Source organism: Streptomyces sp. NPDC059649, assembly GCF_042734445.1.
In the GTDB taxonomy this organism is placed as follows: Bacteria; Actinomycetota; Actinomycetes; order Streptomycetales; family Streptomycetaceae; genus Streptomyces.
Genome location: NZ_JBHWDV010000003.1, coordinates 283,277 through 340,947, shown reverse-complemented (window position 1 = coordinate 340,947; position 57,671 = coordinate 283,277). Strand labels below are relative to the sequence as shown.

Below are 57,671 nucleotides of genomic sequence, written 5' to 3'. Positions count from 1 at the left end.
CGGCGCAGCACCGGTGGCGCGTCCACGAAGCGGCGGCCTCCGTCCGCCGTCTGTTCCGTGGCCTTCGCCGCGAACCGTGCGCTGGTGTTCTTCCGCGCCTTGGCCGACACCCGCTCCAGCGTCCCCAGCAGGTCCCGGGCGTCGGTGTGCGAGACCAACTCCTCGTCGGCGATGGCGTTCCACGCCTCGGTGACCGGCAACTTCGCCAGCAGCCGCATCGTGCGTCGGTACGCGCCTGCCACGTCCTGGGCAGCGTGGCGGCACTCGTCCTCGGCCACACCCGCTTCCCGGCCCGCCAGCACCATCGACGTGGCGAGCCGCTTCACGTCCCACTCCCACGGCCCGTACAGGGTCTCGTCGAAATCGTTGAGGTCGATGACGAGGCCGCCGCGGGCATCGCCGTAGAGGCCGAAGTTGGCGGCGTGCGCATCGCCGCAGATCTGGGCGCCGATACCGGTCACCGGATCGGCCGTCAGGTCGTACGCCATCAGGCCCGCGGAGCCGCGGAGGAAGGCGAACGGGCTCGCGGCCATCCGGCCGACCCGTATGGGCGTCAGGTCGGGAAGCCGTCCGGCATTGGATTCCTCCACCGCCGCTACCGCGTCCGGGCGTTCGGCCACACTCGACAGCGCGGACTGCGCGGAACGGGGCAACCGCTCCCGCAACGCCCGGCCGGCCGCCTTGGGCGACGGGCCCTGTGCATCGACCTTGGCAAACCCCGATACGTACGGCACACGCGTCATGGCGGGCCACCTCCCCCTTCAGGACCTTTACGGCTGCGGCGACTTCGGCTACTTCGGCGACATCCACCAGGGCGGTGAGTGCGGCGAAGTTCTCTGTTACTGGGACTGCTGCTGGGCACGGTTACTGAGCACTACTTACCGGCCGCCGAGTGGGACTGCTCCGAGTGGGGCTGCTCCCGGCCTGCCGACGTGCCATGACGTTACCGACGTTGCGTCATCGCGCGCAGGGCCTGTGGATAACTCTGCGTATGCGCTGGTCGTTGCGGGCCGGGGGGAGAGAGACAGGAGGCCGAGAGAAAGAAGGGGGAGGAGGCGAGTAGGAGGCGGGGAGTAAGTGGGGAGGAAGTGGGGGCAATCAGGCGGCCAGGGCGGCCCGGCGGTCAAACGACCAGGCGCTCAGACGGCCACGCGGCCAGGTGCTCAGAGAGCCAGTTCGACCAGGCGCTCAGGCGCTCAGGCGCTCAGGCGGTCACTATCGCCAGCCGGGTCACCAACCTGCCCGGTCAGCGCGCCTAGACGCCCACGGCCTCCGCCATTTCTTCCTCCGCGGCTTCGTCCGCCGAGCCGGTGCCGGGCGCCGCCGCCCCCACCGCCCGCCGCGGCCTGGGCTCCGGCACCGTCGCCGCCACCGCGGCCGCCGCCACCGCCGCCGCATTGGCCGCCGCCTCCGCCTCCGCGGCCCGCCGGCGCCGCTCGGCCAGCCCCGCCAGACCGACCATCAGCACACCGACGAGCAGCCATCCCACCAGCGTCCAGACGTGCCCGGACAGGCCGTAACCGTCGAAGTAGACGTGGCTGCGGAGGCCCTCGACGAAGCCGGCACCGTTCCAGAAGGAGTGCAGCGCGGCGAAGAAGCCGTTCTGCATCTCGGGCCGGAAAATGCCGCCGGACGAGGTGAAGTTGAGCATCACGAAGAGGGCCATCACGCCGAGCGTCGTCCACCGCTTGAGGAAGGTGTGCAGGCCGGTACCGATCAGCAGAACGCCGGCGGAGTACAGCCATGCCATGCCCCACAGGCCCCACAGCCCGTGGTCGACGAGGTGGAACACCGGGCCGGCGAAGGCTGTGCCGATGAGGCTGACCACAACGGACGTACCGATCGCCAGCGCGGCCCGCAGCCGGAGCGGCAGCACGGCGCCGGCCCCGCCGATCACCGCGACCGAGGCGTACGAGCCGATGCTGATCGCGACCAGCAGGAAGAAGATGCCCTGCCCGGTCGGATCGTCCTCGGCGGGCGGCGCGACGTCCGTGACCTTCAGCGGGGCGCCTTGCCGGGCCGCGAGCGGAGTGAAGATCTTCTGCACGACCGAGGCGCTGGTGTCGGATCCGGCGGTGGCGACGAGCAGTTCGGGAGCCGCCGCCCGCGGCTGGGCCTGCGTCTTCGCCTTCATCACATACGCACCGAAGATGTCCTGGTGCCTCAGCTGCTCGACCGCGGTCGACCGACTGGGGACCGTACGCGCCTCCAGGTCACCGCCCGACTTGTCGTTGATCGACTGGGCAAGCAGCTGTGCACTATGGCTCGATCCGACGACCGCGACCGGGAGGTGGTGGGGCGCGGGATGCGCGAACGCACCCAGGTACGCGAGCCCCATGCCGATGCACATCAGCAGGGGCGTGACCAGATGCGCCAGGACATGACGGAGCCCGGCGGCGTGGGCGGCGGGGCGGCCGGCGGGTGCGGCACGGTGGCCGCCTTGGGGCGCGTTTCCGTGGTGGTCGGGACGTCGGGCCGTACTCATGGGGCGAGCCTTCTCAGCTGAGGGGTTCTGTTGCTGGCTTGAATGCGGGATGGCGGCAATGGTTGGCAAATACAACCCTCACCTACGTTGTACTCTACAACTAGACCTAGGAAAGGCAACCCGTGCCCCACCGCGATGACTCCGTCGAGACCATTCAGCAGGAGATGACCGCTTTCGCCCGGCGGGCCCGCGCGACCGCCGCCCGGATGCATCCCGAGCTGTCGCTGGTCTCCTACACCCTGCTTGCGCACCTCGATGACCAGCGCGGATGCCGCGCCACGGACCTCGCGGCGCACTATTTCCTGGACAAGTCCACGGTCAGCCGGCAGATCGCCGCACTGGAAAAGCTCGGTTTCGTCGAGCGCCGCGTCGACCCGGACGACCACCGCGTCCAGGTACTTCACCCCACCGAGAAGGGCGCCCAGGTACTCGCCAACGTCACCGCCAGCCGCCGCCAGGCCTTCCACGAGCGCCTGGCCGACTGGGACGAGGCCGACCTCGACCGCTTCGCCGCGTACCTACGGCGCTACAACGCAGCCCAGGAACGGTTGGGGTAACCAGCCCTCGACCACACCACACAGAGGGCCCCACCGCCCCCACCGACCACCGGCCCCGGCCCGCTCCCGCCCTACTCCCGACCGGCTCCCGACCCGCCCCTGACCGGCCGCCCCCGACCGCTCCCGACCGCCCCTACGTCCGGAACCGCTTCGGGCATTGCCCGCCGTCCGCCAGATAGGTCTCCGCCCAGCGTCCGAGTTCCTTGAGGGCGGGGTCCATTGCACGGCCGGCCTCCGTGAGCCGGTACGAGACGCGTAGCGGGGGGCCCGCGTCCACTTCGCGGACGACCAGGCCGACCCCCGCGAGCTCCATCAGGCGGTCCGAGAGCATCCGCTCACTGATACCGGGGATCGCCCGCCGCAGGTCGGCGAAGTGCACCGGGCCGGGCATCAGAGTCGCGACGATCAACCCCGTCCAGCGCTTCCCGAACAGCTCGAAGACGCGCGCCATGCCGTCATCGACCCGCTTACACGTCGCCTCGCTGTGGTCCGCCATACACCCAGCGTACCGCCCTCTTCTTGGCTACTGCAGAAAAGTAAGCTCCTGTGCTATTAATAGGGACGTACGGAATTCAACCACCGCTGCCCCGTCCCGGCGCCTGACCGGCCGACACCAGCCGACACCGGCCGACACAGACCAGCACCGGCCGACACAGACCGGCACCAAACGACACAGACCGATACAGACCGAAGGAACGATTCCCATGGCCACGCTTCTGCTCATCGACTCGTCCGTCTCCCCCGAGGGCGTCTCCGCCTCCCGCTCGGTCACCGCGACCTTCCGCAAGGCCTGGGAGGAGCAGCACCCCGAGGGCACCGTCGTCTACCGCGACCTGGCCGCCGACCCGCTGCCGCACCTCGACGGAGTCGCCGCCTCCGCCGCCTTCTCCGACCCGGCCAGCCACACCCCCGAGCAGCAGGCCGCCTTCGCCGTGCGGGTCAAGCTCGCCGAGGAACTGGAGCAGGCCGACGCGGTCGTCATCGCCGCACCGATGTACAACTTCACGATCCCCTCCACGCTCAAGGCGTGGCTCGACCAGGTGATCATCATGGGCCGCACCGCCGGTGAGGAGCCGTCCGCCAAGGGGACGCCCGTCACGGTCGTCGCCAGCCGTGGCGGCTCGTACGCGCCGGGCACGCCCCGTGAGGGCATGGAGTACGTGCAGAACTACCTGGAGGCCGTACTGGGCGGCGGCATGGGGCTGGACGTCGAGTTCATCGTTCCCGAGCTGACCATGGCACCCGTCAACCCGGCGATGGCCGACCTGGTGCCGCTGTACGAGACCTCCCGCGACAAGGCCCACGAGGACGCCGCGGCAAAGGCCAAGGCCCTCGTCGCACGCCTCGCCGCCTGAGAACGAGCCCCGGGCCACGACGCCGGCCCGAGCCCCAGCCCCCGTAGATCGGGACACCCAGCCGCGGGCTCCGAGCACGCCACACAGCCCGGAACCCGCGGCGGGGGCTCGCCAACGCCCCCCACGAACGACACGGGACCCAGCGCCCCCACGAACAACACGGGACCAACGTCCCCACGAACGACAGGGACCAACGAGGCTCCGAACGAGAGGGCTGGGCCTCCCTACACAGAGCCCCTGCCCCCATCCCCACCCGCACCCGCACCCGCACCCGCACCCGCCAGCCCCCTACTCCCCTCACCTATCGCCTGCTCCCCTCGTCTACCGCCTCACCTACTGCCTGCCCTACCGCCCCGGCCCCCTCCCCACCCCCGCCGTCACCAGCGCGCCCGCCGCCAGTGCGCCGCCCAGCCACATCACGCCGGCCGGCCCCCAGCCGTCCGCGGCCCGGCCGCCCAGGAGGGCGCCCAGCGCGATGGCCCCGTTGAAGGCCGCCACGAACAGCGCGGAGGCGGCCTCCCGCGCACCCGGCGCGGCCGCCGTCAACCACGTCTGGGTGCTGACCGAGACGCCCCCGTAGGCCAGTCCCCACACGGCCATCAGCGCCGCCGCTCCGGACACCCCGGTGCCCCGCCCCAGCAGCGGCACCAGCAGCACCGTTCCGGCGAGCACCCCGCAGATCACCAGCAGCGTCGTACGCGGGGACCGTGCCGCCCCGGCGCCCGCCCCGAAGTTCCCGGCCAAACCGGCGAGGCCGAAGGCCAGCAGCAGCGTGCTGATCTGCCCCGGCCGCACCCCGGCCACGTCCTCCAGCACCGGCCGCACATACGTGTACGCCGCGAAATGGCCCGTCACCAGAAGCGCCACCAGCACCAGTCCGGTCCGTACGGGCGCGCCGCGCAGCAGTCCGAGCACCCCGCCGAGCCGGACCGCGGCGGACTCCGGAAGCGGCGGCAGCAGCACGGCCAGCGCGAGCGCCACCACCGCGCACACCGCGGCCATCCCCACGAACGCCACGCGCCAGCCGCCCAGTTCGCCCAGGGACGTACCGGCCGGAACTCCCAGTACGGAGGCCGCCGCGACCCCGCTGAAGACCAGGGACGTGGCCGCCGCGACCCGGTGCGCGGGCACCAGCCGCACCGCGAGCCCCGCCGCGATCGCCCACACCCCGCCCATCCCCAGCCCCACCAGCACCCGGGCCACCAGCAGCACCGCGACGTTCGGGGCGTACGCGGCGAGCAGGTTCGCCCCCGTCAGCGTGGCCATCAGGGCGGCCAGCACCGCCCGCCGGTCCCGCCGCCCCACCAGCAGCGTCAGCACCGGCGCGGCCACCGCCGCCACCAGGCCGGTCACGGTCAGCGTCAGCCCCGCCGTACCGTCCGATACCCGCAGCTCGCGGCTGATCGGGGTCAGCAGTCCGACGGGCAGCATCTCGGACGTGACGACCGTGAACGTCGCCGCCGCCAGCGCCGCCACCGCAGGCCAGCCACCGCCCCGCCGGCCCCGCCCAGCCCCTCCCCCAACACCGTCCAACTGACCACCCTGGTCAGGGAGTTGCCGTACCGCCCCCGGCCCCACCGCCGGCCGCACCACAGGTCCTGCCACCGGCCCCGCCGCCGGTCCGTCCTCACTGTTCGTCATGCCCCCAGCCAACGCCCGCCCCCACCGGGGAACAACGGCCAACTCCTCACCCTTCTATGAGCAGGACTCATCGATCCACCCATCCGTCCGCGTAGCACTGCCCACAAGAGTTGGCACACCCCATGACGACCACCCCATGACAACCACCCCCGACCCGGCCGCCCCCCACACAACCCCCACCACCCCCAGCCTCGAACTCCGCGAGCTGGAGTGCTTCCTCGTGCTGTCCGAGGAGCTGCACTTCGGTCGCACCGGCGAGCGGCTGTACGTCTCGCAGAGCCGCGTCAGCCAGCTGCTGCGTGCCCTGGAGTCGCGGATCGGCGCCCGCCTCGTGGACCGCACCAGCCGCCGGGTCCGGCTGACCCCGCTCGGCGAGGAGTTCCGTACGTCACTGCGCCCCGCGTACGACGCCCTGCGCGCCACCGTGGAGCGTGCCCGCAGTGCCGCCCGGGGCGTGGAAGGGCGGCTGAGGATCGGTTTCCAGGGCACCGCGGACGACCGGATCATGCGGGCCATCGACACCTTCCAGCGCCGTCACCCCGGTTGTGCCACCGAAATCGTCGAGATCCCGCTGTGTGACCCCTTCGGCGCGCTGCGCAGCGGGGCGGTCGACGTCGCCGTGACGCTGCTGCCCATGGCCGAGCCGGACCTCACCCTCGGCCCGGTCTTCGCCGCCCAGCAGCAGACCCTCGCGGTGTCCGTACGGCATCCCCTGGCGTCCCGGACGGCGATCGGCGCCGAGGAGCTCGCCGGCGTTCCGCTGATCTCCCCGGACGGTCCGGCGCCGCCCTACTGGCGCGCGGCGCACGCCCCGGCCACTACTCCCCAGGGCCGCCCCGTACCTGCCGGACCGCGGATCAGCACCCTCCAGGAGGGCCTCACCCTCACCGCGGCCGGACGCGGGGCAATGCTCCTGTGCCGGCCCACCGCGGACTACCACGGCCGGCGCGACCTCGCCTTCGTCCCGGTGACCGGACTGCCCGACTCCGTCCTGGGCCTCGTCCACCACCCCGCCCGCGAGACCGCCCGGATCCGCGCCTTCCGCACGGCCGTGAACGACTCCCTGGCCGACCCCCACCGACCCCTGACCGGCCCCTGACCGACTCCCTGGGGCCCCTGACGGAGGGCGAAGGTGACCGAGGCAACACTGTGAGGAAGGCAACGCGGAACAGGGACAACGAAAGACCCCCGGTCGCCGGATTTCTCCGGAGACCGGGGGTCTCATCTGTGCGCGAGGGGGGAGTTGAACCCCCACGCCCTTTCGGGCACTGGAACCTGAATCCAGCGCGTCTGCCTATTCCGCCACCCGCGCATGGGTGCTGCCGGTTGATTCTCTCACGTGATCCGGGCTGTTCCGTCCGGGTCTTGTGCGAGCGCCTTCCGACATCCAGAACATTAGCACGCTGGCAGGGGTGGGTTCACACGCCTTTCCCCCGGGCCCCTCCCCGGCGGCGTCTCCTGGGACCGGCACCGGGACCGAGGCCCGCCGCGGCGCCGCGCAGTGCCGCGCAAGGGCCATGCAGCACCGTGAGGTGACGCACGGAGTCGTGAGCTGGCGTACGGAGGCATGTGCCGGGCAGGGTGTCCGGGGCCCTGTCCGACTCCGGCACCCGGCCGCCCGTAGTGGTCGGCGGTTGCGGGACACTGTCAGCGGGGCACATCTACGATCGCAGTGCACGAGGAGTGGGCAAGGAGCGGACAGGCACCGGGCAACCCTGTGAGAGGCGACACTCGTCCTCAAGGCGGGAAAGGGGAACCAGCCGATTTCCCAAGGCGTGGATACGATCAGTAAGCAGTATCAGGACCACCCGATCAGGACGACACCGACGAAGACTGAGGAAGGAGGTGCCCCGTGGGAGTACTGAAGCGTTTCGAGCAGCGTCTCGAAGGTCTCGTCAACGGCACCTTCGCCAAGGTGTTCAAGTCCGAGGTGCAGCCCGTTGAGATCGCCGGCGCCCTGCAGCGCGAGTGCGACAACAACGCCACCATCTGGAACCGCGACCGCACGGTCGTCCCCAACGACTTCATCGTCGAACTGAGCGCCCCCGACTACGAGCGGCTGAGCCCGTACAGCGGGCAGCTCGGCGACGAGCTGTCGGGCATGGTCCGCGAATACGCGAAGCAGCAGCGCTACACCTTCATGGGGTCGATCAAGGTCCACCTGGAGAAGGCCGACGATCTCGACACCGGCCTGTACCGCGTGCGCAGCCGCACCCTCGCCTCCAGCACGTCCCAGGACCACCCGGGCCAGGCGGCCGCCCAGCGCGCCTCCGCGGTCCCGCAGGGCCCGCGGCCCGGCGCCGGCCACGTGAGCCCGCCCCCCATGCCTTCGTCCCCGCCCCCCGGCAGCGCACAGCCCGTACCCCGTACGGCACCGCCCGGTGCGGGACCGCAGCCCTATGCGCAGACCCGGCGCTGGATCGAGATCAACGGCACCCGCCACCAGATCTCGCGCCCCACGCTCGTGCTGGGCCGCAGCACCGACGCTGACGTACGGATCGACGACCCGGGTGTCTCCCGGCGTCACTGTGAGATCCGGGTCGGAACGCCCCCCACGATCCAGGATCTGGGCTCCACGAACGGCATCGTGGTAGACGGGCAGCACACCACTCGCGCTAATCTCCGCGACGGCTCGCGGATTGTCGTGGGCAGTACCACCATCGTTTACCGGCAAGCCGAAGGGTGAAGCGGGGAGCATGTCAGAGCTGACCCTCACGGTCATGCGGTTGGGTTTCCTCGCCGTACTGTGGCTGTTCGTCATCGTGGCCGTCCAGGTCATCCGTAGCGATCTGTTCGGGACCCGCGTGACTCAGCGCGGGGCCGCCCGGCGGGGCGGGCAGGAGGCCCGTACCCAGCGCCAGGCCGCGCCCCCGCAGCAACAACAACAACGCCGCCAGGAAGGCGGCCGCGGCGGCAACCGCCAGCGCCGCGGAGCGCCCACGAAGCTCGTGGTCTCCGAGGGATCGCTGACCGGCACCACCGTCGCCCTCCAAGGCCAGACGATCTCCCTGGGCCGTGCGCACGACTCCACGATCGTGCTGGACGACGACTACGCGTCCAGCAGGCATGCCAGGATCTACCCGGACCGTGACGGCCAGTGGATCGTCGAGGACCTCGGTTCCACCAACGGCACGTACCTGGACCGGACCCGACTGACGACCCCGACACCGATTCCGCTGGGAGCCCCGATCCGCATCGGCAAGACCGTCATCGAGCTGCGGAAGTAGTACGACAATGAGCGAGCGGAGCGAGCGAGCCGCGACGGTCCACTCGGCGGACCCGGGCGTGCTCCCGACCGGAGGGTGGGCAGTGTGGCCAGGCGAGACCGGCTGTACCCCGAGCCGACGGGTGAGGTGCGCATGAGTCTGTCACTGCGCTTCGCCGCCGGATCGCACAAGGGCATGATCCGCGAGGGCAACGAGGACTCCGGCTACGCCGGGCCCCGGCTGCTCGCCATCGCGGACGGCATGGGCGGCCAGGCCGCCGGTGAGGTCGCCTCCTCCGAGGTGATCTCCACGCTCGTCCAGCTCGACGACGACGTCCCCGGTTCGGACATCCTGACCTCGCTCGGCAGTGCCGTGCAGCGTGCCAACGAGCAGCTGCGGGTGATGGTCGAGGAGGACGCCCAGCTCGAAGGCATGGGGACGACGCTGACCGCGCTGCTGTGGACGGGCCAGCGGCTCGGCCTGGTGCACGTCGGCGACTCCCGCGCGTACCTGCTGCGGGACGGTGTGCTGACCCAGATCACGCAGGACCACACCTGGGTGCAGCGGCTGGTCGACGAGGGCCGGATCACCGAGGAGGAGGCCACCACCCATCCGCAGCGGTCGCTGCTGATGCGGGCGCTGGGCAGCGGTGATCATGTCGAGCCCGATCTGTCGATCCGCGAGGTGCGGGCCGGCGACCGCTATCTGATCTGCTCGGACGGGCTGTCCGGCGTCGTCAGCCACCAGACGCTGGAAGAGACGCTGGCCGGCTACCACGGGCCGCACGAGACGGTGCAGGAGCTGATCCAGCTCGCGCTGCGCGGCGGCGGCCCGGACAACATCACCTGCATCGTCGCCGACGTCCTGGACGTGGACGGCAACGACTCGATGGCCGCGCAGCTCAACGACACCCCGGTGATCGTCGGTGCCGTCGCGGAGAACCAGAACCAGCTCAACGACCCCAGCACGCTCCAGACACCGGCCGCCCGGGCCGCCGAGCTCGGACGTCCGGGCGGGCAGCCGGCTCCGCCCGGTGGTGCCTTCGGGCCGCCCGGCAGCGGCGACATGGAGGTCGGCGGTCCGCCGCAGGGCTCCTTCGGCGCGTTCATGGACGAGGACTTCGTCAAGCCCAAGCGCGGGCGGTGGCTCAAGCGGTCGCTGTTCGGCGTGCTGGCGCTGGCCGTGGTCGGCGGCGGGCTCTACGCGGGCTACCGCTGGACGCAGACCCAGTACTTCGTCGGCGCCAAGGACGACCACGTCGCGCTGTACCGCGGCATCAGCCAGGACCTCGCCTGGTTCAAGCTGAACGCCGTGGACGAGGACCACCCCGAGATCGAACTCAAGTACCTGCCGCTGTACCAGCGCAACCAGGTCAAGCAGACGATCGCGGTCGACAGCCGCATGCAGGGCGGCGACAAGGTCACCGAGCTGAGCAAGCAGGCCAACGCCTGCCGCAGCAAGGAGCAGCGGGAGGCCGCCGAGCGCGAAGCGGCGCGCAACAAGGGCAAGGGCCAGGCGGGCACGCCGGCCAAGCCCGGCACGAAGCCCGGTACGCCGACCACCAAGCCCGGTACCACGGACAAGTCGGTCACCGGTACGGCAGGGGCGCTGTCCGCGCCCGCCGGCGCGACTCCCACACCCACTCCCAGCCAGGCCCCCTCCGAGGAGCAGCAGAAGCTGGAAAAAAATTGCAGCACCCAGCAGTGAGGGCGTAGGGGGCCGTAGATCTCATGAGCAGTACCACCAACACCACCACCATCGGCACGATCGGAGCCCCGAGCCGCCGCAACACCGAGCTGGCGATGCTCGTCTTCGCCGTGCTCATCCCGGTGTTCGCCTACATCAACGTCGGGCTGGCCAAGGAAGAGGCCGTGCCCACCGGTGTGTTCGGCTACACCCTGGGCCTCGGCCTGCTGGCGGGCGTCGCCCACCTCGTCGTACGCAAGTGGGCGCCGTACGCGGACCCGCTGATGCTGCCGATCGCCACCCTGCTCAACGGTCTGGGCCTGGTGTTCATCTGGCGCCTGGACCAGGAGCCGCAGATCAGCACCCCGCAGCTGGGCGGCGCGATGGCGCCGGGGCAGCTGATGTGGTCGACGCTGGGTGTCGCGCTCTTCCTCGGCGTGCTGATCTTCCTCAAGGACCACCGCGTCCTGCAGCGCTACACCTACATCTCGATGGTGGTCGCGCTGGTGCTGCTGATCTCGCCGATCTTCTTCCCGGCCCGGTTCGGCGCGCGCATCTGGATCACCATCCCCGGTGTCGGTTCGCTGCAGCCGGGCGAGTTCGCCAAGATCATCATCGCGATCTTCTTCGCCGGCTACCTGATGGTGAAGCGGGACGCGCTGGCGCTGGCCAGCCGCCGCTTCATGGGTCTGTACCTCCCGCGCGGCCGTGACCTCGGCCCGATCCTGGTGATCTGGGCGCTCAGCCTGATGATCCTGGTCTTCGAGACCGACCTCGGTACCTCGCTGCTGTTCTTCGGCCTCTTCGTGATCATGCTGTACGTCGCCACCGAGCGGACCAGCTGGATCGTCTTCGGTCTGCTGCTCAGCGCGGGCGGTGCGGTCGCCGTGGCCACGTTCGAGTCCCACGTCCAGGTGCGTGTGCACAACTGGCTGAACCCGCTGGAGCTGCAGAACGGCGGTGTCACCGAGACCGCGCAGGCGATGTACTCCTTCGGCTCCGGCGGCATCCTCGGCTCGGGCCTGGGCCAGGGCTACTCCCGGCTCATCGGCGGTATCGCCCCCAAGAGCGACTACATCCTCTCCACGGTCGGCGAGGAGATCGGCCTGGCCGGTCTGATGGCGATCCTGCTGCTGTACGGCCTGCTGATCGAGCGCGGTATCCGTACGGCGCTGGCCGCCCGTGACCCGTTCGGCAAGCTGCTGTCGATCGGCCTGTCCGGCGCCTTCGCGCTGCAGGTCTTCGTCGTCGCCGGTGGTGTGACCGGTCTCATCCCGCTGACCGGTATGACGATGCCGTTCCTGGCCCAGGGTGGTTCCTCCGTCATCGCCAACTGGGCGCTGGTGGCCGTCCTGCTGCGCATCAGCGACACCGCGCGCCGGCCGGCACCGGCCCCCGCACCGTCCACCGACGCCGAGATGACCCAGGTGGTCCGCCCGTGAACAAGCCCCTGCGTCGGGTCGCGATCTTCTGCGGCCTGCTCGTCCTCGCCCTGCTGGTCCGTGTCAACTGGGTGCAGTTCGTCAAGGGCGACGAACTGAAGAACGACCCCCACAACCGCCGGGTCGCGATCGAGCGCTACAGCACGCCGCGCGGCAACATCATCGTCGACGGCAAGGCCGTCACCGGCTCGACGACCACCGACAGCGGTGACTTCAAGTACAAGCGCACGTACAAGAACGGCAAGATGTGGGCGCCGGTCACCGGCTACGCCTCGCAGGCGTTCGACGCCAACCAGCTGGAGAAGCTCAACGACGGCATCCTCACCGGCACCGACGACCGGCTCTTCTTCAGCCGCACGGTGGACATGTTCACCGGCAGCAAGCAGAAGGGCGGCAACGTGGTCACCACGCTGGACGCCAAGGCCCAGAAGGCCGCCTTCGACGGACTCGGTGACAGCAAGGGCGCGGTCGCCGCGCTCAACCCGGAGACCGGCGCGATCCTGGCGCTGGCCAGCACCCCGTCGTACGACCCGTCCACCTTCGCCGGGATGAGCGACAAGGACGCCGAGGCGTACAGCGCGCTGCAGAAGAAGAACAACCCCGACGAGCCGATGCTCAACCGGGCGCTGCGCCAGACCTACCCGCCGGGCTCCACGTTCAAGGTCGTCACGGCCTCGGCGGCGCTGGAGAACGGTCTCTACAACGACGTCGACGCCAAGACCAACTCGCCGCTGCCCTACACGCTGCCCGACACCCAGGGCATCGAGCTGAAGAACGAGGGCAACATCCCCTGCGAGAACGCATCGCTGCGGGTGGCGCTGCAGTACTCCTGCAACACGGTCTTCGGCAAGATCAGCGCCGATCTCGGCAACAAGAAGATGAAGGCCGAGGCGGAGAAGTTCGGCTTCAACAACGCCAAGATCGACACCCCGGTCCGGGCCGCGGAGAGCATCTTCCCCAAGGACAACCGGCCGCAGAACGCGATGGCGGGCATCGGCCAGGCCTCCAACCGGGCCACCCCTCTGCAGATGGCCATGGTCGCCTCGGCGGTCGCCAACGGCGGCAAGCTGATGAAGCCGTACATGGTCGAGTCGCTGGTCGCGCCGAACCTCAACGTGGTCCAGCAGCACACGCCGCAGGAGATGAGCCGGCCGCTGAGCCCGGAGAACGCGCAGAAGGTCCAGAGCATCATGGAGACCGTGGTCAAGGAGGGCACGGGAACCAACGCACAGATCTCGGGCGTCACCGTCGGCGGTAAGACCGGTACCGCGCAGCACGGCGAGAACAACAAGGACAACCCGTACGCCTGGTTCATCTCCTACGCGAAGACCGACAAGGGCACCCCCGTCGCGGTCGCCGTGGTCATTGAGGGATCCGACACCCTGCGCAGCGACATCGCGGGTGGAAAGCTCGCCGCTCCGATCGCCAAGCGCGTCATGGAGGCGGTACTCGAAGGCGAGAAGTGACCTGGGCCATGCCAATACCGGTCGCATATCAGGTTGCGGCTCCGGCCCGGTCCGGTAGGGCGTGCCGGGTACGGTAGCCCGGACAGCACACCGCCGGACCACACACACGGGTGCGGTCGGGACTGACGGAGAGGGCTGGAGAAGCTTATGGAAGAGCCGCGTCGCCTCGGCGGCCGGTACGAGCTGGGCTCGGTGCTCGGCCGCGGTGGCATGGCCGAGGTGTACCTCGCCCATGACACCCGCCTGGGCCGCACCGTGGCTGTGAAGACGCTGCGGGTGGACCTCGCCCGTGACCCGTCCTTCCAGGCCCGGTTCCGCCGTGAGGCCCAGTCGGCCGCCTCGCTGAACCATCCGTCGATCGTCGCGGTCTACGACACCGGCGAGGACTACGTCGACGGTGTCTCGATCCCGTACATCGTCATGGAGTACGTCGACGGATCGACGCTGCGTGAGCTGCTGCACTCCGGAAGAAAGCTGCTGCCCGAGCGCTCGCTGGAGATGACCATCGGGGTCCTCCAGGCGCTGGAGTACTCCCACCGGGCCGGGATCGTCCACCGCGACATCAAGCCGGCCAACGTCATGCTGACGCGCACCGGCCAGGTCAAGGTCATGGACTTCGGCATCGCCCGCGCGATGGGTGACGCCGGTATGACGATGACGCAGACCGCCGCGGTCATCGGCACCGCGCAGTACCTCTCGCCGGAGCAGGCCAAGGGCGAGCAGGTCGACGCCCGCTCCGACCTGTACTCCACCGGCTGTCTGCTGTACGAGCTGCTGACCGTGCGGCCGCCGTTCGTCGGTGACTCGCCGGTCGCGGTGGCGTACCAGCACGTCCGCGAGGAGCCGCAGAAGCCGAGCAACTTCGACCCCGAGATCACGCAGGAGATGGACGCGATCGTCCTGAAGGCGCTGGTCAAGGACCCGGACTACCGCTACCAGTCGGCGGACGAGATGCGCGCCGACATCGAGGCGGCGCTGGAGGGCCAGCCGGTCGCGGCAACCTCGGCGATGGGCGCGGTCGGCTACGACCAGGACCAGCCCACGACGATGCTGCGGGCGCAGGACCCGGCGGGCCAGACCACGATGCTCCCGCCGATGAACCCGGACGACGGCGGCTACGGCTACGACGAGCGGTCCGACCGGCGCCGCGGTGGCGGCCAGAAGAAGAGCAACGTCTCGACGATCCTGCTGGTCCTCGCGGCGGTGCTGGTCCTGGTCGGGGCGATCTTCATCGGCAAGGCGATGTTCAGCGGCGGCAAGCAGGACGGCAAGTTCGCCGCCCCGAACCTCGTCGGCAGGACGCTGAAGGAAGCCAAGCAGTCCGGGGTGAACAGCTCCTTCAAGGTCGAATCGGCCGGCCGCAAACCCTGCACCAACGTCAAGAAGAACCAGGTCACCTCCCAGCAGCCGGAGGCCGGCGCCCAGATCGCGAAGAACGACACGATCACGGTGACGATCTGCGCCGGCGCGGCCAAGGTGCCGGTCCCCGACGTCAAGAGCCTGTCGTTCGAGGAAGCCGAGAGGGAGCTCAACAACAAGGGCTTCACGAACGTCAAGCGGGTCGACGAGGAGTCCGACCGTTCGCCGGGCACCGTCATCCGCCAGGACCCTGAGGGGCAGAGCAAGGCGACCAAGGACACCGAGATCACCCTCACCGTCGCCAAGGAGGTCCAGAAGACCAGCGTCCCGGACGTCAAGGGCCAGGACGCGGCGGCGGCCGAGAAGCAGCTGACGGACCTGGGCTTCAAGGTCACCAAGACCGAGCAGGAGACCCCCGATCCCAACCAGGTCGGCAAGGTGTTGGACCAGAGCCCGCAGGGCGGTACCCCGGCCAAGAACGGCTCCACGGTCAACCTGACGGTCGGCAAGGCGGCCGCGCAGACGCCGGTGCCGGAGGTGCGGAGCCAGAAGCTGAAGGACGCGAAGAAGGCGCTGGCGCAGGCCGGCTTCACCAACGTCCAGGTCAACGGATCGCAGGACGACAACGCGCTGGTGATCAACCAGGACCCCGCGGGCAACACCCCGTCCGACCCGAAGTCGACCACCGTGACGCTGACCACCGTCGGTGGTGGCGGTGACAACGGCGGTAACAACGGCGGTAACAACGGTGGCGGCGGGATCTTCGGCGGACCGTTCGGCGGCTGACAGTCGGCACAGCCTCATGACGAAGCCCCGGCAGCCCTTGGAGGGCGGCCGGGGCTTCGTCGTTGCCGGGCGGGCGGCACGGGCCCGTGGCGGGCCCGGTGCGGCTAGCGCAGTTCCTTCGGCGGTGTGCGGTCCGCGTCGACCTTTTCCGTGCGCTCCAGCTCGCCCCAGACGATGTAGCGGTAGGTCGAGGTGTAGACGGGGGTGCAGGTCGTGAGGGTGATGTAGCGGCCGGGCTTGCGCTTGCCGGACTCCTTGGGGACCTTGTTGAGGACGTCGACGTTGTACTTCGAGGTCTCGGGCAGGACCGCGAAGACCTTGTAGACGAACCAGGTGTCCTTGGTCTCGAAGACGATCGGGTCGCCGTCCTTGAGCTTGTCGATGTTGTGGAACTTCGCGCCGTGGCCGTCGCGGTGCGCGGCGAGGGTGAAGTTGCCCTTCTTGTCCTGCGGCAGCCCCGACTTGACCGGCTTCGTGTAGTAGCCGGCCACCCCCTCGTTGAGGACCCCGGTGCTGGTGCCCTTCTTGACCAGCACCTCGCCGTTGTCCATCGCCGGGACGTGCAGGAAGCCGATGCCGTCCTTGGTGTCCAGCGCCCCGGGCCCCTTGGGGCCGCTGCTGGCCCAGTGCCGGCGCACCTGGTCGCTCTGCTGGTGCGCCTCGCGGTCGGCGAGGACGTTGGTCCACCACAGCGAGTACGCGACGAACAGGCCCAGGATCAGACCGGCGGTGATCAGCAGTTCACCGATGACGCTGACGACGGATGCGAGGATCCGGCGCACCCGGCGCGGTGGCGAGGGCGGCGGCGCGGACCGGTCGCTCTCTTCGTCGGTTCCGGTTGCAGTCACCGCGTAGCACCCCTCTTGTTTTTTAGCCGCCGAGCGCTTCCGGTTTGCCCTTGCTCCGCGGCCGCTCGTCGACCATCTTGCCCCAGACGATCAACCGAAAGGTACTGGTGAATTCCGGGGTGCAGGTCGTCAGGGTGATGTAGCGGCCGGGCTTGGTGAAGCCCGAGCCGGGCGGGACCGGCCCGATCACGCTGGTGTTGCTGGGCGACGTCTGCGGAAGCACGCTCTCCATCTCGTACGTGTAGTACGCGGCCTTCGTCTCGACGACGATCTTGTCGCCCTTGACGAGCCGGTTGATGTAGCGGAACGGCTCACCATGGGTGTTGCGGTGCGCCGCGACCGCGAAGTTGCCCTTCTTGTCCCAGGGCATCGCGGTCTTGATCCCGCTGCTCTTGTCGTAGTGGCCGATCATGCCGTGGTCCAGCACGGAGTGCTTATCGGTGCCCTCCGCTATCGGCGCCTTCATGTCGAGCTTGGGGATGTACATGATCCCGAAGCGCTCGCCGACGGCGAGGTTCTTCTTCTCGGCGCCGCCCTTGTCCCACTCGTGCTGGAGGTTGGTGGCGGCCCCGCCGGCTTCTTCCTCGGCCATCACGTTCGTCCACCACAGCTGGTAGGTGACGAACAGCAGCATCAGCACGCCGAGGGTGATGAACACCTCGCCCAGCGCACGGCTGGCGATCAGGCTGGGGCTGTCCTTCGCGGCGCGGGCGGCCCGGCGGGCCTCGACGCGGGAGAGGGGGGCCCGGGCCGGTTCGGAGGCCGAGGCAGCACCGGCAGGGGTGGCGGCAGCGCCACTGTGGCGGCCGCGCCGGCCACCTTTCCTGGCGGCCTCCTGAGCGGCCTTACGGCGGGCCGCGCGGCCGCCGGGCGCGGGCGTCTCCGCCGCACGGGAGGCCGAGGCCGTGGTTTCACGTGAAACACCGGCTCCTGTTTCACGTGAAACGGCGTCGGTTTCACGTGAAACGGCGTTCCGGTCGGGCGGCCCGGCCTTTTCCGCCTGGCGCAGTGCCATGGTCTCGTCGTCCCGCCGCGGTGTCGGGGCGGGCACCGGCGCGGCGGGAGTGGCGGGGGCGGCCGGGGCAGGCCCCACCGGGGGCGTCGCTGCGGCGTACGGGCCGGGTATCGGCTCGGGCGCGGCCGGGGCGGGGCCGCCGGAGCGGGTGCGGGGGCCGTACGCCTGGCCGTAGGCGGCGGGGTCCGGGCCGGAGGGCCGCTGTGCCCCGGGATCGGGCCGGGGCGGGGTCGGCGGCTGCGGCTCCTGGTGAGGGCGGAACCAGGGCGAGGACGGCCCCTCGTCGGCCGGTGGGGCCGCGTGGCGCCGCCGGCGGCCGGTGCCGGGCGGCGGCGCGTCCTGGCCCGGCAGGGGGTCGTTCAGCGGGTCGTTGAGCCGACCCACCGCCGCCTCGAACGCATCGGGCTGTCCGAGCGGGTCCGGGGTCCCGTACGGCTCCTGCGGCGCGGACGGCTGTTCCGGCTCGTACGGCTCGTAGGACCTCCCTTCACGCTCGGGGCGTAGGGCGGTCACGCGCCGGCCTTGCCGACCACCGGGGCGAGCCCCGTCGAGCGCTCCACTGCTCCTGCGTCGCCGCATTCGACGAGCCAGTTGGCCAGCATCCGGTGGCCCCACTCCGTCAGCACCGACTCGGGGTGGAACTGCACGCCCTCGACCGGGAGTTGACGGTGCCGCAGGCCCATGATGATGCCGTCATGGGTGCGGGCCGTGACCTCCAGCGCGTCCGGGACGGTGGCGGGTTCGGCGGCCAGCGAGTGGTAGCGGGTCGCGGTGAACGGCGAGGGCAGTCCGGCGAAGACGCCCTTGCCGCCGTGCTCGACGAGCGAGGTCTTGCCGTGCAGCAGCTCGGGCGCCCGGTCCACCACCCCGCCGTAGGCCACCGCCATCGACTGCATGCCCAGGCAGACCCCGAAGACCGGGACGCCGGTGTCCGCGCAGTGCCGGACCATGTCCACGCAGACGCCGGCCTGCTCGGGCGTCCCGGGGCCCGGCGAGAGCAGTACGCCGTCGAAGCCGTCCTGGGCGTGCCGGGGCGCGACCTCGTCGTTGCGCAGCACCTCACACTCGGCACCGAGCTGGTAGAGGTACTGGACGAGGTTGAAGACGAAGCTGTCGTAGTTGTCGACGACGAGAATCCGTGCGGTCATCAGAGGGCAGCCATCCCTTCGTCGACAGTGACGTCATTGAAGGGCAGCAGCGGCTCCGCCCACGGAAAGACGTACTGGAAGAGCACGAAGACGACCGCCAGTACGAGCACCATGGAAATCAGCGCCTTCACCCATGTGTTGCCCGGCAGATGCCGCCAGATCCAGCCGTACATGCTGTCGCTGTCCCCTTGCCGATGCCGATGACGATGTCGATTGCGACACCAGAGTAAGGGGCGAGGGCGGGGGCGGGTGGGTCAGCCGGTCAAAGCCGACGGCCTTCCCTGGGCGACGGGTTGGGTGGAGTCCAGGTGGGCCCAGGCGATCAGCCGGTGGCTGTGACCCCACTCCGGTTCGCAGGTGGTCAGCGTGAGGTAGCGGCCCGGGCCGTTGAAGCCGGACTTCCGCGGCACCGGGTCGATCACGCCGATGTCGCCCGGCAGCGTCGTGTAGGGGCGGTTGTCGATGCGGTAGGTGAACCAGGTCGTACCGTCCGTCAGGACCACGGCGTCCCCGGGCCGCAGCTCGGGGAACTCCTTGAACGGGTCGCCGTACGTGCGGCGGTGGCCGGCCACCGCGAAGTTGCCGAGGTCGCCGAGGCGCGCGGTGCGGGCGTAGTGGCCGAGGCCGCGCTGGAGGGTGCCGGTCGCGGTGCCTTCCAGGACGGGCTTGGCCCAGTCGGCGCCGAAGCGCGGGACGTACATCACGGCGAAGGAGTCGCCCGGCCGGTAGCGGCGGGGGCGTGGGGGCGGGGTGGGGCGCTCGCCGGACGGCGGGGTGGGGCGCTCGCCGGACGGCGGTGTGCCGTCGGGTGCGGCCGCGGCTCCCGCCGACCACTGGTCGTGGAGTTTGCCGATCTCGCCGTCCATGGCGCTGTCGGCCCGGACGCCGGTCCAGAAGAGCAGGTAGACCACGAAGAGGACGATCAGTGCGCCGGCGGTGAGGCAGATCTCGCTGAGCGTCCGTACGATCCATCGCGCCGCCGTCCGGCTCCGCAGCGTCATCCGGCCCGCCCCTCCCGCCGGCCCGCGGCGCGGGTTACGGCTTCCCAGGCTTTGCGTAGTGGAGATCCACTGTGCCGGAGTAGCCGGGCAGAGTCACCGCCTCGCGCTGGTCGACTTTCCAGCCCAGGCCGTAGGCGTTGACGTACTGCAGGTAGTTCTGGATGGCGGGGGAGGCGGTCAGCGCGTTGTTGAGCGCCTCACGGTCGCCGACCGCGGTGATCTTGTACGGCGGGGAGTAGACCCGGCCCTGGAGGATCAGGGTGTTGCCGACGCAGCGGACCGCGCTGGTGGAGATCAGCCGCTGGTCCATGACCTTGATGCCCTTGGCGCCGCCGTGCCACAGGGCGTTGACCACGGCCTGGAGGTCCTGCTGGTGGATGACCAGGTCGTTGGGCTGTGGCTCGGGGACGCCGGGGATCTTGGCGGTGGCGTTCGGCGGGGCGTCCATGAGCGTGACGGTCACGCCCTGGCCGGACACCGGCTTGGTGCCGGCGTTCTTCTCCAGCGCCCGGAGCTTGGCGTCCTCGGCCTTGGAGCTGCCGTTGTCGCGCCGGGCGAGGGCGTCGACCTCCTCGCGCAGCGTGGCATTGCGTTCGTCCTGGACGCCGTTCTTGTGGCTGCGTTCCTGGATGAGGTCGGAGAGCCGCAACATGGAGTCGTCGGAGCGCAGGTTGGTGCCCCGTGCGGTGTCGAAGCTCAGCCAGAACAGCAGCCCGGCGAGGGCGAAGACCACGAGCGTCAGCAGCCGGACGGGCCGCAGACGGGCACGGCGGGGAAGCCCGGAGGGGTCGGCGGGATTGCTCAACGTACCCTTACTCCTTACGACGCCGCGGAAGCACTACGCTAACGGACGCCCGGGAAAGGAATCCGAGTCCCCACCGCGTCCGCGCCCGGCGCACACCGCAGCGCATCGACAGGAGAGTTCCTCGTGCCGAAGTCACGGATCCGCAAGAAGGACGATTTCACGCCGCCGCCGGCGAAGACCACCAACCTGAAGATGAATTCCGGTCGGGGTTGGGTGGCGCCGCTGATGCTGGCGATGTTCCTGATCGGTCTGGTGTGGATTGTGCTGTTCTATGTGTCCGAGGGCGATCTGCCGATCGCGGCCATGGGCAACTGGAACATCGTCTGCGGCTTCGGCTTCATCGCGGTGGGCTTCGGCGTATCCACGCAGTGGAAGTAGCGCAAGCCTTGCCCAAGGCCATCCACACGGTTATCCACAGCCGGGGAAAACTTCAGAAGATCTGTGGATAACCCTCCGGCGGTTGACGCCGGTGTGATCGGCCGGGCCCTGGTGCCCGGCCGCTCGATCCCCGCGCCTTCCTGCGGAAACGCAGGTCAGAGCGGTCCGGAACGAGAGTTCCGCACAGCTCGCACAAGATCGGCCACGCACTGTGGACAACGTGCCGGGACGGCCCCTCAGCCCACCAGCTGGAGGGTCCGTACCCACACCACCGCGGCGATCGCCAGCACCGCCACCGCACACGTCGCCACATGCACCGCGTTCCGGCGGTCACGCGGTGCGTGCACCATCCCGAACGCCACCGCGGCGCCCACGACCAGCCCGCCGACGTGTGCCTGCCAGGCGATGTGCGGCCACAGGAACGTGAAGCCCAGGTTGAGGGCGAGCAGGATCAGTACCGGCTTCATGTCGTAGTTCAGCCGGCGCATCAGCACCGCGGTCGCGCCCAGCAGCCCGAAGATCGCGCCGGACGCACCCAGCGAGGGCTGGTTCTGGGCCGCGAGGAGGTACGACAGCGCGCTGCCGCCCAGGCCGGAGAGCAGGTACAGCGCGGTGAACCGCAGCCGGCCGAGCGCCGCCTCCAGCGGCGGGCCCAGCCACCACAGCGAGAGCATGTTGAACGCGATGTGCGCGACCTGCTGGTGCAGGAACATCGCGGTCAGCAGGCGGTACCACTCGCCCTCGGCGACCCCGACGAGCTGGTAGCGGGCCGGGTCGAAGGCCAGGCCCAGCAGGTCCAGCCGGTCGACCAGCCCGCCGCCGGCCGCCAGCGCGGCCAGGAACACCGCGACGTTCAGACCCAGCAGGATCTTGGTGACCAGCCGCGGGTCGGCCGCGACCGTGCCGCCCGCGATCGTGCGCGGGGCGGTCGCCCGCGGGGAATGGCCGGTGCCGCTGCCGCCGCGTACGCAGTCCGGGCACTGGAAGCCGACCGAGGCGCTGACCATGCACTCGGGGCAGATCGGGCGGTCGCACCGGGTGCAGCGGATGCCGCTGGGACGATCCGGATGGCGGTAGCAGCCGGGCAGGCCGTCGTGGCCCCGCGCGTCCTGCGGCTCCTGCGGGCTGCCTGGCACCTGGTCCATCGTCCCCTCGTCCTCTTCCAACGTCCGCCGGGCGGCAGCGAAACACGGAAATCGAAACACACCGCCCCTCCCGCCCGCCGCCCGACCACCACCCCTGAACGAGCTGCGCGCCCCGCCTTGTCTACGTCCAGGCGGGGCGCAATGGTTCCCGGGCCGCGCCGGGGCGTATCACGGGTCAGCGGGTCTCGATGACCACCGACTCGATCACCACGTCCTTGACCGGACGGTCGGTGCGCGGGTTGGTCTGGGTGGTGGCGATGGCGTCCACGACCTTCTTGCTCGCGTCGTTGCTGACCTCACCGAAGATGGTGTGCTTGCCGGTCAGCCAGGCGGTCGGGGAGACCGTGACGAAGAACTGGGAGCCGTTGGTGCCCGGGCCGGCGTTGGCCATGGCGAGCAGGTACGGCTTGTCGAAGGCCAGGTCGGGGTGGAACTCGTCGGCGAACTCGTAGCCCGGACCGCCGGTCCCGTTGCCCAGCGGGTCCCCGCCCTGGATCATGAAGCCGCTGATCACCCGGTGGAACACGGTGCCGTTGTACAGCGGAGCGGTGGTCTTCTCCCCGGTCTCCGGGTTGGTCCACTCCCGCTCACCCTTGGCGAGCTCGACGAAGTTCTTCACCGTCTTGGGTGCGTGGTTCGGCAGAAGCCGAATCTCGATGTCGCCCTGGTTCGTCTTCAGGGTGGCGTAGAGCTGCTCAGCCACGATCAACCTTCCATGAGTCTTTGCTGACGGGCCCCCGATCCTCGCACGAAGTGCCCCTTCCGGCGTCGGACCACCACCTCTTGCCGGACTTCGCACTGATTTCGGGCGCGGTCGGCGGCAAAGCGTGGCATCGTCGTCCACAGAGCACGGAAGTGTCCGGTATTGACCCGTATGCCTGCTTGCACATGCCGGATGACGCGGCAACGGGCATGATCTTGCAACGGGTGGACAGGCGACATAGCAGACAAGGGGAACCGAACCCCTGAGCCCCCGGACACGCCACCGAGGAGGAGGAACCCGTGACCCGCAAGGACAGCGTGCGCACCGCGACCCATACGGCCAAGGACAGCGTGCGGCACGCCGCGGAGGCGGTGGCTCCGTATGCCGGTACGGCCAAGGACGCCGCCGTGCACTATGCGCACGAGGCCCGTACGCGCATGGCCCCCAAGGTGGCCGAGGCCGCCCATCAGGCCCGTGTGCAGTACGACGCCCATCTGCACCCGCGTATCGAGCACGCCCGCGGCGCCCTGCCGCCGAAGGTGGACGCGGCGGCCAACCGGGCGGCGCGCCGGACCCGCAAGGCGGCCCGCCAGGCTGCCGAGTACACCGCACCCCGGCTGGAGCACGCCGTGAGCAGTGCCCGCGCAGCGGCCGATCCGGTACGCGAGGAAGCCGTGGCCCGCGGTACCGCCGCACTCGCCGCGCTGCGCGGCCAGGTGACCGCCAAGGAGATCGCCAAGCTCCAGAAGAAGCACAGCCGCCGCGCCCGGCGGGGCAAGACCGTCAAGCGCTTCGCCGTGCTGGGCGTCCTGGCCGCCGGTGCGGTCGTCGCCTGGAAGTGGTGGGACAAGCAGGCCAACCCGGACTGGCTGGTCGAGCCGCCGGCCCCCACCGAGGTCGGCGAACGCGGCCGGCTGAGCGCGGTCGACGGCAGCGAGGGTGCCGCGCTCGATCCCGAGGTCCAGGCCAAGCAGGAAGAGGCCGATGAGCGCGGCGGTGGCAGCACGGCCTGACGCCGGACCGCCCGCAGCGCACCGGGCCGCGTCCCCACCCCTTTCGCGGGGCGGCGGGCGCGGCCCGTTCCCTTGCCGGGCCGCGCCGGCCCCGCGCGCGACCGCGGTGATGGCCCGTCAGTCCGCAGGGCTGCAAAAAGCCCTTCTGACCAGCGGTGACGCCGACCGGAAGGGCTTGGGGAGTGGAGCCTAGGGGAGTCGAACCCCTGACATCTGCCATGCAAAGACAGCGCTCTACCAACTGAGCTAAGGCCCCTTCGCGCACCAGGGTACCCGGTGTCCGGGCGCTTTCCCGACCGGGTATCGCCGCACACCGTCGCTCTCCGTAGGATGCTTCGCGAGATTCGCGGCAGCGAAGCGATCGGGGAGACAGGGGAGACGGTATGGACGCAGCACAGCAGGAAGCCAGCGCGCGGGCCCGGGAGCTGCAGCGCAGTTGGTACGGGGAGCCTCTGGGCGCGCTGTTCCGCCGACTCATCGACGACCTCGGTCTCAACCAGGCCCGGCTCGCCGCTGTACTCGGGCTCTCGGCCCCGATGCTCTCCCAGCTGATGAGCGGGCAGCGGGCGAAGATAGGCAACCCGGCCGTCGTGCAGCGGGTCCAGGCGCTGCAGGAGCTGGCGGGCCTGGTGGCGGACGGCAGCGTCAGCGCCGCCGAGGCCACCGACCGCATGGAGGAGATCAAGAAGACGGCCGGCGGCTCGGTGCTCAACAACACCGCGCAGCAGACGTCGTCGACGGGGGCGACCACGGTCCGCCGGGTGGTCCGCGAGATCCAGTCGCTGCTGCGCTCCGTCTCCGACGCCGGGGACATCATCGATGCGGCGAACACCCTCGCCCCCACTCACCCCGAACTGGCAGAGTTCCTCCGGGTCTACGGTGCCGGTCGCACCGCGGACGCGGTCGCCCATTACGAGGCGCACCAGGGTTAGCCACAGGGGACTTCGCGGGTCCAGGAAGCGGACGGGGCGCAATGGGTGAGATCTTCGCCGGCCGGTACGAGCTGATCGACCCGATCGGGCGCGGCGGGGTGGGCGCGGTCTGGCGCGCCTGGGACCACCGGCGGCGGCGCTATGTTGCGGCGAAGGTGCTCCAGCAGAGCGACGCGCACACACTGCTGCGCTTCGTCCGCGAACAGGCCATGCGGATCGACCATCCGCATGTGCTGGCCCCGGCGAGCTGGGCGGCGGACGACGACAAGGTGCTGTTCACCATGGATTTGGTGAGCGGCGGCTCGCTGGCCCATCTGACCGGCGATTACGGTCCCCTGCCGGCACGGTTCGTGTGCACGCTGCTGGACCAGCTGCTGGCCGGGCTGACCGCGGTGCACGCGGAGGGCGTGGTGCACCGCGACATCAAGCCGGCGAACATCCTGCTGGAGGCCACCGGCACCGGCCGCCCGCATCTGCGGCTGTCGGACTTCGGTATAGCGATGCGCAAGGGCGAGCCGCGGCTCACCGAGGCCAACTACGTGGTGGGCACGCCCGGTTACTTCGCACCGGAGCAGCTGCTGGGCGCCGAACCGGACTTCCCCGGCGACCTGTTCGCGGTCGGGCTGGTCGCCCTCACCCTCCTCACCGGCGTCAAACCGGATACCGAGGCGCTGATCGGGCACTTCGTCGACGGCATCCCGGACGCGCCCGAGGGCGTGCCGGAGCCGCTGTGGCAGGTGCTGGCGTCCCTGGTGCACCCGAACCCGGACGCCCGGTTCAAGACGGCCACGGGTGCGCGCAAGGCGATCCTGTCGGTGGTCGAGCTGCTGCCGGAGTCCACGGTCGAGGACGAGATCGTCGAGGTCTTCGACCACATCGGCCCGCTGCCGGCCGGGTTCGGGCCGGACGGACCGCTGCTGACCGCCGGGTCGGAGGAGTCCGCGCCGGCCGACGGACCCCCCACGGCCGGTACCGGGACGACCGGGCACCGCCTGACCGACATCGGGACGTCCGGGCAGGGCCCCTTCACCGACACCGGGACGTCCGGGCGAGCTCCCCTCACCGGCACCGACAGCTTCCCGCTCGCCCCGCCGGAACCGCGCACCCCGCCGGAGCCGACCACCCCGCCGACGCCCGCTCCCCTGCCCCAGCCCCTCCCCGCGCCGCCCCCGCCGCCTCCGGTGCCGGCGTACGAACCGACCGCCGCGGTCCGCCCCGAGGCGGCCGCCACCCGTCCCTACACGGCGGGCCCCCACCTGGTCCCCGGGCAGCAGCCGGCCGGTATGCCGGTCGCCGCGCCGGCCGTGGCGCCGCCCGTCCCGCACCGCGCGCCGGGACCGTCCCCGAAGGTCGCGGTCCCGGTGCTGATCGTGGCGCTGCTGTGCATCGCGGTCGGCGTCTGGGCGCTGCTCTCGGCCTGAGGCCCGCGCCCCGCCCGTCCGGCCGCCGCGGCCTACCAGCCTCCCGGGGGCCTGAACTGCTGGCCCTGCGGCGTCCGTTGGGTGGGCGGACGAGCCGCCGCGGACCGCCGGGCCGCCAGCATCCACGCCCCGAGCCCGGTCAGCAGCACCACGCCCGTGCCGATCCCGGCGTACCCGACCGTCATCAGGGTGCGGTCCGGTGCCGCGTCCTCCTGGGCGTTGCGGCCGTTCCGCGCCGCCTCCCGGTCGTCGGGCGTGACGGAGAAGTCCTGGGCGGGGGAGGCGTATTCGGGGCCGGGCTCGGGCTTCTGGCGGACGTCTACCCGGAGCGTGAGGTCGGCGCCCTTGCGGAAGTACGGTGCGGTGCGGGGGTTCAGGCTCACTGCCAGGTAGTACCAGCCGGCGAAGCGCATCGCGCTGACCGCGTCGGTCGGGTTGAAGCGGTTGCCGTAGTCGACGGGCGCGGTGTACTTCTTCGCGGCGGCCCCGTTGTCGTACGCGACGAAGCTGTCGTTGCCGACCGCGCCGCGGGCCGGGTTGTAGACGCTCAGCCCGAGGGCGTTGGCGAGGAAGCGGGTCTTGCCGGTGGTGGAGTTGGGCAGCTCCGCGCTGAGGTTGAGCCGCTGCCCCCAGTCCACCGGGACGCGGTAGAAGCGGGTCTCGCCCGGCTCGATGTGGTCCTTCCACACACCGCTGGCGAGCGATCCCGCGTCGTTGAAGCCGGTGCCGCCCTTGGCCCGGCGCTTGGTGGCGTCGGTACGCGGGGCGGGCGTGGCGGTGGACCAGGTGCCCGGCACGGGACGGGCGGGGGTGCTGCCCTTCAGCGGGGGCTCCTGCACGTAATCCAGCTCGACCGGCCAGGCGTCGGGCCCGGAGGTCTCGGATCCCTCCCGGGTGAGGACGACGAAGTACGGCCCGGGCTTCTGGCACTGCGTGCGGTCGCTGCCGATGCGGCGGGTGGCGTAGTCGGCGATCGGATAGGCCATTCCGCCGCCGTGGAAGGACGGGGTGGCATCCGTGCCGCAGGGCTGGCCACTGCTGTCCTGGACGCTGATGGTGAACTGGTCCTTGTAGTCCTCGATCTTGGTGCCGGGCCGGGGCGCGGCGACCGCCGAGAAGTAGGCGTTGGTCGTGGCGTCGAGGGTGACCGCGTAGTACTTCTGCTGGCCGCGCCGGATGGTGTCGGTGTGCAGCCCGGGCTTGAGCGCGGGGGCATCCGCCCTGCTGGCGGTGCCGTTGACCGCCGTGGCGTCGTCCGCCATCCGGTAGCCGGGCAGGGTCTCGGCCGAGGCCACGCCCACCGTCCCGGGCAGTGCGGCCACCGCGGCCAGCGCCGCCAGCGCGGCGACCGCCCGTCCGTCATGTTTCACGTGAAACACGGTCCGCCTCGCCGTGCGTCCGGTCACCACGAGCCACCCCTCATCGCTTCCGAATTCCCGCCGTCGGCCGCCGCCTTCCGGCGGGCCCGTACGTAGGCCAGTGCCAGACCGGCCAGCATCAGGACCCCCACCGCACCGACGGCCACGGCCACCACGCGTGCTGTGGACCATCCTCCACCGTCCTGTGACGCACCGTCCGTCCGGGCCCCGGGAGTTCGCCCGGAGACAGCACCGGTGACCGTGGCCGCGCCGGCCTCGGGGCCGGACTTCTCCTTGCCCAGCACACCGACCCGCAGCACCACCCCGATACGCGGATTCTCGGCGATCTCGGCGGCCTTGGCGCCCAGCGTCACGGCGAGGTAGAAGTCGCCCTTCTGGTGCACGGGAATGACGTTGGGGTGGCCCTCGTAGCGGTTGGTCCAGGCGACCGGGACCGTGCCCATCGCGAGCGCGGCCGGCCGCCCGTCGTACGGCACCAAGGGATCGAACTCACCGGTTCCGCTGCCGACCGGGGTGCGGAACGGCGTGTAGACCTGGGTGCCGCCGAAGGACGTGGTGCCGCTGTGCCCCCTGACCGTCGGCTCGTTGGCGAACTCCACGTCGTAACGCAGCTGCTGGCCCCAGCCGACCGGCACCTTGTACCAAAGGGTCTGCGCCGGAAGGATCCTGTCCCGCCAGACGCCCGGGCGCAGGGTGCGCGCGTCGTTGAAGCCGGTGCCGCCGGTGACGTTCCGGGGCGCGGTGGTGGGTAGGGTCGCGTCCTTGCCACCCGCGCCGTACTCGGGCTCCGACTGTGCGGGGGTGACGCCCTTCGTCAGCCGTGGTTCCACGTGAAACGTCAGCTCCATCGGCCAGCGCGCGGCGTCCGAGCCTTCGGCAGCCTTGCGCTCGACGACCAGCCAGTACCGGCCCGCCTTGTCGCAGGTCCCGGTGCCGGTCTGCGAGGGGACCCGGCTGACACCGGACGTCAGCGGTGTGGCGCCCTCCGACTGCCCGAACATCGCGGTGCTGGACTCACAGGCGCTGTCGGTGCCGTACGCGATCCGGGTGCCCAGGGTGTCGAGCAGGCCGACGGTGGCCCCGGACTGCGGCACCACGGTCGCCGAGAAGTCGACCGTCGACGCGGCGTCCAGATCGACCGCGTAGTAGCGCTCCTCGTTGGGCCCGATGGAGTCCAGGTACTGGCCGGGGGCGACGTGCGGGGCACCGCTCTTCGTCGCCGTGCCGCGGACCTGCTTCCCCTTGAACCGGTAGCCCTCCGCGGAGAGTTGACCGGCGCGCTGGAGCTGGCGGGCGAGCGCCCGGGCGTCCGGGGCGTCGTAATAGCGGCCGTTGCCGGCCTTGGCGATGCATTCCAGCTGTGCGCGGGCCTTGCCGGCCACCTGGAAGCCGATGGCGTCGATGTGCAGATCGACGCCGGACGCGGCGAGTTGGGCGGCGACCTTGCACGGCGGCGGTGCCTGGCAGTTGTCCTCGCCGTCGGAGATCAGCAGGATCGTCCGCTTGCCGACCGAGCCGCCGGCCGGCCGGGGAAGGTCATCGGCCGCCTTGCGCAGCGACAGCCCGATGGGGGTGTCGCCCTTCGGCCGGACGCCCGCGACGGCCCGCTTCAGCCCCGCCCGGTCGAGCGCGCCGACCGGCTGGACGAGCCGGGTGTCGTCGCAACCCTTGGCCTTGTCGGCGCCGTAGACCCGCAGACCGGTCGGATAGCCGTCGGGCAGGGCGTCCACGACGGTGCCCACGGCCTTACGGGCGGCGGCGATCCTGGTGCTTCCGGCGCCGTCGCTCCCGCCCATCGAGCCGGAGGAGTCGAGCACCATCACCATGCCGCTGCCCGCGGCGGCCGGCGCCGCCTTCGCTGTCCCCGCCGCGGTGGCCTGAAACGGTGTGGCCACGGCGGCCAGGGCCAGCACCAGGCCGCCGAGCAACGCCACCGCCCCTCTGCGTGGTCGGTGTGCCATGCCTTGATTCCCCCTGAGTCCTGCTGGTCACATCACAGACAGAAACTTTGCTTATGCAAGCTAATGGTGTGCTATAGCAAACTCAAGAGGATCACCGTCACAGTCCCGCAACGACAATCAGCCACACCGGCCCCCTCCCCGGCCCACCACCGCACACCGCCCCGCCCGCCCCCGGACATACGAAACCCCGACTGCCACCGGGCAATCGGGGTTCGTACGAACTTGCTGTACGTAGGTGGGTCTCAGACACCCGAACCTGCGGGCACGGAGTCGGTCGCCTCCGTCCACAGATCCTGCTCGGCGCGATCCGCCTGGATCTGGCGGTACACGAGGAGCCCGCCGATGGCGGCCAGTGCGACCAGGAGAAGCTTCTTCACCGCGCGACCTCGTCTTTCGTTGACGTAGGGGACCTATGTCGGCCGATGATACACACCGGCCGATACCGATCGGTTACCTAGCTCGCAGTCGGCAACACCTCGTTCGTGGGCGCCCGCCGCGAGCCAACTTCCGCACCGGAACAACGAATCGGCCCGGCGGGGAGTTCCCCGGCCGGGCCGATGGTGCAGTGCGGCTACCAGGACTTGAACCTGGGGCCTCTTCCTTATCAGGGAAGCGCTCTAACCGTCTGAGCTATAGCCGCGCGTTCGCTGCACCGAAAGATTAGCGCACTTCAGAGGCGTTCCCAAAATCGGTTCCGGAAGCCTCCCGGACGCCCTCCCGGCCGGCCCTCATTCGTCCTCGGCGAGGGTCAGCTCCACGCCCCCGACGAACCCGGCGGAGAGGTTGTAGATGAAGGCACCGAGGGTGGCCAGCGCGGTCGCCAGCACCACGTCGATCACCGCGATGATCCCGGTGAACAGCAGCACCCGCGGCAGCGACAGGAACGACTGCAGATCGAAGCCGCCGCCGTCACCGGAGCCGGTGGCCTCACTGATCGTCCCGCCGACCGTGGAGAAGACGCCCATCGCGTTCATGACCATCCACAGCACCGAGACGGCCACGACCGTGCAGATGCCCAGCGCGATGGAGAGCAGGAAGCTGACCTTCATCACCGACCAGGGATCGGCGCGCGCGACCCGCAGCCGGGCCTTGCGCGTCCGCGGGGCCGTGGCGGCGCCCGTACGGGGCTTGCGGACCGCCTGGGCGCCACCGCCCGCCCCACCGGCGGTGGCATACGCCTGGGGCGGCTGGTACGGCGCCTGTGGGCCCTCTGCGGCCCGCGCGGCCGGATCCTGCGGCCCGGGCTGCGGTTGTGGCTGTGGCTGGCGGGTGTCGCTCACGGGTCCCCTTTGGTGTGCGCCCTCGTGTCGGGGGCCGTCGGCAGAAACGGCGGAGCCACGGGCGCTGTCCTCCTGCGCGGGTCCCGACGGGGAGTCCTTCCTGACTCCCGGTCCACCCGCCGCAGCGCCCGTGGCTCCACTCATGACCTACTCCTCGTGCTACTCCGCCGCGGGCTCGGTCTCCTCTGCCGCCTCGGTCCCGGGCTCTTCCCCGTCGACCTCTTCGGCTTCCCGGCCGGCCTCGGCGTTCCGTGCGATACCCACGACGGCATCGCGCTTGCCCAGGTTGATCAGTTGGACGCCCATGGTGTCACGGCCGGTCTCCCGGACTTCGTTGACCCGCGTGCGGATCACGCCACCGCTGAGCGTGATGGCCAGGATCTCATCGGTCTCCTCGACGACCAGCGCGCCGACCAGCGAACCCCGGTCCTCGACGATCTTGGCGGCCTTGATGCCCAGACCGCCGCGGCCCTGGACGCGGTACTCGTCGACCGCGGTGCGCTTGGCGTAGCCGCCGTCCGTGGCCGTGAAGACGTAGGTGTTCGCGCGGACCACGTTCATCGAGAGCAGCTCGTCGCCCTCGCGGAAGCTCATGCCCTTCACACCGGAGGTCGCCCGGCCCATCGGCCGCAGCGCGTCGTCGGACGCGGTGAAGCGGATCGACTGGGCCTTCTTGCTGATCAGCAGCAGGTCGTCGGTCTCCGAGACCAGCTCGGCGCCGATCAGCTCGTCGTCCGAGCCGTCCGCCTGCTCGCGCAGGTTGATCGCGATGACACCACCGGACCGCGGCGAGTCGTAGTCCTTGAGCGGCGTCTTCTTCACCAGGCCGGCCTTCGTGGCGAGCACCAGATACGGCGTGGCCTCGTAGTCGCGGATCGCCAGGATCTGCGCGATCTGCTCGTCCGGCTGGAAGGCCAGCAGGTTGGCCACGTGCTGGCCGCGGGCGTCGCGCCCGGCGTCCGGCAGCTCGTAGGCCTTGGCGCGGTAGACCCGGCCCTTGTTGGTGAAGAACAGCAGCCAGTGGTGCGTGGTGGAGACGAAGAAGTGGTCGACGATGTCGTCTTCCTTGAGCTTCGTGCCCCGGACGCCCTTGCCGCCGCGCTTCTGCGAGCGGTAGTCGTCCGTCTTGGTGCGCTTCACATAGCCGCCACGGGTGATCGTGACGACGATGTCCTCCTCGGCGATCAGGTCCTCGATGGACATGTCGCCCTCGAAGGGCACCAGCTTGGAGCGCCGGTCGTCGCCGTACTTCTCGACGATGGCGGCGAGTTCCTCGCTGATGATCTGGCGCTGCCGCTCGGGGGAGGCCAGGATCTGGTTGTACTCGCTGATCTTGCGCTGCAGCTCGTCGTGCTCGGCGGTGATCTTCTGGCGCTCCAGGGCGGCCAGCCGGCGCAGCTGCATCTCCAGGATCGCGTTGGCCTGGATCTCGTCGATCTCCAGCAGGCCCATCAGGCCCTCGCGCGCGACGTCGACCGTGTCACTGCGCCGGATCAGCGCGATGACCTCGTCGATGGCGTCCAGGGCCTTGAGCAGACCGCGCAGGATGTGCGCCCGCTCCTCGGCCTTGCGCAGCCGGAACTTCGTCCGGCGGACGATGACCTCGACCTGGTGCGTGACCCAGTTGCGGATGAACGCGTCCAGGGAGAGCGTGCGCGGCACGCCGTCCACCAGGGCGAGCATGTTCGCACCGAAGTTGGTCTGCAGATCGGTGTGCTTGTAGAGGTTGTTGAGGACGACCTTGGCCACCGCGTCCCGCTTGAGGACGATCACCAGGCGCTGGCCGGTGCGCGAGGAGGTCTCGTCGCGGACGTCCGCGATGCCGCCGATCTTGCCGTCCTTCACCAGGTCGGCGATCTTCTGGGCGAGGTTGTCCGGGTTGACCTGGTAGGGCAGCTCGGTGACCACCAGGCACTGGCGGTTCTGGATCTCCTCGACCTCGACGACCGCGCGCATGGTGATCGAGCCGCGGCCGGTGCGGTAGGCCTCCTCGATGCCCTTGCGGCCCACCACCAGCGCGCCGGTGGGGAAGTCCGGGCCCTTGACCCGCTCGATCAGCGCGTCCAGCAGCTCCTCGTGGGAGGCCTCGGGGTGCTCCAGAGCCCACTGGGCACCGGCGGCGACCTCGCGGAGGTTGTGCGGCGGGATGTTCGTGGCCATACCGACCGCGATACCGGCCGAGCCGTTGATCAGCAGGTTGGGGAAGCGGGACGGCAGGACCGTCGGCTCCTGGTTGCGGCCGTCGTAGTTGTCCTGGAAGTCGACGGTCTCCTCGTCGATGTCCCGGAGCATCTCCATCGACAGCGGCGCCATCTTGCACTCGGTGTACCGCATGGCCGCGGCCGGGTCGTTACCCGGCGAGCCGAAGTTGCCGTTGGAGTCGACCAGCGGCATCCGCATCGACCACGGCTGCGCCAGACGCACCAGCGCGTCGTAGATCGACGTGTCGCCGTGCGGGTGGTACGTACCCATGACGTCGCCGACGACGCGGGCGCACTTGTAGAAGCCCTTCTCGGGGCGGTACCCGCCGTCGTACATCGCGTACAGGACGCGGCGGTGGACGGGCTTGAGGCCGTCCCGGACGTCCGGCAGCGCACGCGAGACGATGACGGACATCGCGTAGTCGAGGTAGGAGCGCTGCATCTCCGTCTCGAGCCCGACGGGCTCGACGCGCATCCCGACGCCTTCGATGGCGGCGGGCGCGCCCTCGGCGGTCACGCCGTCCGGGGTCACAGGGGGATTCTCGTCGGCCATGGTGGTTCAAAGTCCTTTCGAGCTGCGGCTGTTGGAAGGGCCGACAGGGCTCAGATGTCGAGGAAGCGGACGTCCTTGGCGTTGCGCTGGATGAACGAGCGGCGTGCCTCGACGTCCTCGCCCATCAGCACCGAGAACAGGTCGTCGGCGCGGGCCGCGTCGTCCAGCGACACCTGGCCGAGCACACGGTGGTCGATGTCCATGGTCGTCACCCGCAGCTCCTCGGCGTTCATCTCGCCGAGACCCTTGAACCGCTGGATCGAGTCCTCACGGATCCGCTTGCCGTTCTGCTTGCCGAGCTCGACCAGTGCGTCCCGCTCCGAGTCGGAGTAGGCGTACTCGAAGTCGTCCCGGCCCCACTTGATCTTGTACAGCGGCGGGCGGGAGAGGTAGACGTGACCGGCCTCGACCAGCGGGCGCATGAAGCGGAACAGGAAGGTCAGCAGCAGGGTGTTGATGTGCTGGCCGTCGACGTCGGCGTCCGCCATCAAGATGATCTTGTGGTAGCGGAGCTTGCTGATGTCGAAGTCCTCGTGCACGCCCGTGCCGAAGGCCGAGATCAGCGCCTGGACCTCGTTGTTCTGCAGGATCTTGTCGACCCTGGCCTTCTCGACGTTGAGGATCTTGCCGCGGATCGGCAGGATCGCCTGGTACTCCGGGTTCCGGCCGGACTTGGCCGAGCCGCCGGCGGAGTCACCCTCGACGATGAAGATCTCGCACTTGGTCGGGTCGTTGGACTGGCAGTCGCTCAGCTTGCCGGGCAGCGACGCGGTCTCCAACAGGCCCTTGCGGCGGGTCAGATCGCGCGCCTTACGGGCGGCCACGCGGGCGGTCGCCGCCTGGATGCCCTTGCGGACGATGTCCGCGGCCTCGTTGGGGTTGCGGTCCAGCCAGTCGTTGAGGTGCTCGTGGACCACCTTCTGGACGAAGGTCTTGACCTCGGTGTTGCCCAGCTTGGTCTTGGTCTGGCCCTCGAACTGCGGCTCGGAGAGCTTGACCGAGATGATCGCCGTCAGACCCTCGCGGATGTCCTCGCCCGTGAGGTTGTCGTCCTTCTCGCGGAGCAGCTTCTTCTCGCGCGCGTAGCGGTTGATCAGACCCGTCAGCGCGGCGCGGAAGCCCTCCTCGTGGGTACCGCCCTCGTGGGTGTGGATGATGTTCGCGAAGCTGTAAACACCCTCGCTGTACTGGGTGTTCCACTGCATCGCGAGGTCGAGGGAGAGCATCCGCTCCTTGTCCTCGGCCTCCAGCGAGATGACCGTCGGGTGGACCAGCTCGCCCTTGCGGGAGTTGAGGTACTTCACGAAGTCGACGATGCCGCCCTCGTAGTGGTACCGCACCGAGAGCGGCTGGCCGTCCTCGTCCACGTGGTCCGGGCGCTCGTCCTTGAGCGAGATGGTCAGCCCCTTGTTGAGGAACGCCATCTCCTGGAAGCGCCGGGACAGCGTCTCGAAGCTGTAGGTGGTGGTCTCGAAGATCTCGCCGTCGGCCCAGAACGTGACCGAGGTGCCGTGCTTGTCGGTCGCCTCGTGCTGGGCCAGCGGGGCGGTGGGCACGCCCTGCTTGTACTCCTGGGTCCAGCGGTAGCCGTCCGTGTGGATCTCGACCGCGACGCGGGTCGACAGGGCGTTCACCACGGACACACCCACGCCGTGCAGACCACCGGAGACCGCGTAGCCGCCGCCGCCGAACTTCCCGCCGGCGTGCAGCACGGTCAGCACGACCTCGACGGCCGGCTTGTTCTCGGACGGCACGATGCCGACGGGGATACCGCGGCCGTTGTCGACGACGCGGACACCGCCGTCGGCCAGGATCGTCACGTCGATGGTGTCGGCGTAGCCGGCCAGCGCCTCGTCGACGGAGTTGTCGACGACCTCCTGCACGAGGTGGTGCAGACCGCGCTCGCCCGTCGATCCGATGTACATGCCAGGGCGCTTACGGACCGCGTCCAGGCCCTCGAGGACGGTGATCGCGCTGGCGTCGTACGACTTCTCCTCCGAGGAGTCGCCCATGGCGCCGGCCGGAACCCCCTCCTCTTCGGTAGAAGCCGTGTTGTTCTCGTTGAGGTCGCCGGAGTCGGCCACGAAGCGCCCTTTCTGGCACAGCACAAGCCCCTTCCGCGCCTGTGCGGGTCACCCCGGGAAATACAGGCGGGAGCGGCTGCGTCGTTCGACATGTTCCGCGAGTGGGCGGGATTGCTACCAGTGTACCGGTGGCGCTGACACTCATGGGGGTTTGCAGGTACCTGAGTCGTCATGTGCCGCCCTGAACCGCCGTCCGCCGACTCCCCATATCCGAGACGGGGCCCCAGGACGCTCAAACGGGCACTCAGCGCTTCCGGCTGTCAACCGGCGGCTACCGTGAGCGGAGTCTCATCCACCCCAGTGGTTCACCGGTGTCCTGCGGCCTATCCGTAGGTGTCGCCGGGGCCCTTGCTGCCGGGCGCGCGCAGCGCTCCGTACCGGCGGGCGGGGCCGCCCGGACCCAGCACCTTGATCATCTTGACCGTGCCGTGGCCCAGGTCCTCATTGAGCCGGGCCACCAGCTGCGGGGCCAGCAACCGCAGCTGGGTCGCCCACGCCGTGGAGTCGCACTGCACGGTCAGCACCCGGGCGTCCTCGTCGTAGCGCTGCGGCTCGCAGTGCTGTGCCACCTCGGGGCCGACCAGCTGCGGCCAGCGGCCCATCACCCCGCCGACCGCGGCCGGGGTCTCCCAGCCGCGCTCCGTGATCAGCCGGTTGATCGCCGCACCGAGCGGCAGCGGATCGCGGCCGTCCGCCCGCGCGCCGGAGCGCAGGCCGCCGCGCCGGGCCTGCTTCTTCTGCTGCGCGGCCGCGCCCCGCGCACGCGCCGCCTCCTTGGCGGCCACCAGCGCCTGCCGGGCCAGGTCCACCCCGGACAGCTCCGGGGGCTTGGGCCGGTCGGACTGCTGCTCGCTCACGGGGTCACCTTCTCGACGGTGCCCTCGGCGACCGCGTAGCGCGCCCCGGTCAGCACGCCGGGCACGTCGTCGTCGACCGCCGCCGTCACCAGCACCTGCTCGCCCGGGGCCACCAGCTCCGCCAGCCGCTCCCGGCGCCGTGCGTCCAGCTCGGCGAAGACGTCGTCCAGGACCAGCACCGGTTCATTGCCCTCGGCGCGCAGCAGGTCGTACGAGGCCAGCCGCAGCGCCAGCGCGTACGACCAGGACTCGCCGTGGCTGGCGTAGCCCTTGGCCGGCAGCTGGCCGAGCTTCAGCACCAGGTCGTCGCGGTGCGGGCCGACCAGCGTCACCCCGCGCTCGATCTCCTGCTTGCGGGCCTCGCCGAGCGCGGCCAGCAGCACGCCGTACAGCTCCTCGCGGGACATCGCACCGGCCGTCGCCTCGCCCGACGAGGGGCGGTACTCCAGCGCCAACGGGCCGCCGCCCGGGGCCAGTTGCTCGTACGCCTTGTCCGCGAGCGGCTGCAGCGCGGCGATCAGGTCGAGGCGCTGTGCCAGCAGTTCGGCGCCGGCCCGGGCCAGATGCTGGTCCCACACGTCCAGCGTCGAGAGGTCCATCTGCCGCCCGCCGTGCCGCCGCGCCAAGGCGGCGGTCTTCAGCAGGGTGTTGCGCTGCTTGAGGACGCGGTCGTAGTCGGCGCGTACCCCGGCCATCCGGGGGGAGCGCGCGGTGATCAGCTCGTCCAGGAACCGCCGGCGCTCGCCGGGGTCGCCCTTGACCAGGGCCAGGTCCTCCGGCGCGAACAGCACCGTCCGTACGATGCCCAGCACATCGCGAGGTCTGACCTGCGAGGATCTGTTGATACGGGCGCGATTGGCCTTGCCGGGATTCAGCTCCAGCTCGATCAGCTGCTGTCGCTCGCCCTGGGTCACGGCGGCCCGGATGATCGCCCGCTCGGCGCCCATCCGCACCAGCGGCGCGTCCGAGGAGACCCGGTGGCTGCCGAGCGTGGCCAGATAGCCGACCGCCTCGACGAGATTGGTCTTGCCCTGCCCGTTGGGGCCCACGAACGCCGTGACGCCCGGATCGAGCGGGACCTCGACCCGGGCGTACGAGCGGAAGTCGGCGAGCGACAGATGCGTCACGTGCATGGCGGTGCGCCGACCTCCCCCGGCTGCGTGGTGGTGCGAGTACTGCTGGTGGTTACTTCTTGCTCTCGACCGCGTGGCCGCCGAACTGGTTGCGCAGCGCGGCGATCATCTTCATCTGCGGGGAGTCGTCCTGGCGGGACGCGAAGCGGGCGAAGAGCGAGGCCGTGATCGCGGGCAGCGGTACGGCGTTGTCGATGGCGGCTTCCACAGTCCACCGGCCCTCGCCGGAGTCCTGTGCATAACCACGCAGCTTGTCCAGGTGCTCGTCGTCGTCGAGGGCGTTGACGGCCAGGTCGAGCAGCCAGGAGCGGATGACCGTGCCCTCCTGCCAGGAGCGGAAGACCTCGCGCACGTCCGTGACGGAGTCGACCTTCTCCAGCAGCTCCCAGCCCTCGGCGAAGGCCTGCATCATCGCGTACTCGATGCCGTTGTGGACCATCTTCGCGAAGTGGCCGGCGCCGACCTTGCCGGCGTGCACCGCGCCGAACTCGCCCTCCGGCTTGAGGGCGTCGAAGATCGGCTGCACCTTGGCGACGTCGTCCTTGTCGCCGCCGTACATCAGCGCGTAGCCGTTCTCCAGGCCCCAGACGCCGCCGGAGACGCCGCAGTCGACGAAGCCGATGCCCTTGGCCTTGAGCTCCTCGGCGTGCTTCTCGTCGTCGGTCCAGCGGGAGTTGCCGCCGTCCACGACGATGTCGCCCGGCGAGAGCAGCTCGGCCAGCTCGTCGATCGTGGACTGGGTGGCGGCGCCGGCCGGCACCATGACCCAGACCACCCGCGGACCCTTCAGCTTGTCCACAAGCTCCTGGAGGCTGTTCACATCCGCCAGGTCCGGGTTGCGATCGTATCCGACGACGGTGTGGCCGGCGCGGCGGATGCGCTCGCGCATGTTGCCGCCCATCTTGCCGAGACCGACGAGACCGAGCTCCATCAGAGACCCTCTTTGCACGTAGTCGTTGCTGTTCGTACCCGAGTCCGAGCCTACGCCCGCAGGTCCGCGCACACCTGTGGGCTCAGCCGCTCATCAGGGCCCTTCAGCCGGTCGCCGCAAGGGCCCGCCGCGGGCGCACTTCCGCCCGTCAGCCCGAGGGCCGCACCGGCATACTGCGCCCGTGCGAGAGCCGCCCCTCGCGCTCCCAGCGTCAGCCCGACAGCCGGACCGGCATGATCAGGTACTTGTAGGCCTCGTCCGCCTCGGCGTCCTTGGCGGGGCGGCCGCTCAGCAGCGCCGGCTTCGTGGACGTCGTGAACGACAGCTGCGCCACGGGGGAGTCGATCGCCGACAGGCCCTCCAGCAGGAAGCCCGGGTTGAACGCGATCGAGATGTCGTCGCCGTCCAGATCGGCGTCGACCCTCTCCACAGCCTGTGCATCGTCGCTGGAGCCGGCCTCCAGGATCAGCACGCCCTGCTCGAAGCTCAGCCGGACCGGGGTGTTGCGCTCGGCGACCAGCGCCACGCGCTTCACGGCCTCGACGAACGGAGCGGTCTCGATCACCGCGACCGAATTGAACTCGGTCGGGAAGAGCGTGCGGTACTTCGGGAGGTCGCCCTCCAGCAGACGGGTCGTCGTCCGCCGCCCGGCACCCTCGAAACCGATCAGGCCCTCGCCCTGGCCGGAGCCGGACAGCGCGAGCGTGACCGTGTCGCCGCTGCTCAGGGACTTGGCGGTGTCCAGCAGCGTCTTGGCCGGGACCAGCGCGACCGCGGAGGCGTCCGGGCTCTCCGGCTTCCACAGGAACTCGCGGACCGCGAAGCGGTAGCGGTCGGTGGAGGCCAGGGTGACGGTGTCGCCCTCGATCTCGATGCGGACGCCGGTGAGCACCGGGAGGGTGTCGTCACGGCCGGCCGCGATGGCCACCTGGGCGGCGGCCGCGGCGAAGACCTCGGCGGGGACCGTGCCGGTGGCGGTGGGCATGGCCGGCAGGGACGGGTACTCCTCCACAGGGAGGGTGTGGAGGGTGAACCGCGAGGAGCCGCAGACCACGGTCACCCGTACACCGTCGGTGGAAATCTCCACCGGGCGGTTGGGGAGGGCGCGGCAGATGTCGGCGAGCAGCCGGCCGGAGACGAGGACGGTGCCCTCCTCCTCGACCTCGGCGTCCACCGAGACGCGCGCGGAGACCTCGTAGTCGAAGCCGGACAGGCTCAGTGCGCCGTCCTCGGCCTTCAGCAGCAGGCCCGCGAGGACGGGCACCGGCGGACGGGCCGGGAGGCTCTTGGCCGCCCAGGCCACTGCCTCCGCGAGTACATCGCGCTCCACCCGGATCTTCACCGGAAACCGCCTCCTGCTGTTGCTGGCTTACGCCCTGCTGGCCTTCGTCGTCGGCTCAGTCGCCGGAGACCAGTCTGACGCACGCCACCGACAGTCGGTGCGGCTCGGGGTCAAGTCGACTCGGGCGACGTCGGACGCCGGGCCGCCGAGTTGTGCACAGGCCCCGTTTCCGAACGAGTTCCCCGGTAGATATCCGTGGTCGTAGTAGTAGGGCCTGTGGAAACCGTGGACAACTGCGTCTGGGCAGGTCAACGCCGGTTTTTTGTCCACCGGGGCTGTGGGCGGGGGCCGTGGATAAGCGGCCCGTGCTGTGGACCGCGGAAAGTTCTGCACACCCGATGCACAGGGCGCGGGTAGTTCTCCCCAGTGCCATCCCCAGCTTTACCCACGTTCCCCACAGCCCAACCCATCACCTTGATGTGACGGCTTTCACTCGGCCCGGTGAGGCGGGGTGTTGTGTTGCCGAACAGTGGACAGGGGTGTGGAGAAGCTGGGGATTGCTGGGGACAACGGCGGCTCACCTGTGGGCGGGCGGTGGACAAGAGATCCACCGGCCTGTGGACGGAATCTCTGTCCACAGCCTGTGGAGAGCGCTTGGCCACAAATCCACACCCGGCTGACCTCCTCCGATCTTCCCTCGGAGGCCCCGGCTGTGGATCCCACAGGGATAACTTTCCTCTCCCCAGGGTGTGGACGGAAGATTCTTGCCCAATCTGTGGAGAGAGGCCGTGACCAGCCACGGAATCGAACACCGCCAGCGGCGCTCCACAGCTTCGGGACGGCGGCACAGCGTCCCGTACGAGCTCGCCGGGCGGCCCCGGCACGGCGAAGGGCGCCCGGGAACGGGTCCCGGGCGCCCTGGGCGCGGTCGGTGCCGAGGCGGTGCGGCGGCACGTCGGCCGTCGCTCTCCGCCGTCCTTGAGCGGTCTCAGCCGTTCTTGATGCGGTTGGTCAGCTCGGTGACCTGGTTGTAGATCGACCGCCGCTCGGCCATCAACGCACGGATCTTTCGGTCGGCGTGCATCACGGTCGTGTGGTCCCGGCCGCCGAACTGCGCACCGATCTTCGGCAGCGACAGGTCCGTGAGCTCGCGGCACAGGTACATGGCGATCTGCCGGGCGGTGACCAGCACCCGGCTGCGGGACGAGCCGCAGAGGTCGTCGATGGTCAGGCCGAAGTAGTCGGCCGTCGAGGCCATGATCGCGGTGGCGGTGATCTCCGGAGCGGCGTCCTCACCGCCGGGGATCAGATCCTTCAGCACGATCTCGGTGAGCCCCAGGTCCACCGGCTGCCGGTTGAGCGAGGCGAACGCGGTGACCCGGATCAGGGCGCCCTCCAGCTCGCGGATGTTGCGCGAGATCCGGGACGCGATGAACTCCAGCACCTCCGGCGGGGCGTTCAGCTGCTCCTGCACCGCCTTCTTGCGGAGGATCGCGATCCGCGTCTCCAGCTCGGGCGGCTGGACGTCGGTGATCAGGCCCCACTCGAAGCGGTTGCGCAGCCGGTCCTCCAGGGTGACCAGCTGCTTGGGCGGCCGGTCACTGGAGAGCACGATCTGCTTGTTGGCGTTGTGCAGCGTGTTGAAGGTGTGGAAGAACTCCTCCTGCGTCGACTCCTTGCTCGCCAGGAACTGGATGTCGTCGACCAACAGGATGTCCATATCGCGGTAGCGCTTGCGGAACGCGTCCGCCTTGCCGTCGCGGATGGAGTTGATGAACTCGTTGGTGAACTCCTCCGAGCTCACGTACCGCACACGGGTGCCGGGGTAGAGGCTGCGCGCGTAGTGCCCGATGGCGTGCAGCAGGTGGGTCTTGCCGAGCCCCGACTCCCCGTAGATGAACAGCGGGTTGTACGCCTTGGCCGGGGCCTCGGCGACGGCGACCGCGGCGGCGTGCGCGAAGCGGTTGGAGGCACCGATGACGAAGGTGTCGAAGAGGTACTTGGGGTTCAGCCGGGCGGTCGGCTCACCCGGGCCGGTGGCCGGCGCGGGCTGCGCGGCGAGCGGGCCCGGGGCGCCGCTGGGCGCCGGAAGCGCGGCACCGGGGCCGGAGCGGCCGTTGGGGCCACCGGGCTGGTGCTCGGGCAGATCGCGGCGCTGCGCGTCGTACGGGGAGCGCGCGCCGTCGGAGTGCTGCGGGGGGCGGCCGCGGTCCTGGCCGCGGTAGTCGGGCTGCGCCTGCTGGTGCTGCGGTACGTGGGGCGCCGACGGGTACGGCTCGCGCCACTGCTCCGCGGACGTCTCGCGCTCGGGGAAGCCGCCGAGGTGCTGCTGCTGCCAGCCGTAGTCGTCGCGCGGGCCGGGGCCGCCGGGGGCCACGTGCGGCCAGGCGCCGGGTTCGTGCCGCGGTTGCTGGTAGTCCGGGTAGGCGGGGCGGACGCCGGGCAGGTCGTCGCCCTGGTGCCCGTATCCCTGCCGGGCGTCGTGCCGGGGCTCGTAGTCGTACGCCTCGTGCTGCTGCGGCGCCGGATGCTGCTGGTGATGCGGCTGCTGCTGCTGGGACGACTGGTGCTGGTGCGACTGGTGCTGCGCGGGTGCGGACGGCGCCGGCGGCTCGTCCGAGGAGTCGTCGACGGTGATCGCGATCCGGATCGGGCGGCCGCACTCATGACTGAGGGCCTCCCCGATCAGCGGGGCCAGCCGGCCTTCGAGCACGCCCTTGGCGAATTCATTGGGCACGGCGAGCAGCGCGGTGTCGGCCACCAGCGCCAGCGGCTGGGTGCGCTTGAGCCAGTCCTGGTCCTTCGGCTTGAGGCCGTCGGCCTCCGCTCGAAGGAGATGGTCGAGCACGCGCGGCCACACTGCGGCAAGATCGGCAGGTACATCAGCCACAGGGCACGCTCTCTCACAGTCCCACGAATGTGTGATTCTCAGGACGGGCGGGAAGGAATCGGAGTTCAGCCACGGTAGTCAGGGCGGGCCTGGGGATTCAAGTTGTTGTCCACAGGCTGTGCATAGTGTGTCCTGACGACGGACCGCGCGGGCTCCCGAGGAGCCGGTTTGACCGGATGGCGTAGCCGCGCGTACCGTGACCAGGTCGAGTTGTCGATGGCTGCTGCCGCCTGCCTCCGATGGGCAAAGATCGCGCTCTGGTGATCGTGTAGCGGTGCACTTAGGCGTTGCGAGGCGAGCTACTCGTGGGCGCACGGTGACAGCCAACGACGCCCCACATCTGTCTCACCTTGAGACAACAAGCATTCCTGGAGCCCCCGAGTGAGCAAGCGCACCTTCCAGCCGAACAACCGCCGCCGCGCGAAGACCCACGGCTTCCGTCTGCGCATGCGGACCCGCGCCGGCCGCGCGATCCTCGCGTCCCGCCGTGGCAAGGGTCGCGCCCGCCTGTCGGCCTGAGCAGCCCGATCTAGGTCCATGACGTGCTGCCTACCGAAAATCGGCTGAGGCGGCGCGAGGACTTCGCGACCGCGGTACGCCGGGGACGCAGGGCCGGGCGCCCGCTCCTTGTCGTGCATTGTCGTAGCGGTGCAACGGACCCGCACGCAGCGGGGGAATGTGTTCCCCCGGCGCGTGCGGGTTTCGTCGTGAGCAAGGCCGTTGGCATCGCGGTCGTCCGCAACAAGGTCAAGCGACGGCTTCGCCACCTCCTGCGTGACCGGCTGGACCGGCTTCCCGCCGGTAGCCTGGTTGTCGTACGGGCCCTGCCCGGCGCGGGCACCGCGGACCACGACGAGCTGGCCCGCGACCTGGACGCCGCCCTGGAGCGGTTGCTGGGAGGGTCGCCGAGAGGCTCCAACCCCGCGGGGGCCGCGACCGGCAGCGGTTGTGCCGCGGACCCCCGGAACCCCGGCCGGGGCCCGGGAGGGAGCGCACAGTGAAGTACCCGCTGCTGCTTTTGATCAAGATCTATCAGTGGACCATCAGCCCCCTGCTGGGGCCGGTCTGCAAGTACTACCCGTCGTGCTCGCACTACGGCTATACGGCCATCGACCGGCACGGCGCGGTAAAAGGGACTGCGCTGACAGCCTGGCGCATTCTGCGCTGCAACCCGTGGTCGCTCGGGGGCGTCGACCACGTCCCTCCCCGGAAGCGTCCGGTTTGGCATCAGCGGCTGAGGAGCCGCCTGGGCGGGCCCACCGTCCCTGAGCCTGTCGCCCAGCCCGAACCTCAGCCCAACGCCCAAGGAGCCTGATTCGTGGACACGATCCTGAATCCTCTCTATTACGCCGTTTCCTGGATCATCGTCCAGTTCCACTCGTTCTACGGCCTGATCTTTGACCCGAACAGTGGGGCGGCGTGGGGTCTGTCCATCGTCTCGCTGGTGGTGCTGATCCGTATCTGCCTGATCCCGCTCTTCGTGAAGCAGATCAAGTCGACGCGGAACATGCAGGCGCTCCAGCCGAAGATGAAGGCGATCCAGGAGCGCTACAAGAGCGACAAGCAGCGCCAGTCCGAAGAGATGATGAAGCTCTACAAGGAGACGGGCACCAACCCGCTCTCGAGCTGTCTCCCGATCCTGGCCCAGTCGCCGTTCTTCATCTCGCTGTACCAGGTCCTCAGCCACATCGCGAACAACAAGACGGTCGGCTTCATCGACCAGTCGCTGCTGGAGAGCGCGCAGAAGGCGCACATCTTCGGTGCCCCGCTCGCGGCGAAGTTCATGGACAGCGCGGCCAAGATCGAGAGCCTCGGCGCCTCGGTCACCAACGTCCGCGTGGTCACCGTCATCATGATCATCCTGATGTCGGCGTCGCAGTTCTACACCCAGCGCCAGCTGATGACCAAGAACGTCGACCTCACGGTGAAGACGCCGTTCATGCAGCAGCAGAAGATGCTGATGTACGTCTTCCCGATCATGTTCGCCGTCTTCGGCATCAACTTCCCCGTCGGTGTCCTCGTCTACTGGCTGACCACCAACGTGTGGACCATGGGCCAGCAGATGTTCGTCATCCGTCGTAACCCGACCCCGGGCAGCAAGGCGTTCGCCGAGCGCCAGGAGCGGCTGCGGGCCAGGGGCAAGCTGGTCGAGAGCCCGACCGAGGTCGCGGCGAAGAAGGCCGTCGAGGAGGCGCGCCAGAACCGTCAGCAGCCCAAGCGCCAGACGAAGGCCAAGCGGCAGACCGGTGCGCCGGCCGCCGGTCCCCAGGGCCGGACGCAGAACCGTACGCGGGCCGGCTCGGCGTCGTCCGACACGGAGAACGGCTCGGCGGGCTCCGGCCAGGGCGGAGCGAAGAAGCAGTCGCTGGAGAAGAAGGCCGCGCAGGACGGCACCGCGCAGAGCGGCTCGGCCTCCGGGTCCCGCTCCGCGAAGTCCGGTCAGCGCAAGGGCCAGCAGCGCCCCAAGCACCCGTCGAAGAAGTAAGAAGGAGTCCTTTCGTGACGGACACGACCCCTGCCGCCGAGGGCACCGACACCCTGTCCCGTCTGGAGCAGGAAGGCGAGATCGCGGCCGACTACCTCGAGGGTCTGCTGGACATCGCCGACCTCGACGGTGACATCGACATGGATGTCGAGGCCGATCGCGCCGCGGTGTCGATCATCAGCGAGTCGACCAGCCGTGACCTGCAGAAGCTGGTGGGCCGCGACGGTGAGGTGCTGGAGGCGCTGCAGGAACTGACCCGGCTGGCCGTGCACCGGGAGACCGGTGACCGCAGCCGGCTGATGCTGGACATCGCCGGCTACCGGGCGCGTAAGCGTGAGCAGCTCACGGCGATCGGTGCGAAGGCGGCCGAGGAGGCCCGTGGTACCGGTCAGCCCGTGAAGCTCGACCCGATGTCGCCGTTCGAGCGCAAGGTCGTGCATGACGCGGTGGCGGCGGCCGGCCTGCGCAGTGAGTCCGAGGGCGAGGAGCCGCAGCGCCGAGTGGTTGTCCTCCCGGCCTGACCGTTCAGCGCTTCCGTTTTTTCTTTGGCCCCGTCTGCTCGCAGGCGGGGCCAAAAGTTGTCAGCGTTCTGTGTTATTCCGGGTGCGTGACCCAGGTTCCCGGCAGGAAAAGCAGTCCAGAGGAAGGGCGGTTCCCGTGACGGAGGCAGCAGCGGAGCTCCCTCCTGCGCCGAAGGTGGCACAGGAGGTATTCGGTGAGCGCTTTCCGGAGGCCGTGCGGTACGGCGAACTGCTCGCCGACGCGGGGGTGACGCGTGGGCTGATCGGGCCGCGCGAGGTACCGCGGCTGTGGGAGCGGCATCTGCTGAACTGCGCGGTGCTCTCCGAGGTCGTGCCCGAGGGTGTTTCGGTCTGTGACGTGGGCTCGGGGGCCGGGCTGCCCGGCATCCCGCTGGCTCTGGTGCGGCCGGATCTGAAGATCACGCTGCTGGAGCCGTTGCTGCGGCGGACGAATTTCCTTCAGGAAGTCGTCGAGTTGCTCGGCCTGGACCATGTGACGGTCGTGCGGGGGCGGGCCGAAGAGGTCATGGGCAAGCTTCCGCAGGTGCATGTGGTGACCGCGCGTGCGGTGGCGCCGCTGGACCGGCTGGCCGGCTGGGGCGTTCCGCTGCTGCGTCCGTACGGCGCGATGCTGGCGCTCAAGGGCGATGCCGCGGAGGAGGAGCTCAAGGGCGCCCGGGCCGCGCTGAGCAAGCTCGGTGTGGTCGACACCTCGGTGGTGCAGGTCGGCGAGGGCATTGTGGATCCGCCGACGACGGTGGTGCGGGTCGAGGTGGGCGAGAGCCCCGGCGGTGTGCGTTTCGCTGCGAAGCGGGCGAAGGCGGCGCGGGCCAGCCGTCCGACGAGGGGGCGCCGGCGCTGAGGCCTCACGCCGGAGCCGTGGAGACCGGCATGGGGAAGAGGGAAAGCCGTTCCGCGAAATAGGGGACGCGGTAATTCCATAAACCCATCAAAACGGCACAAGACGGAGTGTCGCGGCTTATTCGGTCGCGACGCTGGCATCGTGTTTCACGTGAAACGTCGCTCTCTGCTGCAAGGGATCATCAGCCGTGGTCGTGCGGCTGCCGCGCCGCGCGACCGTAGACCCACACGGGTAACGGAAGTATCCACAGACGTGGGTTTGTCCACAGGAGAACGGACCTCACTGGTTCACGACGCCGAAAGCATGGCAGGCTCTGACCATTGCGAGCCTGATGTCGAGGAGAGTGAATCCTTGCGGTCCGACGCCAACATCGCGGGACCGATGACCGATCCGGTCCCCGGTCCCCGTAGCGAGTCGTTCGGGGACGACGTTTCACGTGAAACGCCGCCCCCGATGGACGACACCCCGATCGGTCGTGCAGCTCAGCTGGCGGTGGAGGCACTCGGCCGCGCGGGCGAGGGGCTTCCCCGGCCCGAACACACCCGGGTCATGGTCGTTGCCAACCAGAAGGGTGGGGTCGGTAAGACCACGACCACCGTGAACCTGGCGGCTTCCCTGGCCTTGCACGGGGCACGGGTTCTGGTCATCGACCTCGACCCCCAGGGCAATGCGTCGACGGCCCTGGGGATCGACCATCACGCCGAAGTGCCGTCCATCTATGACGTGCTGGTGGACAGCAAGCCGCTCTCCGATGTGGTGCAGCCGGTGGTCGATGTGGAGGGGCTGTTCTGTGCGCCCGCCACGATCGATCTGGCCGGCGCCGAGATCGAGCTGGTCTCGCTGGTGGCCCGGGAGAGCCGGCTGGACCGGGCCATCAAGGCGTATGAGCAGCCGCTGGACTACATCTTCATCGACTGCCCGCCCTCGCTCGGCCTGCTGACGGTCAATGCGCTGGTCGCGGGGGCCGAGGTGCTGATTCCGATTCAGTGCGAGTACTACGCGCTGGAGGGGCTGGGACAGCTGCTGCGGAACGTCGACCTGGTGCGGGGGCATCTCAACCCGCAGCTCCATGTCTCGACGATTCTGCTGACCATGTACGACGGACGTACCCGGCTGGCCTCCCAGGTCGCCGATGAGGTCCGTAACCACTTCGGCCACGAGGTGCTCCGTACCAGCATCCCCCGCTCCGTACGCATCTCCGAGGCACCCAGCTATGGGCAGACAGTGCTCACCTATGACCCCGGATCCAGTGGTTCGCTTTCGTATCTGGAAGCGGCCCGAGAGATCGCGTTGCGTGGGGCCCCGCAGCCCGGGGGTCAGGGCCTCAGCGTCACCTATGAAGGACAGCACAGCATCTCGGAGGGGACTCAGTGAGCGAACGACGTAGAGGCCTGGGCCGTGGGCTCGGGGCGCTGATCCCCGCGGCACCGCAGAGCACGGACCATGCCGGGCCCGCGGTGGGGCAGGGAGCGACATCACCCGCGGCCGTACCGGTCCTGGCGCCGGAGCGAGGGGTGGCCGCCGCCAAGGTGACCTCGCTGCCGACGCACGGTGTTTCACGTGAAACGGAGGCGCCGGCAGCGGCGGAGCCGTCGGCGGACGGCGTATCGGAAGTGGCGGGTGCGCACTTCGCCGAGGTGCCGCTCGATGCCATTACCCCGAATCCGCGCCAGCCGAGAGAGGTCTTCGACGAGGACGCCCTTGCCGAACTGGTTACCTCCATCAAGGAGGTGGGCCTGCTCCAGCCGGTGGTGGTCCGTCAGACCGGACCCGGCCGGTACGAGCTCATCATGGGGGAGCGCCGCTGGCGGGCCTGCCGTGAGGCGGGGCTGGAGAGGATTCCGGCGATCGTGCGGGCGACGGAGGACGAGAAGCTCCTCCTCGACGCGCTGCTGGAGAACCTGCACCGGGCCCAGCTCAACCCGCTGGAAGAGGCGGCCGCCTATGACCAGCTGCTCAAGGACTTCCAGTGCACGCATGACGAGCTGGCCGACCGGATCGGGCGCTCGCGTCCGCAGGTCTCGAACACGCTGCGCCTGCTGAAGCTCTCCCCGTCCGTGCAGAAGCGGCTGGCCGCGGGGGTGCTCTCGGCGGGTCATGCCCGGGCGCTGCTCTCCGTGGAGGACTCGGAGGAGCAGGACCGCCTCGCGCGCCGCATCGTCGCCGAGGGGCTGTCGGTGCGTTCGGTCGAGGAGATCGTGACGCTCATGGGGTCGACCCCCGAGAGCCCGACCAAGGCGAAGGGGCCCCGTGCGGGCGCGCGGGTCTCCCCCGCGCTCACCGGACTCGCCTCCCGGCTCTCCGACCGCTTCGAAACCCGGGTGAAGGTCGACCTGGGGCAGAAGAAGGGAAAGATCGTCGTCGAGTTCGCCTCGATGGACGATCTGGAGCGCATCCTCGGCACCCTCGCCCCGGGCGAGGGTCCCGTCCTGGGCCAGTCGCTGGCCGAGGAGAACGATGAGAAGACCGGCGAAGAACAGTGAGCTGACACCTACGGCTCCCGGGCGGGCCGTGTTCCGGACTCCATACCGGAACACGGTCCGCCCTTTGCTTTTGTGCGCTACCCGTGCCCGTAAAGCGTGGATACGATGCCTTCGGGTATGGCACGCATCCACGTGGAGACGCCTCACATCGAGGAGAGGGCCATGCAATCGGTGAGCCGCACCGGACTGCTGGCAGCGGGCTTCGGCCTGGCAGCCGTCGGAGGTTTCGTTGGAGGTCTGCTCAGGGAGCAGGCCGTGCTGACGGCGCTGCGTGGTGGTGCGGTAGGCGAGAGAAGTGAGGACCTGGTTCCATGGGCCGTCGGCTCGTACCGCTCACGCTGGACAACCTTCCGGATCTCCCCAAGCGCTGCCGCTCCTGTGTCTTCTGGGAGCTCGACCCCGTCAGCGGCGAGGCCGCGGTAAAGGCGGGACGTCCCGAGCTGGAGAAGGAAGCCTGGATCTCGGCGGTTCTGCTGGAGTGGGGATCCTGCGGGCGTGTTGTCTATGTCGATGAGGTGCCGGTGGGGTTCGTGATGTACGCCCCCCCGGCCTATGTGCCGCGTTCGACCGCCTTCCCGACCAGCCCGGTCTCGCCGGACGCGGTGCAGTTGCTCACCGCATGGCTGACGCCCGGGTACCAGGGCCAGGGGCTGGGGCGGGTCATGGTCCAGACGGTCGCCAAGGACCTCACCCAGCGAGGGTTCAAGGCGATCGAGGCGTTCGGTGATGCCCACTGGACCGAGCCGGCCTGTGTGCTGCCCGCCAACCATCTCCTCGCGGTGGGCTTCAAGACCGTACGGCCCCATCCCCGCTTTCCGCGGCTGCGCCTTGAGCTGAGGACCACGATCTCGTGGAAGGAAGACGTGGAGATGGCGCTCGACCGTCTGCTGGGCGCCGTCCAGAAGGAGCCCGCCCTGCGGCCGCTGTAGCGCACGCTGTTTCATGTGAAACCGAGCGCTGTTTCACGTGAAACAGAGAACGGGCCCGCCCCTCGATGAGGAACGGGCCCGTTTCACGTGAAACAGACGATGAGCTGACTCAGGCGAGGAAGTCCGCCAGGTCGCGCTCGATCGCGGCCTTCGGCTTGGCGCCAACGATGGTCTTCACGACCTCGCCGTCCTTGTAGACGTTCATCGTCGGGATCGACATGACGCCGTACTTGGCGGTGGTCGCCGGGTTCTCGTCGGTGTTCAGCTTCGCGATGACGATCTCGTCGTGCTCAGCGGCAATGGCCTCCAGGGAGGGGGCGACCTGGCGGCACGGACCGCACCAGGTGGCCCAGAAATCCACGAGGACGGGCTTGTCGCTCTTGAGGACGACCTCTTCGAAGTTGGCGTCCGTGACGGTCACCGTGGCGCCGGCCATGGCAATCTCCTTACTGGGTGGGTGGTGGGAAAGCTGGAGCCGCGGGTCAGGCGGCAGGGGTCTTCTCGGGCTCGGGGGTCGACTCCCCGTCCGCCAGCGCAGCGAGGTACCGCTCGGCGTCGAGGGCGGCGGAGCAGCCCGTGCCGGCCGCCGTGATCGCCTGGCGGTAGGTGTGGTCGACCACGTCGCCGGCCGCGAAGACGCCCGTCAGGTTGGTACGGGTGCTGGGCGCATCGACCTTGAGGTAGCCCTCGTCGTCGAGGTTCAGCTGGCCCTTGAAGAGCTCGGTGCGCGGGTCGTGGCCGATCGCGATGAAGAGACCGGTGACGGGGAGCTCCGAGGTCTCACCGCTCTTGACGTTGCGCAGCGTCAGACCGGAGAGCTTGTTCTCGCCGTGGATCTCGGCGACCTCACTGTCCCAGACGAACTTGATCTTCGGGTCCGCGAAGGCGCGCTCCTGCATCGCCTTGCTGGCCCGCAGGGTGTCGCGGCGGTGGACGACCGTGACGGACTTGGCGAACCGCGAGAGGAAGGTGGCCTCCTCCATGGCGGTGTCGCCGCCACCGATGACGGCGATGTCCTGGTCCTTGAAGAAGAACCCGTCGCAGGTGGCGCACCAGGACACGCCACGACCGGAGAGCTCGTCCTCACGGGGCAGACCGAGCTTGCGGTGCTGCGAGCCGGTGCTGACGATGACCGTCTTGGCCCGGTGCACATTGCCGGCGGTGTCGGTGACCGTCTTGATGTCCTCGCTGAGGTCGACCGAGACGATGTCGTCGGGCACCAGCTCGGCGCCGAAACGCTCGGCCTGGGCGCGCATGTTGTCCATGAGGTCCGGCCCCATGATGCTGTCGCGGAAACCGGGGAAGTTCTCCACGTCGGTGGTGTTCATCAGCGCGCCTCCGGCGGTGACGGCACCTTCGAAGACCAGCGGCTTCAGGGACGCGCGGGCGGTGTAGAGCGCTGCGGTGTAGCCCGCGGGCCCGGAGCCGATGATGATCACGTTGCGGACGTCGCTCACGGGTGTCTTCCTTGTCTCTGCCGACTGCTTGCTGGGGCTCTCGGAACTCTCACCCCACCCAACGGATCCTACGGGGCGTGCATTCCCGGAGTGTCACAGCGCACTACTCGTCGTTCAGTCTCGCGGGTACGAGTGCGACAGCAGAACCCTTCCGGGGGCCGGTGGCGTGGCGGAGACACAGGAGGACGAGACGACATACGCCGAGACACGCTTCACGTCCGCCGGGTCCGGCAGGACGACCAGGAAGGCGTCCTTGCCCTGGTAGTGGGTGTGGCTGGACGCGAGCGGGGCTTCCGGACGGCCGATGCCCTGGCGGACGCAGGACGGAATGGTGTCGGCACTGCCCCGCAGCGGGGTCTCGGGCGAGCTGCGGGCACCGATGTCCGGCGATTTGTGCGAGCCCTTCGTCGCCAGCAGGGCATGGACGTGGGAGCCGAGGCTGGCGGCGGTCAGGCCGCCCGCACCGCCCGGCCCCTTCTCGGTGGTCGCCGTGGGTCGGCTGGGGCCGGCCTGCGTCCCGTCCATGGCGGCGTTCTGGAGGAGTAGTCCGCCGACGCTGAAGACCGCCGCGGCCGCTGCGGTGCCGAGCAGCACACGGGGCCAGCGCCGTGCCCGGGAGGCCCGGCCGCTGCGGTTCCGGCGACCCGGACCGGAGGAACCAGTGGGACGCCCGGCAGGGCGGGTGTTCGGTGTGGCGCGGGCGGGTGCCTCAGGCTCGGTTTCACGTGAAACAGAAGCAGGGCGGGCGATCGTTTCACGGGCTGCTGTGGCCCGAGCCGCCGTTTCACGGGTCGCTGTTTCACGTGAAACATGCGGCGCCGAGCTAGGAACTGTGGCGTTGAGAAGTGCCTCGGCAGCGAGAGCGGCATCGATACGCTCGGCGACATCCGTCGGCATGCGCGTCGGGCCGGGGAGCCTGCCGAGCATCCCCCGGATCTCCTCCAGGGAGGCGTAGACGTCCTCGCACAGCGCGCAGCCGGCGAGGTGCGCGCGCAGATCCGCGCTGCGGGAGGGGGAGAGCAGCCCGTCCGTGAGGTCGGAGATCTCGGATACCTCCGGGTGCTCACCCGTGCCGGTCGTCGACGTCACGCTCGCCCACCTCCGCCCTTCACGGCACCTGTGTCCTTCGATCCTGCCGTCGGTGGGACGGATGTCCCCTGCGCCCGGTTCCTTCCCCCGCTCGCCGGGTTGCTACCCCCGTCGTCAGCCCGCAGATGGGTGACCAAGGGGAGGAGGCGGGCACGGCCGCGTGCACAGCGGCTCTTCACCGTTCCGGTCGGGATGTCGAGGATCGCGGCTGCCTCGGCGACGGGGTAGCCCTGCATATCGACGAGAACCAGGACGGCGCGCTGCTCCTCGGGGAGGGTGCGCAGGGCGCGGAGCAGCTCACGGTGCAGATCCTGGCGTTCGGCGGGGATCGCGGCGGACTCCTCGGGTTCGAGGAGCTGCTCCAGCCGCTCGGTCTCGGCAACCGGCGCGGTGCGCCGGGAGGCAGTCTTGCGGGCCCGGTCCAGGCAGGCATTGACCGTGATGCGGTGCAGCCAGGTCGTCACTGCGGATTGCCCGCGGAAGGTGTGGGCCGCGCGGTAGGCGGACACCAGGGCGTCCTGTACGGCGTCCGCGGCTTCCTCGCGATCACCGAGAGTGCGCAGCGCCACCGCCCAGAGCCGGTCGCGATGGCGCCGGACGATCTCCCCGAACGCATCGGGGTCACCCTTCACATGCAGGGCAAGGAGATCGGCGTCGGTTGGTGTCGAAGCCTCGTCGCTGTCGGTGGACACGGGCCCCCCGGCCGTAGCTGCCTGATCTCGGTCCCATTGAAGCCCGCCGGGTGGGGAAAGTAAATGTGCCGAGGGGCGTTGATCAGCGGGCGAGCGGCTCGTTTCAGCCGCTCACCCGCCTCAGTTCAGCCCGTCACCTTGATCTCGGAGATCCCACCGCGGAACCAGTCCGAGACGCCGTCGCTCGGCAGCTCGGTGATGTGTACCAGCACGTAGCGTGTCTTGACGGCCTTCTCCAGCTTCACCGTCAGCTTTTCACCGGCCTTCGTCGGCTTGGAGAGCCGCTGCGAGAAGTCACTGAGTGCCGACGGGTTCGACGCGGACGGCGCCGCCGCTAGAACCTCAGCGGTCTGGCCCGGACGGTACATGCTGACCTCTACGCCGGAGACGTCCTTGGCGCTTCCGAGGTCTATGACGATGCCGCTGCCGTCCTTACGGGCCGGCAGGTTCCCGAAGTTCGCCCACCCCTTGAAGCGCTTGGTCACCCACGCCGTCGAGGGGTTGTCGTCCGTCGCGTTCGAAGCCTGGTCGCCGGAGAACGCCGATACCAGCGGAGAGAACTCCGTGGCACTTTGGATCGTCAGCGGAACCGACGGCTTCTTCTTCTTGGTGCCGTCCTGCGACTGCGAGTTCCCCGGATCGTCCTGGTCCTTCTCGCGCTTGAGCAGGGTGTCCGCGAGCTGCCAGCTGCCCAGACCCAGCGCCGCGATGAGCAGCGCGGAGACGGACCACTTCAGGGCCCGGCCGGTGCGGCTCTGGAGCGGGGGCGGCGGTGTGGCGATCGCCTGGGTCGGCCGACCGGCCTGGGTGTTACGGGACGCCGTCTGCCGGTAGCTGCCCTGCTGGTAGCCCGTGCGCTGGTACGGCGGGGGCGTGGTGAACGCGGTCTCCGGCGGCCGGATGCGGGGCATCGCCGCGACCGCCTTGGACAGCTCCTCCGGGGTGGTGCACGGCTGCTCCTGGCGGGAGGCCGTGGCGCCGTCATTGATCAGTGCGCGCATGGCGAGCTCGGAGAGCCCGCGGTGGACGCCGGCGCGGACCTGGTCGGGTGCGATCAGTCCGACGCCCTTCGGCAGCCCGGTCAGGCCGTGTGCGTCGTTCTCGTACGGCCAGCGCTGAGTGAGCGCGGCGTACAGCAGTGCGCCGATGGCCTCGGTGTCCGTGCGCTGCGGGTGCTCGCAGCTGATGCCGCGGAGTGCGGCCATGACGGCCAGGCCGCGGATGCGGTACTGCCCGGACTCCGTCCGCAGCACCGAGCTGGGGGTGATCCGCAGGTGGGCCAGGCCTTCGCGGTGTGCGGCGGCCATGGCCTGGGAGACCTGGCTGACCAGCTGGTAGGCGTCGTGCGGCTCCAGGGGGCCGTTGGCGAGGAGGGTGGTCAGCTCGGTGGCGTCCGGAAGCCACTCATGGACGACGTAGACGAGGTCGTTCTCCTCGACGGCGTCCAGGACCTGAACGAACCGGGGGTCGCCGAGCAGCGCCGAGGAACGGGCGGCGGAGAGCACCGGCCGGGCCCGCGGATGGTCGGCGGGCAGGATATGTACGCCGACGGCGCGGCGCAGCTTTTCGTCGACCGCACGCCAGCTGCTGAATCCGTCCAGACGGGTGACGCACTCTTCGAGGCGGTAGCGTCTGGCGAGCTTGTGGCCGCTGTGCAGATCCGGTGGCTGGGCCTCGTCCGCCGCACGCGTCTCGTCGGTGCGTGCGGCGTCGTTGTCCCTGCCGGATACCTTCTCGGCCTTAGCACCGTCGTCCGTGGCCTTGCCCGCCTTGGCGGTCAGCGGCTCTTCGCCGCTCGTGTCGGCCACGTCGACGGCAGCCGTGCTCCGTTCCGCCACCGTCGTTCCTGCCTCCCCATCCGTTGCAGGCTCAATGAGCCAAGACAATTGTGCCCACAGTCCGCCACTATGCACGACACACGGTGGCAGTCGATGGTTGTGCTCAATCAACGCCCAAGCTTTGACCGGACCATGCCGACCAGGGCGTTCATTTCCTCGATGCGCATTTTGCGTGCGGCCACGTAGAACACGGCCAAAAGGGCGGCGGCGCCGGCGATCAGAGCGGCCAGGGAGCCGAAGAAGCCGCTGCCCAACATCTGCATGATCGCGTACACCAGGGCCCCGGAGACGAGCGTGGCCGGGATGCTGGCGCCGGCCAGCCGCGCGTAGGTCCGGACGATGTGCGCCGTGTCGAGGTCACCGTCCATGCGCCTGCTCAGTCGCCGCCAGGCCACCCCGACGCCGATGATGTACGCCAGGCCGTACGAGGCCGCCATGCCCACCACGGCCCAGCGGGCGGGCAGGACCAGGAAGCAGAGCCCGGAGGCGGCGGCGTTGACGGCGGCGACGATCACCGTGTTGTAGAAGGGGGTGCGGGTGTCCTCGTACGCGTAGAAGGCGCGCAGGACGACGTACTGCACCGAGAACGGGATCAGGCCCACGCCGAACGCCATCAGCATGTAGCCCATGGGGACGCCGGCGCCGGACGATCCGTAGACCAGGGTGCACAGCGGGACGCCGAGGGACAGGAAGCCGAACGCGATCGGGACGATGGCGACGGCGGAGGTCCGCAGACCCTGCGACATGTCGTCCCGGACCGCGCCGGTGTCGCCGTCGTGCGCGGAGCGGGCCAGCCGCGGCAGCAGCGCCGCCATGACGGAAACGGTGATGATCGCCTGCGGCATGTTCCAGATCAGCTGGGCGCTGGCGTAGGAGATGAAGCCGGTGCCCGGGTGTCCCTGCTGGTCGGCGGTGTTGCCGGCCCAGGTGGAGAGCTGGGTGACGACCAGGACGCCGGCCTGGTTGGCGAGGACGAAGAGCACGGTCCACTTGGCGAGCTTGGCGGCCTTGCCCAGGCCGTGGCCGCGCCAGTCGAACCGCAGACGGAGCTTGAAGTCGGCGTCGCGCAGGTACGGGATCATCGCCAGCGCCTGGACGACGAGCCCGAGGAGGGTGCCGATGCCCAGCAGGCGGATGCCCTCGTCCGGGATGGTGGTGACGCCGATGTGCGAGGTCTTCGCCGTGCCGTAGACCCCGATGAAGAGGCCGAAGGTGGCGATCATGACGATGTTGTTGAGGACCGGGGTCCACATCATCGCGCCGAAGCGGCCGCGGGCGTTGAGGACCTGCCCCATGACCACGTGCAGACCCATGAAGAAGATCGTGGGGACGCAGTAACGGGTGAACGCCACGGCGACCTCGTTGGCCGCCGGGTCGCGGGAGATGTCGAACGAGACCAGTTTCACCAGGAGGGGCGCCGCGACCACCGCCAGCACCGTCAGCACCCCGAGCACCACGATGACCAGGGTCAGCAGCCGGTTGGCGTAGGCCTCGCCGCCGTCGTCGTCCTCCTTCATGGCGCGCACCAGCTGCGGCACGAAGACGGAGTTCAGACCGCCGCCGATGGTCAGGATGAAGATCATCGTCGGGAGCTGATAGGCGACCTGCCAGGAGTCACCGAGCACCGCACCGCCCAGCGCCGCGACGATCAGCGCCGAGCGGACGAAGCCCGTAAGGCGGGACACCATCGTGCCGGCGGCCATCACCGCGCTGGACTTGAGCAGACCGGAGGCCCGGCCGCCGGAGGGCTTGCCGGCCGCCGGCACGGGAGCGGGCTCCGGCTCCGGCGCGGTCTGCTGCGGAACGGACTCCGGTCCGGGCGCCGCCCCGGTCATCGGCGCCCCGGCGGACGGACCGGCCGGGGCGGGGCGCTGGGGGTCGTAGGGATGCTGATCCCGGTAGAGGTGCGCGAAGGCGTCGGGCTCCGGACGCTCCTCCCCGGCCTGGCCGACCAGGGGATCGACACCCATGAACTGCGTCGTCGCGGCGTCGTCACCGTACGGAGCGGTCCGGTCCGGACGGTGCGGCGCGGGCGTCCGGGGCGCGGCCCACGCCTGCGGGTCAGGGGCCTGCCGCCCGGGCGCGGCCTGCGGGTAGAGCGGCTGGTTGGGCTGGCCCGGGTGCGGCGGCGGGTGCGCGGCGCGGTCGTAGCGTGCGTCGCTCACCGGGTCCTGCGCCATCGGGTCCTGGGCGCGGTGCGGGTCGTTGCGGTAGGCGTCCCGGACGTAGGGGTCCTGGTCCGCGGGGAACGGGGGCGTCGGAGGGACCGGCCCCATGGGGTCGCCATCGGCGCCCCGGCCCCGGTCACCGTCGTACGGCGCATTCATCGCTGCCCCACCTCATCAGTCGCCGGCCATCCGGCCCCGCCATCT

At 69.9% G+C, this 57,671-nt stretch carries 50 protein-coding genes, 3 tRNA genes and 1 pseudogene (1 of these 54 cut by a window edge); 22 read left to right on the top strand and 32 right to left on the bottom strand.

Annotated elements, in window-relative coordinates:
- Both ACFV1J_RS07355 and ACFV1J_RS07350 read right to left on the bottom strand, forming a co-directional pair.
- A protein-coding gene (locus ACFV1J_RS07355; RefSeq protein WP_385856270.1) for a DUF2252 domain-containing protein crosses the window boundary here: on the bottom strand, window positions 1–743 show its 5' portion. It extends 721 nt beyond the left edge of the window; the window shows 743 of its 1,464 coding nt (coding positions 1–743); the start codon lies at window positions 741–743; its stop codon lies off the left edge, out of view.
- Between the two features lie 512 nt (window positions 744–1,255).
- Window positions 1,256–2,485 (bottom strand): ABC transporter permease, encoded by a 1,230-nt coding sequence (locus tag ACFV1J_RS07350; RefSeq protein WP_385856269.1) that lies wholly within the window; start codon window positions 2,483–2,485, stop codon window positions 1,256–1,258.
- 122 nt (window positions 2,486–2,607) lie between these two features.
- On the opposite strand from ACFV1J_RS07350, the gene ACFV1J_RS07345 reads away from it, so the two are divergent.
- Window positions 2,608–3,042 carry a MarR family winged helix-turn-helix transcriptional regulator gene (locus ACFV1J_RS07345; RefSeq protein ID WP_385856268.1) on the top strand — a complete coding sequence of 145 codons (435 nt, stop codon included), beginning with the start codon at window positions 2,608–2,610 and terminating at the stop codon, window positions 3,040–3,042.
- Between the two features lie 133 nt (window positions 3,043–3,175).
- Here ACFV1J_RS07345 and ACFV1J_RS07340 read toward each other — a convergent pair whose 3' ends face one another.
- Entirely contained in the window at window positions 3,176–3,538 is a 363-nt protein-coding gene (locus ACFV1J_RS07340) for a winged helix-turn-helix transcriptional regulator (RefSeq protein ID WP_385856267.1), read from the bottom strand.
- Between the two features lie 208 nt (window positions 3,539–3,746).
- On the opposite strand from ACFV1J_RS07340, the gene ACFV1J_RS07335 reads away from it, so the two are divergent.
- On the top strand, window positions 3,747–4,397 hold the full coding sequence (locus ACFV1J_RS07335) for an FMN-dependent NADH-azoreductase (protein ID WP_385856266.1): 651 nt from the start codon (window positions 3,747–3,749) through the stop codon (window positions 4,395–4,397).
- Between the two features lie 345 nt (window positions 4,398–4,742).
- On the opposite strand, the gene ACFV1J_RS07330 is transcribed toward ACFV1J_RS07335, so the two are convergent.
- Window positions 4,743–5,873 carry an MFS transporter gene (locus ACFV1J_RS07330; RefSeq protein WP_385856265.1) on the bottom strand — a complete coding sequence of 377 codons (1,131 nt, stop codon included), beginning with the start codon at window positions 5,871–5,873 and terminating at the stop codon, window positions 4,743–4,745.
- 301 nt (window positions 5,874–6,174) lie between these two features.
- Here ACFV1J_RS07330 and ACFV1J_RS07325 point away from each other — a divergent pair, with 301 nt between their 5' ends.
- A complete protein-coding gene (locus ACFV1J_RS07325; protein ID WP_385856264.1) occupies window positions 6,175–7,137 on the top strand; it encodes a LysR family transcriptional regulator in 963 nt (320 codons plus the stop codon).
- Between the two features lie 129 nt (window positions 7,138–7,266).
- Here ACFV1J_RS07325 and ACFV1J_RS07320 read toward each other — a convergent pair.
- Window positions 7,267–7,350: transfer RNA gene (locus ACFV1J_RS07320), tRNA-Leu, on the bottom strand.
- 540 nt (window positions 7,351–7,890) lie between these two features.
- Between ACFV1J_RS07320 and ACFV1J_RS07315 the strand changes: the two genes are divergently transcribed.
- From ACFV1J_RS07315 to pknB, 6 genes are all read left to right on the top strand, one after another.
- Complete coding sequence (locus tag ACFV1J_RS07315) at window positions 7,891–8,724, top strand: FhaA domain-containing protein (RefSeq protein WP_385856263.1); 834 nt, start codon at window positions 7,891–7,893, stop codon at window positions 8,722–8,724.
- A 10-nt stretch (window positions 8,725–8,734) separates the two neighbouring features.
- Window positions 8,735–9,265, top strand: a complete 531-nt coding sequence (locus tag ACFV1J_RS07310) for an FHA domain-containing protein (RefSeq protein WP_030412306.1) — start codon at window positions 8,735–8,737, stop codon at window positions 9,263–9,265.
- A gap of 132 nt (window positions 9,266–9,397) precedes the next feature.
- Window positions 9,398–10,951: a PP2C family protein-serine/threonine phosphatase gene (locus tag ACFV1J_RS07305; protein WP_385856262.1), complete on the top strand. Its 1,554-nt coding sequence runs from the start codon at window positions 9,398–9,400 to the stop codon at window positions 10,949–10,951.
- 23 nt (window positions 10,952–10,974) lie between these two features.
- A complete protein-coding gene (locus ACFV1J_RS07300) occupies window positions 10,975–12,372 on the top strand; it encodes an FtsW/RodA/SpoVE family cell cycle protein (protein WP_385856261.1) in 1,398 nt (465 codons plus the stop codon).
- Entirely contained in the window at window positions 12,369–13,838 is a 1,470-nt protein-coding gene (locus tag ACFV1J_RS07295; RefSeq protein ID WP_385856260.1) for a peptidoglycan D,D-transpeptidase FtsI family protein, read from the top strand. Before ACFV1J_RS07300 ends, ACFV1J_RS07295 begins: the two co-directional genes overlap by 4 nt.
- Before the next feature lie 147 nt (window positions 13,839–13,985).
- Window positions 13,986–15,983, top strand: a complete 1,998-nt coding sequence (gene pknB / locus ACFV1J_RS07290) for a Stk1 family PASTA domain-containing Ser/Thr kinase (protein ID WP_385856259.1) — start codon at window positions 13,986–13,988, stop codon at window positions 15,981–15,983.
- Window positions 15,984–16,087: 104 nt separating this feature from the next.
- Here the strand turns inward: pknB and ACFV1J_RS07285 are convergent, their stop codons facing one another.
- From ACFV1J_RS07285 to ACFV1J_RS07260, 6 genes are all read right to left on the bottom strand, one after another.
- Window positions 16,088–16,831: a class E sortase gene (locus ACFV1J_RS07285; RefSeq protein ID WP_385856258.1), complete on the bottom strand. Its 744-nt coding sequence runs from the start codon at window positions 16,829–16,831 to the stop codon at window positions 16,088–16,090.
- 22 nt (window positions 16,832–16,853) lie between these two features.
- Complete coding sequence (locus tag ACFV1J_RS07280; RefSeq protein ID WP_385856256.1) at window positions 16,854–18,359, bottom strand: class E sortase; 1,506 nt, start codon at window positions 18,357–18,359, stop codon at window positions 16,854–16,856.
- A complete protein-coding gene (locus ACFV1J_RS07275) occupies window positions 18,356–18,994 on the bottom strand; it encodes an aminodeoxychorismate/anthranilate synthase component II (RefSeq protein ID WP_030412299.1) in 639 nt (212 codons plus the stop codon). The genes ACFV1J_RS07280 and ACFV1J_RS07275 overlap by 4 nt, the downstream gene beginning before the upstream one ends.
- Window positions 18,994–19,167: a hypothetical protein gene (locus tag ACFV1J_RS07270; RefSeq protein ID WP_261956716.1), complete on the bottom strand. Its 174-nt coding sequence runs from the start codon at window positions 19,165–19,167 to the stop codon at window positions 18,994–18,996. Before ACFV1J_RS07270 ends, ACFV1J_RS07275 begins: the two co-directional genes overlap by 1 nt.
- 81 nt (window positions 19,168–19,248) lie before the next feature.
- Window positions 19,249–19,995: a class E sortase gene (locus tag ACFV1J_RS07265; protein WP_385856255.1), complete on the bottom strand. Its 747-nt coding sequence runs from the start codon at window positions 19,993–19,995 to the stop codon at window positions 19,249–19,251.
- 34 nt (window positions 19,996–20,029) lie between these two features.
- Entirely contained in the window at window positions 20,030–20,800 is a 771-nt protein-coding gene (locus tag ACFV1J_RS07260; RefSeq protein WP_385856254.1) for a DUF881 domain-containing protein, read from the bottom strand.
- A gap of 123 nt (window positions 20,801–20,923) precedes the next feature.
- On the opposite strand from ACFV1J_RS07260, the gene crgA reads away from it, so the two are divergent.
- Entirely contained in the window at window positions 20,924–21,178 is a 255-nt protein-coding gene (crgA, locus tag ACFV1J_RS07255; protein ID WP_128508778.1) for a cell division protein CrgA, read from the top strand.
- A gap of 236 nt (window positions 21,179–21,414) precedes the next feature.
- Here crgA and ACFV1J_RS07250 read toward each other — a convergent pair whose 3' ends face one another.
- Both ACFV1J_RS07250 and ACFV1J_RS07245 read right to left on the bottom strand, forming a co-directional pair.
- Window positions 21,415–22,323 carry a rhomboid family intramembrane serine protease gene (locus tag ACFV1J_RS07250; protein WP_385856253.1) on the bottom strand — a complete coding sequence of 303 codons (909 nt, stop codon included), beginning with the start codon at window positions 22,321–22,323 and terminating at the stop codon, window positions 21,415–21,417.
- 175 nt (window positions 22,324–22,498) lie between these two features.
- The gene (locus tag ACFV1J_RS07245; protein ID WP_385856252.1) at window positions 22,499–23,026 is read right to left on the bottom strand and encodes a peptidylprolyl isomerase; all 528 of its coding nucleotides are present in this window, start codon (window positions 23,024–23,026) and stop codon (window positions 22,499–22,501) included.
- A gap of 299 nt (window positions 23,027–23,325) precedes the next feature.
- Between ACFV1J_RS07245 and ACFV1J_RS07240 the strand changes: the two genes are divergently transcribed.
- Window positions 23,326–24,039 carry a DUF5324 family protein gene (locus tag ACFV1J_RS07240; RefSeq protein ID WP_385856251.1) on the top strand — a complete coding sequence of 238 codons (714 nt, stop codon included), beginning with the start codon at window positions 23,326–23,328 and terminating at the stop codon, window positions 24,037–24,039.
- Between the two features lie 183 nt (window positions 24,040–24,222).
- On the opposite strand, the gene ACFV1J_RS07235 is transcribed toward ACFV1J_RS07240, so the two are convergent.
- Window positions 24,223–24,295 (bottom strand) — tRNA-Ala (locus ACFV1J_RS07235).
- Window positions 24,296–24,422: 127 nt separating this feature from the next.
- On the opposite strand from ACFV1J_RS07235, the gene ACFV1J_RS07230 reads away from it, so the two are divergent.
- Both ACFV1J_RS07230 and ACFV1J_RS07225 read left to right on the top strand, forming a co-directional pair.
- Window positions 24,423–24,971: a helix-turn-helix domain-containing protein gene (locus tag ACFV1J_RS07230; RefSeq protein WP_385856250.1), complete on the top strand. Its 549-nt coding sequence runs from the start codon at window positions 24,423–24,425 to the stop codon at window positions 24,969–24,971.
- A 41-nt stretch (window positions 24,972–25,012) separates the two neighbouring features.
- Window positions 25,013–26,392, top strand: a complete 1,380-nt coding sequence (locus ACFV1J_RS07225) for a serine/threonine-protein kinase (RefSeq protein ID WP_385856249.1) — start codon at window positions 25,013–25,015, stop codon at window positions 26,390–26,392.
- Between the two features lie 32 nt (window positions 26,393–26,424).
- Here the strand turns inward: ACFV1J_RS07225 and ACFV1J_RS07220 are convergent, their stop codons facing one another.
- The 12 genes from ACFV1J_RS07220 to dnaA form a co-directional block, all read right to left on the bottom strand.
- Window positions 26,425–27,762, bottom strand: a complete 1,338-nt coding sequence (locus ACFV1J_RS07220; protein ID WP_385856248.1) for a hypothetical protein — start codon at window positions 27,760–27,762, stop codon at window positions 26,425–26,427.
- A 32-nt stretch (window positions 27,763–27,794) separates the two neighbouring features.
- Window positions 27,795–29,732 carry a VWA domain-containing protein gene (locus tag ACFV1J_RS07215; protein WP_385856247.1) on the bottom strand — a complete coding sequence of 646 codons (1,938 nt, stop codon included), beginning with the start codon at window positions 29,730–29,732 and terminating at the stop codon, window positions 27,795–27,797.
- A 242-nt stretch (window positions 29,733–29,974) separates the two neighbouring features.
- Window positions 29,975–30,109 (bottom strand): DLW-39 family protein, encoded by a 135-nt coding sequence (locus ACFV1J_RS07210; RefSeq protein ID WP_003958712.1) that lies wholly within the window; start codon window positions 30,107–30,109, stop codon window positions 29,975–29,977.
- A 189-nt stretch (window positions 30,110–30,298) separates the two neighbouring features.
- Window positions 30,299–30,372, bottom strand: a tRNA-Ile gene (locus ACFV1J_RS07205).
- Between the two features lie 88 nt (window positions 30,373–30,460).
- Window positions 30,461–31,156 carry a DUF3566 domain-containing protein gene (locus ACFV1J_RS07200; protein WP_385856246.1) on the bottom strand — a complete coding sequence of 232 codons (696 nt, stop codon included), beginning with the start codon at window positions 31,154–31,156 and terminating at the stop codon, window positions 30,461–30,463.
- 15 nt (window positions 31,157–31,171) lie between these two features.
- Complete coding sequence (gene gyrA, locus ACFV1J_RS07195) at window positions 31,172–33,766, bottom strand: DNA gyrase subunit A (RefSeq protein ID WP_385856245.1); 2,595 nt, start codon at window positions 33,764–33,766, stop codon at window positions 31,172–31,174.
- A gap of 50 nt (window positions 33,767–33,816) precedes the next feature.
- Window positions 33,817–35,850: a DNA topoisomerase (ATP-hydrolyzing) subunit B gene (gyrB, locus tag ACFV1J_RS07190; RefSeq protein WP_385856244.1), complete on the bottom strand. Its 2,034-nt coding sequence runs from the start codon at window positions 35,848–35,850 to the stop codon at window positions 33,817–33,819.
- Window positions 35,851–36,173: 323 nt separating this feature from the next.
- Window positions 36,174–36,707, bottom strand: coding sequence for a DUF721 domain-containing protein (locus tag ACFV1J_RS07185; protein ID WP_385856243.1), 534 nt, complete (start codon window positions 36,705–36,707; stop codon window positions 36,174–36,176).
- Window positions 36,704–37,840, bottom strand: coding sequence for a DNA replication/repair protein RecF (gene recF, locus ACFV1J_RS07180; protein ID WP_385856242.1), 1,137 nt, complete (start codon window positions 37,838–37,840; stop codon window positions 36,704–36,706). The genes ACFV1J_RS07185 and recF overlap by 4 nt, the downstream gene beginning before the upstream one ends.
- Before the next feature lie 52 nt (window positions 37,841–37,892).
- A complete protein-coding gene (gene gnd / locus ACFV1J_RS07175) occupies window positions 37,893–38,771 on the bottom strand; it encodes a phosphogluconate dehydrogenase (NAD(+)-dependent, decarboxylating) (RefSeq protein ID WP_385856241.1) in 879 nt (292 codons plus the stop codon).
- A gap of 211 nt (window positions 38,772–38,982) precedes the next feature.
- On the bottom strand, window positions 38,983–40,113 hold the full coding sequence (dnaN, locus tag ACFV1J_RS07170) for a DNA polymerase III subunit beta (protein ID WP_385856240.1): 1,131 nt from the start codon (window positions 40,111–40,113) through the stop codon (window positions 38,983–38,985).
- Window positions 40,114–41,041: 928 nt separating this feature from the next.
- A complete protein-coding gene (dnaA, locus tag ACFV1J_RS07165) occupies window positions 41,042–42,943 on the bottom strand; it encodes a chromosomal replication initiator protein DnaA (protein ID WP_385856239.1) in 1,902 nt (633 codons plus the stop codon).
- Window positions 42,944–43,324: 381 nt separating this feature from the next.
- Between dnaA and rpmH the strand changes: the two genes are divergently transcribed.
- From rpmH to ACFV1J_RS07120, 9 genes and pseudogenes are all read left to right on the top strand, one after another.
- Complete coding sequence (gene rpmH, locus ACFV1J_RS07160; RefSeq protein WP_003949374.1) at window positions 43,325–43,462, top strand: 50S ribosomal protein L34; 138 nt, start codon at window positions 43,325–43,327, stop codon at window positions 43,460–43,462.
- 23 nt (window positions 43,463–43,485) lie between these two features.
- A pseudogene (rnpA, locus tag ACFV1J_RS07155) lies at window positions 43,486–43,854 on the top strand (ribonuclease P protein component); the annotation flags it as partial.
- Between the two features lie 86 nt (window positions 43,855–43,940).
- A complete protein-coding gene (gene yidD / locus ACFV1J_RS07150; RefSeq protein WP_385856238.1) occupies window positions 43,941–44,258 on the top strand; it encodes a membrane protein insertion efficiency factor YidD in 318 nt (105 codons plus the stop codon).
- A gap of 3 nt (window positions 44,259–44,261) precedes the next feature.
- A complete protein-coding gene (gene yidC / locus ACFV1J_RS07145; RefSeq protein WP_385856237.1) occupies window positions 44,262–45,428 on the top strand; it encodes a membrane protein insertase YidC in 1,167 nt (388 codons plus the stop codon).
- A gap of 14 nt (window positions 45,429–45,442) precedes the next feature.
- Entirely contained in the window at window positions 45,443–45,949 is a 507-nt protein-coding gene (locus tag ACFV1J_RS07140) for a protein jag (RefSeq protein WP_385856236.1), read from the top strand.
- A gap of 136 nt (window positions 45,950–46,085) precedes the next feature.
- Complete coding sequence (gene rsmG, locus ACFV1J_RS07135; protein ID WP_385856235.1) at window positions 46,086–46,811, top strand: 16S rRNA (guanine(527)-N(7))-methyltransferase RsmG; 726 nt, start codon at window positions 46,086–46,088, stop codon at window positions 46,809–46,811.
- Between the two features lie 303 nt (window positions 46,812–47,114).
- Complete coding sequence (locus ACFV1J_RS07130; protein WP_385856234.1) at window positions 47,115–48,185, top strand: AAA family ATPase; 1,071 nt, start codon at window positions 47,115–47,117, stop codon at window positions 48,183–48,185.
- A complete protein-coding gene (locus tag ACFV1J_RS07125; protein WP_385856233.1) occupies window positions 48,182–49,294 on the top strand; it encodes a ParB/RepB/Spo0J family partition protein in 1,113 nt (370 codons plus the stop codon). Before ACFV1J_RS07130 ends, ACFV1J_RS07125 begins: the two co-directional genes overlap by 4 nt.
- A 311-nt stretch (window positions 49,295–49,605) precedes the next feature.
- Window positions 49,606–50,223: a GNAT family N-acetyltransferase gene (locus ACFV1J_RS07120; RefSeq protein ID WP_385856232.1), complete on the top strand. Its 618-nt coding sequence runs from the start codon at window positions 49,606–49,608 to the stop codon at window positions 50,221–50,223.
- Window positions 50,224–50,332: 109 nt separating this feature from the next.
- Here the strand turns inward: ACFV1J_RS07120 and trxA are convergent, their stop codons facing one another.
- The 6 genes from trxA to murJ all read right to left on the bottom strand — a co-directional run bounded on the left by trxA (window position 50,333) and on the right by murJ (window position 57,626).
- Complete coding sequence (gene trxA, locus ACFV1J_RS07115) at window positions 50,333–50,659, bottom strand: thioredoxin (RefSeq protein ID WP_360942433.1); 327 nt, start codon at window positions 50,657–50,659, stop codon at window positions 50,333–50,335.
- A gap of 46 nt (window positions 50,660–50,705) precedes the next feature.
- Window positions 50,706–51,680: a thioredoxin-disulfide reductase gene (gene trxB, locus ACFV1J_RS07110; protein WP_385856231.1), complete on the bottom strand. Its 975-nt coding sequence runs from the start codon at window positions 51,678–51,680 to the stop codon at window positions 50,706–50,708.
- 114 nt (window positions 51,681–51,794) lie between these two features.
- Window positions 51,795–52,769 carry an anti-sigma factor family protein gene (locus ACFV1J_RS07105; RefSeq protein ID WP_385856230.1) on the bottom strand — a complete coding sequence of 325 codons (975 nt, stop codon included), beginning with the start codon at window positions 52,767–52,769 and terminating at the stop codon, window positions 51,795–51,797.
- Window positions 52,766–53,461: an RNA polymerase sigma factor SigM gene (gene sigM / locus ACFV1J_RS07100; RefSeq protein ID WP_385856229.1), complete on the bottom strand. Its 696-nt coding sequence runs from the start codon at window positions 53,459–53,461 to the stop codon at window positions 52,766–52,768. Before sigM ends, ACFV1J_RS07105 begins: the two co-directional genes overlap by 4 nt.
- 125 nt (window positions 53,462–53,586) lie before the next feature.
- Window positions 53,587–55,299, bottom strand: a complete 1,713-nt coding sequence (locus ACFV1J_RS07095) for a serine/threonine protein kinase (protein WP_385856228.1) — start codon at window positions 55,297–55,299, stop codon at window positions 53,587–53,589.
- 107 nt (window positions 55,300–55,406) lie between these two features.
- A complete protein-coding gene (gene murJ, locus ACFV1J_RS07090) occupies window positions 55,407–57,626 on the bottom strand; it encodes a murein biosynthesis integral membrane protein MurJ (protein ID WP_385856227.1) in 2,220 nt (739 codons plus the stop codon).
- Between the last annotated feature and the right edge of the window lie 45 nt (window positions 57,627–57,671).

What these genes read in the sequence shown, in the direction of transcription:
- ACFV1J_RS07230 (WP_385856250.1), top strand. Translation starts at nt 24,423, where the DNA reads ATGGACGCAGCACAGCAGGAAGCCAGCGCGCGGGCCCGGGAGCTGCAG.
- ACFV1J_RS07335 (WP_385856266.1), top strand. Translation starts at nt 3,747, where the DNA reads ATGGCCACGCTTCTGCTCATCGACTCGTCCGTCTCCCCCGAGGGCGTC.
- recF (WP_385856242.1), bottom strand. Translation starts at nt 37,840, where the DNA reads ATGCACGTGACGCATCTGTCGCTCGCCGACTTCCGCTCGTACGCCCGG.
- ACFV1J_RS07275 (WP_030412299.1), bottom strand. Translation starts at nt 18,994, where the DNA reads ATGACCGCACGGATTCTCGTCGTCGACAACTACGACAGCTTCGTCTTC.
- ACFV1J_RS07270 (WP_261956716.1), bottom strand. Translation starts at nt 19,167, where the DNA reads ATGTACGGCTGGATCTGGCGGCATCTGCCGGGCAACACATGGGTGAAG.
- ACFV1J_RS07350 (WP_385856269.1), bottom strand. Translation starts at nt 2,485, where the DNA reads ATGAGTACGGCCCGACGTCCCGACCACCACGGAAACGCGCCCCAAGGC.
- gnd (WP_385856241.1), bottom strand. Translation starts at nt 38,771, where the DNA reads ATGGAGCTCGGTCTCGTCGGTCTCGGCAAGATGGGCGGCAACATGCGC.
- ACFV1J_RS07325 (WP_385856264.1), top strand. Translation starts at nt 6,175, where the DNA reads ATGACAACCACCCCCGACCCGGCCGCCCCCCACACAACCCCCACCACC.
- pknB (WP_385856259.1), top strand. Translation starts at nt 13,986, where the DNA reads ATGGAAGAGCCGCGTCGCCTCGGCGGCCGGTACGAGCTGGGCTCGGTG.
- murJ (WP_385856227.1), bottom strand. Translation starts at nt 57,626, where the DNA reads ATGAATGCGCCGTACGACGGTGACCGGGGCCGGGGCGCCGATGGCGAC.
- ACFV1J_RS07310 (WP_030412306.1), top strand. Translation starts at nt 8,735, where the DNA reads ATGTCAGAGCTGACCCTCACGGTCATGCGGTTGGGTTTCCTCGCCGTA.
- trxA (WP_360942433.1), bottom strand. Translation starts at nt 50,659, where the DNA reads ATGGCCGGCGCCACGGTGACCGTCACGGACGCCAACTTCGAAGAGGTC.
- gyrA (WP_385856245.1), bottom strand. Translation starts at nt 33,766, where the DNA reads ATGGCCGACGAGAATCCCCCTGTGACCCCGGACGGCGTGACCGCCGAG.
- ACFV1J_RS07340 (WP_385856267.1), bottom strand. Translation starts at nt 3,538, where the DNA reads ATGGCGGACCACAGCGAGGCGACGTGTAAGCGGGTCGATGACGGCATG.
- ACFV1J_RS07120 (WP_385856232.1), top strand. Translation starts at nt 49,606, where the DNA reads ATGGGCCGTCGGCTCGTACCGCTCACGCTGGACAACCTTCCGGATCTC.
- ACFV1J_RS07215 (WP_385856247.1), bottom strand. Translation starts at nt 29,732, where the DNA reads ATGGCACACCGACCACGCAGAGGGGCGGTGGCGTTGCTCGGCGGCCTG.
- ACFV1J_RS07305 (WP_385856262.1), top strand. Translation starts at nt 9,398, where the DNA reads ATGAGTCTGTCACTGCGCTTCGCCGCCGGATCGCACAAGGGCATGATC.
- ACFV1J_RS07225 (WP_385856249.1), top strand. Translation starts at nt 25,013, where the DNA reads ATGGGTGAGATCTTCGCCGGCCGGTACGAGCTGATCGACCCGATCGGG.
- ACFV1J_RS07130 (WP_385856234.1), top strand. Translation starts at nt 47,115, where the DNA reads ATGGCAGGCTCTGACCATTGCGAGCCTGATGTCGAGGAGAGTGAATCC.
- ACFV1J_RS07200 (WP_385856246.1), bottom strand. Translation starts at nt 31,156, where the DNA reads ATGAGTGGAGCCACGGGCGCTGCGGCGGGTGGACCGGGAGTCAGGAAG.
- ACFV1J_RS07300 (WP_385856261.1), top strand. Translation starts at nt 10,975, where the DNA reads ATGAGCAGTACCACCAACACCACCACCATCGGCACGATCGGAGCCCCG.
- ACFV1J_RS07250 (WP_385856253.1), bottom strand. Translation starts at nt 22,323, where the DNA reads ATGGACCAGGTGCCAGGCAGCCCGCAGGAGCCGCAGGACGCGCGGGGC.
- ACFV1J_RS07265 (WP_385856255.1), bottom strand. Translation starts at nt 19,995, where the DNA reads ATGACGCTGCGGAGCCGGACGGCGGCGCGATGGATCGTACGGACGCTC.